Genomic DNA, 55,927 nt, shown 5'->3' on the forward strand with positions numbered 1-55,927 from the left:
ATGGTGGAAATCGCATGTTTATAGACCAGTTGCGATTGACCATCACGGCGCAGCAGAACGCAGAAATTGTCAAACCAAGTGATGACGCCCTGCAATTTGACGCCGTTGATCAGAAAGATCGTAACCGGAACCTTGGTTTTCCTGACGTGATTCAGGAATGCATCCTGAAGATTTTGTCTGTCCGAAGCCATTTGTTTGGTATCTCGCTTTTGTTCTTGCAACGCGCTGCGGACCAACGCGCCCCTTCCCACCGAGTATGGAGTGAGGTTGCGGGAGTTTCCACCAGAAAAAGCATCAGCGCGCTGCGGCCATGCCCCGATATCTTCAGTTTCGCCAAAGATCAGGGGTGATCAACGCGATGATCGCCAAGGTTTCGAGCCGCCCCAAGACCATCGTGGCACAAAGCACGATCTTGGCCCAGCCCCCCAGTTCGACCAGCCGGATCGGCGTGTCGCCAGCCAGATCAATCAGCGGACCGGTGGTGGACAGCGTGGCAACGCTCAGCACGATGGCCTGATCGAAATTCAGCCCCAGGGCCGACAGGATCACGCTGACCAATGTCAGCGACAGCGCAAACATCATGAAGAAGATCCAGGCGACAAAGGCACCGTCTTTCTGGATGCGCCGGTTGCGCCGCCCCTCGCCGCTGACCGAACTGGGATAGACCAGCCGCTCCATCTCGCGCAGACCATTGAGATACAGCGCATAGACCCGCAGCAATTTGACCCCGCCGGCCGTGGTCGCAACGCCGCCGCCGATCACCGCCAGCCCCAGCAGGATCAGTCCCGGCGTGTTCAGCCCCGACCATTGCCCGGCCTCGTCCCAATAGACGCTTTCGAATCCGGTGGTGGTCAGGAAGGACAACACCGTGAACAACGCGCCCCAAAGCGCCTCGAACGCCAGCAACGGGTCGGCATCGGCGCGCACATCCAGCGCCGCCAGCCAGTGCCGCAGGAACAACAGCAGCGGAATGCCGAGGATCAGCATCAGCCCGGTGCGAAACTCTGGATCGGTCATCAGATTGGCCCGGCCGTGCGTCGCCGTGTCCGATGAAAACGTCAGCCGTGACAGGGCGAAGAACATGAAAAGGAACAGGATCATCTCGCCCGCGATGCCGCTTGCGGCGCCGCTCATTCCGCCCACCGGCGAAATCCCCGAGGTCGCCATCACCGACATCGCGTGACACAGCGCGGTCAGTGACGTCTCGCCTGCGATCAGCAGCATGACCCAAGCGACAACGGTCAGCCCGGCATAGACCGGGGTAAGCGTGATGGTGATCCTCAAAAGCCTGCGGCGCGGATCAGCGCCGGTGGTCTTGTCCGGTTGCGGTGCGGCGCGGCCCGGCTGACCGCGCGCGGTGATCTCGAAACCGCCCAAGGCCAGCGGCGCCAGAATGGCCGAGGCGGCGATCCACATCACCAACCCGCCCATCCACCCCACCTGGGCGCGCCACAAATGCAGCGATGCGTCAAGCCGTGCCGGATCGTCGAACAGATTGGCGCCGGTGGTGGTCAGCGCGCTGACCATGTCGAAATAGGCATTGAGAAATGTCGTGGTCTGCAATGCCTCGAAGAACGGCAGCGCTAGGAACAGTGGCAGCACCGCGAAGGTGCCCAACAGCACCAACAACTGGCCCAGACTGCCATGGCGCGAGCGTCGGTCCCCGCCCATGGCCAGCGCAATCAGCGTCACCCCCACCAGCCCAAGAAGGCCGGCAAAGAAAAATGATTGCGAGACCGCGTGATTTCTGCGGATCTCGGCATGGATCGCGGGCAGCCACATCGACAGCGAGGCGACGCCCCAGATCATCAGGAATAGCGGCAGCCGCATCACAAGGCTGGGTTTGCTCTGCTCTGCCATGATCAGAAAAAGTCGATCGAGACCTGCAACAGCCGCTCGACCTCGGGCACGTCGGCCGCCATGGCAAAGATCGCCAACACGTCCCCCTCTTCGATCCGCAGCTCTCCGGACGGGCGCAACATCTCGTCGCCCTTGCGGATGGCCCCCACCAGCACCCCTTCGGGGAAATCGATGTCGCGCAGCTTTTTCCCGGACATCGGCGAGGTGGACAGGACCTCGGCCTCGATCATCTCGGCCTCGGCATCGCCGATGGAATAGACCTGACGCACCCGCCCGTGGCGGATATGGCGCAGGATCGAGCTCACCGTTGTGGCACGCGGGTTGATATAGGCGTCGATGCCCAGCGGCTCCATCAGGGGCACCAGTGTCGGGTCGTTGATCAGCGCGATGGCCAGCGGGCAGCCTTCGGCCTTGGCCCGCACCGCCGACAGCATGTTGGTCTTGTCATCATCTGTCACCGCCAGCATGGCATCGGCGCGCTCGATCCCGGCCTCTTTCAGCAGGGCCGCATCCAGCCCGTCGCCATGCAGCACGATGGTCCGCTCCAGCTCCTCTGCGGCGCGTTCGGCCTGGGTGCGGTTGCGTTCGATCACCTTGGCGCGGGTGCGCGACTTGCGCCGTTCCAGCGCGCGCGCCACCTCCAGCCCGACATTGCCACCGCCGACAATCACCACCCGGTCCTGAGTCTTTTGCGTTTTGCCAAAGACCTCCATCGTGCGATTCACGTCGTCGGCATGGGCAAAGACATAGCAATTGTCGCCGATAAAAAGCTGATCGTCCGCTTCCGGGGCAAAAAGCCTGCCCTCGCGGCGGACCCCGACCACGATGGCACGCAGAGTCGAAAACAGATCCGTGAGCTGGCGCAACGGCGTATTCACGATCGGACAATTGTCCTCGATCGTGATCCCAAGCAGCTGCGCCCGCCCGTCCATGAAGGTTTCCGTATCAAAGGCCGCCGGGGCCGACAGCCGTTGCATCGCCGCCGCCGCGACCTCGCGTTCGGGGCTGATGACCACGTCGATCGGCAGGTGGTCCCGGCGATACAGGTCGGAATAGATCGCCGTCAGATAGGATTGCGCCCGCAGCCGCGCGATCTTGCGCTGGATCGAAAAGACCGAATGCGCCACCTGACAGGTGACCATGTTGACCTCGTCGGAATAGGTCGCCGCGATCAGCATGTCGGCATCCTTGGCCCCGGCGCGCTCCAGCACATCGGGATAGCTGGCGAACCCCGCGATCCCCTGCACATCAAGCGTATCGGTGGCCCGGCGCACCAGATCGGGGTTGTTGTCCACGACCGTGACGTCGTTATGTTCGCTCGACAAATGGCGGGCGATCTGCCAGCCGACCTGCCCCGCGCCGCAAATGATGACCTTCATCGTCTTTGCATCCCTGCCCCCAGAGGTGTTTCACCTCGAGTATTTGTCAGAAGTTTTTGCATGACAGATGCTCCGGGACCGGTCAATTCAATTGTACCGCCCCCGGCTCTGCGCCATCATGTGGCCCATGAAACCGATTGCCCCCCTGATCTGTGTGGCGCTGCTGCTGGCCACCTGCGCGCCGATGTCGCTGTACTACCGTCCCGGTGTTTCCGTGGCGCGGATGCAGACCGACACCACCCGCTGCGAGGTGCGGGCGCTGAAACAGGCCCCCGTCGCCACCCAGATTCGGCAATACCCGCCCACCTTTGTCCCCGGTGTGCGGCACTGCAACGCCAAGGGCGAATGCTGGACCCGACCGGGGCATTGGGTCGACGGGGCGATCTATTCGGTCGATGTCAATTCCGGGCTGCGCGCACGGGTGATGCAGCTGTGCATGAGTGAAAAAGGCTATGATCCGGTCAGCCTGCCGATTTGCCCGGTCGAGGTCCGCAAAGCCACACCGCCGGGTGTGACCACCGTGCTGCCCCGGTTGAGCAAAAACGCCTGCGTGATCCGCAACCAGGACGGCAGCTGGCAGATCGTGGCGCGCTAGGCGAGACCACGCGTCCCCCGTAGAGCACCCACCGTCGAGAACCCCCGCGCGGGCAGGTGCGCCGAAGGGGCGGGGTGGCCGCTAATCGGTCGGTTCGTCCACCCGCGCCACCCGGGCGCCCGCCTTGCTTGAAGTGACCACGCCCAGAGATTTCAGTTTGCGATGCAACGCGCTGCGTTCCATGCCCACGAAACTGGCGGTGCGGCTTATATTGCCGCCAAAGCGGTTGATCTGGGTCAGCAGATATTCCCGCTCGAACGCCTCGCGCGCCTCGCGCAGCGGCAGTGTTGCCAGTGCCCCGGACAGCACGACGCGCCCGTCATCCGTGGTCTTTTCCTCGTCGTTGGGCAGTTCGCGCGGTTCGATCGGCCCGGTTCCCTCGCCCAGAATCAACACCCGTTCGATCAAGTTCTTGAGCTGGCGCACATTGCCCGGCCAGACCAAGGTCTGCATCAACGCCACCGCCTCGTCGGAAAGCTCGCGGCGTGGCAAGCCCTGCGTCGCATGGCAGGTTTCAATGAAATACTCGGCCAGAACCGGAATATCCTCGCGCCGCTCTTCCAGAGACGGCACCTCGATCGGCACCACGTTCAGCCGGTGATACAGTTCTTGGCGAAAGCGGCCCTCGTTGATTTCATGCTCCAGATTCCGGTTGGTGCTGGAGATCACCCGCAGATCGACCCGAACCTTGTCGGCCCCACCGACCCGCTGGAACTGTTGATCGACCAGAACCCGCAGGATCTTCGATTGCGTGCCCTGCGGCATGTCCGCCACCTCGTCAAAGAAGATCACGCCACCATGCGCCTCTTCCAGCAGGCCCGGTTCGACCCCCCGCTCCGCAGTCTCGCGCCCGAACAAGACCTCTTCCATCCGCTCGGGTGCGATCGACGCGCAATTGACGCTGACAAACGGCGCCCCGGCCCGATTTGAATTGGCGTGAATATAGCGCGCCGCGACCTCCTTGCCCGAACCGGCGGGGCCGCTCAGCATCACCCGCCCGTTTGACTTGGTCACTTTCTCAAGCTGGCCTTGCAACGCACGGAAGGCGGCGCTTTGCCCGATCATCTCGGCGTTGCTTACCTCGCGGCGTTTGAGCGTGCTGTTCTCGCTACGCAGGCGCGAGGCCTCCATCGCGCGGCGGATCACCACCATCAACTGGTCAATATTAAAGGGCTTTTCGATGAAATCATACGCGCCCTGCTTGATCGCCGCCACCGCGATCTCGATATTGCCGTGGCCGGAAATGATCACCACGGGCACGTCCGGGTTGTCGCGCTTGACGGTCTTGAGAATGTCGATCCCGTCCATCCGGCTGTCCTTGAGCCAGATATCAAGGATCAACAGCGCCGGGGCCTCGGCATTGATCGCAGCCATGCATTCGTCAGAATTCCCGGCCCGCCGGGTGACGAACCCCTCGTCCTCAAGAATGTCGGAAATCAGTTCCCGAATATCACGTTCATCATCAACAATCAGAATATCACTCATGTCAAACCTGCTATAAAGTTACTCTTTTTCCTCTTTGGCGGGCGATTTTTCGGGGACGCGGCCCCGGCGGCAGAGGCGGAAACGGGCAGACGGATCACCGCCATGGCGCCGAAATGCTCCTGCCCCTCAAACAGCGGTGCGTCCTGCAAGCTCAGGCTACCGCCATGTTCCTCGATGATCTTCTTGACGATGGGCAGGCCCAGCCCGGTGCCCTCGTCACGGGTGGTCACGTAGGGTTCGAACAAACGCGCCCGATCCTCTGGCAAACCGATGCCATTATCGGCGATGGTGATCGTGCAGCCCTCGGGTGTCTGGCTCAGATTCACGCGGATTTCCGGCGCGAACCCTTCCGGCGCGCCGCGCCGTTTCAGGCTTTCGATCGCCTCGCCGGCATTCTTGATCAGGTTGGTCAACGCCTGCGACAGCATGGTGGCATCCACCTCGGCCATGGCCGGGACATCGGGCAGATCGGCGTTGATCGCCACATCCGGTTGCCCGGTCTGCTGCAACAACACGGCGTCGCGCACGATCTTGACCACGTCTTCGGTGGTGCGGTCCGGTTCGGGCATCCGGGCGAACTTGGAAAATTCGTCGACGATACGGCGCAGGTCGTTGGTCTGGCGCACGATCACATCGGTCATCGCTTCCAACTGGTCGCTCTCTTCCTCGCCCAGACGCGGCGCGAATTTGCGTTTGATCCGCTCGGCGCTAAGCTGGATCGGGGTGAGCGGGTTCTTGATCTCATGGGCGATGCGGCGCGCCACGTCGCCCCAGGCCGCGGTACGCTGCGCGCTGACCAGATCGGTCACGTCGTCAAACGCCACCACATAGCCCTCCAACCCACCATCCGCGTTGGTCCGCGTCGCCATCCGCACCAGCAGATGTTCCAGCCGGCCCTGCCGCGTGACCTTGACCTCGCCCTGAGCGATTCCGCTCGGTGCCACCGTGACGCTCTCGAACAGCGCCCCGAACTCTGGCACCGCAACCTCCAGCGCCAGGGTGGCTTCGCCCCCTGACCAGCCCAGCAACCGCTCGGCCGAGCGGTTGATGAAGGTGACACGCCCCTCGGGATCAAGCCCGACCACACCGGAGGTCACCGAGCTGAGCACCGAATCGAACAGCCGCCGCCGGGCTTCGATCTGGCGGGTGTTGTCCAGCAACGACTCGCGCTGGCCTTTGAGCTGGCGGATCATCTGGTTGAAATAGCGGCCCAGCATGGCAATCTCGTCGTCGCCCTCTTCCTCGACCACATGCACGTCCAGATCGCCGGTGCCCACCCGTTGCGCCGCTGTGGTCAGCCGACCAACCGGACGCGACAACCGTTCCGCGAACCACAGCCCCAGCCAGACCGCCGCCAGGATAAGGATCACGGAAAAGCCCACGTAGAGCAGGCCGAATTCAAACAACACCCTGCCCCTCTCGCGCTCCAATTGCTGATACAGCACGACGGTTTCCTTGGTGTCATCGAGAAGATTCAGGATCTTGCCATCGACCTGACGGCTGACGAAAAGGAATCTGTCGACAAAGCTGTCCAGCCGCACCAAGGCGCGGAATTCGTTGTTGTCCCAATCTTGAATGATCGCCATGCCGGTCTTGGTGGCCTCGGCGATCTGATCTGCGCTTGGGCGTTCAAAATCGAACAGATAAGACCGCTCGCCACGCGCCCGGATCTCTCCGGTGCCGTCGATCACATAGGCCTCGCGCAGCCCGCGCTGAATCTGGCTTTGCCCCTGTGCCAGCATCTGGCGCAGTTCGGCATCGTTGATGAAAAAGACGACCCTGCGCCCATTGTCCAGAAACCGAGCCAGCGCGCGGGCGTCCTCGGCCAGCCCCTCGCGGTGTTCCGCCTCATAGGCTTCGGCCGCCGAAAGCGAGCTGCCGACCACCTGACGCACCCGGTCCGAGAACCAGCCTTCAAGTCCGATGTTCACCGTCAGAACAGCGAAAACCGCCACGATGACCGTGGGCATCAGCGCCAGAAAGGTAAACACGCCGATCAGCCGCAAATGCAGGCGGGATCCCGCCGATTTGGCCCGGCGCGCAACGATCAGGCGGCCAAGTTGGCCCAGCACCAGCGCCGCAACCAACAGCACATAGACCAGATCGGCCAACAGGATAAAACGCAGCCCCGGAGCGCTGGACCCCAGATTGAACGGGCCCAGTACCATGAAGGTGGCAAACGCCAGCGCGGGGCCCAGCAGCACCAGCCCCAAAGCGCCAACGTTGCGCGCACGCCGGGTCCGCCGCCACCTGTTCAGCGTCGCAAACAACCCGTTTTGTGACCGGCTTGACACCTGCCGCCCTCATCAATGTGTGCCGCATACGCAGCTGACCGCCAAATCCTGTGGTCTATCCCAGCCTCAGATCAGAACTGACGCCGGACTGCCACGGTTCTGTGACGTATTTACATCAACTTGCGGCGCCGTGTCACCTGAATATCGAGGTCCGTGATCTTCTTGCGCAAAGTATTCCGGTTGATCCCGAGCAAATCGGCGCATTTCGCCTGATTTCCACCGGTGGCATCCAGCGCGATTTCGATCAGCGGCTGTTCGACCTCGCGCAGGATCCGGGCATAAAGGCCGGGCGGTGGCAGCATATCGCCATGCAGGTCGAAATAGCGCCGCAGATGGCGCGCCACCGAGGCGTTCAGCTTTTCCGAACCTCCATTGTCCAGCACCGGCTCCATCTCGGGCTGACGCCCCAGCACTGCTTCCACCTCGGAGCGGGTGATCTCCTCGGCGCGCCCGGTCAGCACCAGACGCCGCACCGCGTTTTCCAGCTGACGCACGTTGCCGGGCCAGGAATAGGCCCGCACCAAGGCTTCGGCCTCCTCGCTCAACCGTCGGACCGGGGCACCGTCCCGCTCGGCCCGGTTAAGGAAATGTTCGACCATCAAGGGGATGTCATCGACCCGTTCGCGCAGCGCCGGCACATGGATATTGGTGCCGCTCAAGCGATAATACAGATCCTGACGCAGCCGCCCCTCTTCCATGGCCGTGGTCAGATTGCCCTGACTGGTGGCCATGAAGCGCGGCACATGATCGCCGGGCGCATCCATCATCCGCACGATTCGGGCCTGAATTTCGTCCTCCAGATCGCCGATCTCGTCGATCAGCAGCGTACCGCCCTTGACCCGCGCCAGCACCCGCGCCGGCCCTTCCAGTTCCTGAAGGTCAGCGCCCGAAACGGTGATGAACGGCAATGTGCGCCGGTCCGAGAAATCATGGATCGCGCGCGCGATCAGTGATTTTCCGGTGCCGCTTTCGCCGGTGATCAGCACCGGCAGATCGGTGTTCATCACCCGCGCCACCAACCGATACAGCGCCTGCATCGCCGGTGTGCGTCCGACCAGCGGCAGTTCGTCCGGGCGATCAACACCCGCTTCCCCGTCCGTGTCCTGGGTGGGGGCGCGGCGCTTTTGTTCCAGCGCGCGGGCGGTCCGTTTCATCAGGTCCGGCAGATCAAAGGGTTTCGGCAGATAATCATAGGCCTCGGCCTCGGCCGCCTGAATCGCGGTCATGATCGTGTTTTGCGCCGAAATCACGATCACCGGCAGCCCGGGGCGATCCTGTGCGATCTTGGGCAGCATCTCCAACCCGTTGCCGTCGGGCATGACCACATCAGAAATCACCACGTCGCCCTTGCCCTCGGCCACCCAGCGCATCAGCGTGGTCAGCGAACTGGTCGCGTGAACTTTGCACCCGGCGCGGGTCAGCGCCTGGGTCAGAACTGTTCGGATCGTGCGGTCGTCATCTGCAACCAGAACTGTACCGTCCATCAGTTGTTCTCCTTACTTTCATGGTCCTTCGGCACCCGTGGCAGCGACAGGCGGAATACCGTGCGGCCCGGAGCCGAGGTGACCGAAATCCACCCCCCGTGGTCCGAGATGATCTTGCTGACCAGCGCCAGCCCCAGCCCCGTACCGTTTTCATGTCCGGACACGAACGGGTCGAAAATGTCACCTTTGATATTCTCGGGCAGGCCCGGACCATCATCGATGATCTCGACCTGCAGCGGCAGCGACTGGCCCGAGCCATCACTGCGCCGCAACCGGAACGAATGCTCGAAATAGGTGTGCAGCCTTATGGTTCCGCCTTTTGAATCAGCGGCTTCCGAAGCGTTCTTGAGAAGATTCAGCACCACCTGCAGCAACTGATCCGGATCTCCCCAAGCAAGTGGCAGCGAGGGGTCATAATCCTCGATGATCTTCATGTGGGCGCCAAACCCCAGCAACGCAGAGCGCCGCGCCCGGTCCAGCACATCATGGATGTTCACCGGCTTCTTGTCTGGCTCGCAGAGATTGCCAAACTGCTCGACCTGTCCAAGCAGCTTCACGATGCGGCGGCTTTCTTCCACGATCAGGTCTGTCAGCTCCAGATCTTGCTGGCTAAGACTCATGCTCAAAAGCTGTGCCGCCCCGGTGATCCCGGCCAGCGGGTTCTTGATCTCATGCGCCAGCATCTCGGCCATGCCGATGGCCGATTGCGCCGCCGATTTCACCGAATGGTTCTGGGTCATGCGGCCCGCCAGTTCGCGCGGCGAGATCATCATGATCATCTGTCCAGGATGCCCCGACAGCGGTGCGATATGCAACGCGCATTGCAACGGTGCGCGGCTGCCGGTGCCCACGTCGATATCGTTGACAAACAGCGGCGTGCCCTTTGTGCGCGCCCGTTCAAAGGCGTCCTCGATCTGCGCGCCGATGGTAATCTGCTCCCAGACCGGCATGCCGGCGACCGATTTGCTCGACGCGTTGAGAAACCCCTCGCCCGCAGCGTTCACATCCAAAATGAGGTTGTTCTCGTCGATCAGGATGGCGGGAACGGGCAGCGAGGCCCAGATGGTCTGGTCCGTGGTCATGCTGCCACCTGTCCGTTGTTACGTGTGTCTGTGTCCTGATCGGGGGAGGCCCCGGTCAGCGCTTCGGGCAACAGCCCCAGCACCGCATCGGGATCGCGCGTGGTCAGCACGGCGCGGCGCAGGCTTTGAACAGTCCCGGCCTCGTCCATGTACCAGCCCAAATGCTTGCGCGCGACGCGCAGGCCAAGGTCACGACCGTAAAAGCCCAGCATCGCCTCGTAATGGCCCGCGACCATATCGGCCAAAGCCGCGCCTTGCGGCACCCTTGGTGCGGGCGCGCCCCAGATCTCATGGGCGATCTGCGCCAACAGCCAGGGCTTGCCCTGCACACCCCGGCCCAGCATCACGCCATCGGCCCCCGACTGCGCCAGCGCCTGCCGCGCGTCCTCGGGGCCGCAAATATCGCCATTGGCCAGAACCGGAATGGCGACGGCCTGCTTGACCGAGGCGATCGCCGACCAATCAGAGCTGCCACGATAGAACTGACAGCGGGTGCGGCCGTGGATGGTGATCACGGCGATTCCCGCTGCCTCGGCGCGCCGGGCCAGTTCCGGCGCATTGCGCAGATCGTCGTCCCAGCCCAACCGGGTCTTGAGCGTGACCGGCAGATCGACCGCGCCGACCACGGCCTCGATCAACGTCAGCGCATGGTCGAGATCTTTCATCAAGGCCGAGCCACTGGCCCCTGCCCCGCTGGCGCTTGTCACCTTCTTGGCCGGACAGCCCATGTTGATGTCAATCAGCGCGGCGCCCCGGTCGGCCACCTGACGCGCCGCTTCGGCCATCCAATGCGCCTCGCGCCCGGCAAGTTGTACGGCGGTGTTTTCCACATCCATGCCCAGTTCGGCGCGTTCGCGCACGCCGGGCTTGGATTGCACCATCTCCTGGCTCGCGACCATCTCGCTCACCACCAGCCCGGCACCAAAGCGGCGCACCAGATCGCGAAACGGTCGATCCGTGATTCCGGCCATCGGGGCCAAGGCCACCGGGGGCGTAAGGGTTTGTGTTTTCAGGCGAACGGTCACATGCCCAATCCTTGTGCAGTTACCGCCTATCTAGGGAAGTCGCGACAAGTTAACAATCAGTTCGGCGACTTCAAAGCCCAACAAATTGTCACATGCCTAATATTTAATCACCTACCTGCGGGGTGATTGCCTCGCCCCGCGTCACCGCCTAAATAGGGCGGCGCAGCCCGGCGGGCGGCGAAATTCGGAGCCATCGGATGAACACAGCGGCCTTACTTGTGGCGGCCGGGCGCGGTCAACGGGCCGGGGGTGGCCTGCCCAAACAATGGCGCCTGCTGACGGGGAAACCCGTGGCCCAGTGGACGCTCGACGCCTTTCACCATGCGCCTGGGATCGGGCCCATCGTGCTGGTGCTTTCGCCCGAGGACGCCGAAGCATGGGCGAGCTTCTCTTGCGATCCCCGGCTGATCCTTGCCACTGGCGGACCAGATCGCGCCGCATCGGTGCGCAACGGGCTTGCCGCGCTGGACGGGATCGGCGTCGACCGCGTGTTGATCCATGACATCGCCCGCCCCTGCGTCTCGCAAGCACTGATCGCCGCCGTGATCCATGCGCTGGACGACGCACCCGCGGCCGCACCGGGGTTGGCGGTGACCGACGCGCTTTGGACCGGGGCCGATGATGAGGTCACCGGCACACAGGATCGGGACGGCCTGTTCGCGGCGCAAACCCCGCAAGGCTTTCATCTGGACGCGATCCGCGCCGCCCACGCTGCCCACCACGCCACACATCCCGGCGGCGCAGCGGACGATGTCGAGGTTGCCCGCGCCGCCGGGCTGCGGGTTGCCATCGTCCCGGGCGAGGCGGACAATCTGAAAATCACCCGACCCGAGGATTTTGCCCGGGCCGAACGCATATTGAGGCAAGACATGGATGTAAGACTGGGCAACGGATATGATGTGCACCGGTTCGGTCCGGGCGATCACGTGATGCTGTGCGGCGTGGCGGTACCGTATGAGCGCGGGCTTCAGGGCCATTCCGACGCGGATGTCGGCATGCACGCGATCACCGACGCGATCTATGGCGCGCTGGCGCAGGGCGATATCGGGCGGCACTTCCCGCCGTCGGACCCGCAGTGGAAAGGGGCCGACAGCGCCATTTTCCTGCGCCATGCAGGAAATCTGGCGCGCGACATGGGCTTTCAGATTTCCAATATCGACTGCACGCTGGTCTGCGAATGGCCCAAGATCGGCCCCCATGCCGAGGCCATGGCACACGCGCTGTCGCAGATCCTCAACCTGTCCGCCGATCGCATTTCGGTCAAGGCCACCACGTCTGAACGGCTTGGCTTTACCGGGCGGGGCGAAGGCATCGCCGCGCTCGCAACCACTGCCCTGATCAAAGGATAACCCATGCTGCGTGCGATCAATACCGTCGGCTTCATCGGCCTGATGCGCCCCGCGCCGGGGACTTGGGGCTCGCTCGCTGCGGTTCTGCTGGGCTGGGCGATTGAACATTGGCTGGGCTTCGTGCCGCTGGTCCTCGCCTTTGTCGCGGTCACGGCGCTGGGGTTCTATACCATCGGCGCCGAGCTGCGCGACCGGCCGGGCGACGACCCCTCCGAGATCGTGATCGACGAGGTCGCCGGTCAATGGCTGGCGCTGCTGTTTCCCGCCATGGGGTTCTGGATGCGTGATGTTCCGATGGTCTGGCCCGGCGCGGTGGCGGCGTTCCTGCTGTTCCGGCTATTCGACATCTGGAAACCTTGGCTGGTGGGGCGTGCCGACCGACGCCATGATCCGGCTGGCGTGATGCTGGACGATCTCTGGGCCGGGCTGTTTGCCGGGATCTGCACCGTGATCCTCGCCGCTCTGTATCACGGGGTGATGCTGCGATGAACGTTGCCGCGCTGCTTGAGGCCGCCCGCGCCAAGGGCATCAGGATCGCCACCGCCGAAAGCTGCACCGGCGGCATGGTCGCTGCCGCGCTGACCGATGTTGCCGGTTCCTCCGATGTGGTGGACCGGGGCTTTGTCACCTATTCCAATGGCGCCAAGCAGGACATGTTGGGCGTGCGGGCAGAGACGCTCGCGGCCCATGGCGCGGTGTCGGAACAGGTCGCGCGCGAGATGGCGGACGGGGCGTTGTACCAGTCCGACGCGACCTTGACGGTGTCGATCACCGGCATCGCCGGTCCCGGCGGGTCCGAGCACAAGCCCGAGGGGCGGGTCTGTTTCGGGCTGGCCATGACCGGGCACAAGACCCATGTCGAAACGGTCGAGTTCGGCGCGTTGGGTCGGGCCAATGTGCGCGCGGCCGCCCGCGATCATGCGCTGGCGCTGCTTCTTGGGGCGCTGTCCTGACCCGTTTACAACCGCGACGCTCAAATGCGCCGGGCGGACCGTTCAGCCGTACAGGGCCTTGGCGCGATCCTCAAAGGCGCGCACGATTCGCTGCATCGCCTCGTTGAACACCACGCCGATCAGCTTTTGCAGCACCACGCTTTTGAATTCGAAATCGACGAAAAAGACCACGTCACAACCGTCGTCGCGATCGACGAACCGCCATTGCGATTTCATATAGCGGAACGGGCCATCCAGATATTCGGTGTCGATCAACCCCACATCGGGCCAAAGCGTGACGCGGCTGCCGAACCGCTCGCGAAACACCTTGAAGGAGATCACCAGATCGGCCTCCATCAGTTCGCCCGCCCCCTCGCCCGCATCCGCGATGGGCGTGCGCGAGCGGATGCGCGCCGCCGCGGTCCAGGGCAGGAATTCGGGGTATCTGGCCACATCGGCAACCAGATCGTACATTTCGCGGGCCGTATACGGCATGCGGCGGGTCTCGGAGTGGGTCGGCATCCTGACGCGGTGTTCCTGGGTCGGTGTTTCGGTCGGTGTTTTGGTCGGTGTTTCCGGGGTGACAGTGGCGTCCCATGTCCTATGCTTGGCCGCGAAGTTCAAGGGGGACCCATGACACAGCGTCCATATGTCATCGACGAAATGATTTCGGCCAAGGCCATTGCCGCCCGGATCGAAACGCTGAGCCGTGAAATCACGGCTGAATTCAAGGACACCGACAAGCTGGTGGTGGTGGGGCTGCTGCGCGGGTCTTTCGTGTTCATCGCCGATCTGGTGCGCGAGCTTGATCTGCCGATCGAGGTCGATTTCATCGAGGCCTCCTCCTATGGCGACGCCCAGGAAAGCAGCCGCGAGGTGCGCATCCTGAAGGATCTGCGCTCGGCCATCGAGGGGCGGGACGTGCTGGTCGTCGAGGATATCGTCGATACCGGCTTTACCCTGAACCACGTCATCACACTGCTGCAAAGCCGCAAGCCCGCGCGATTGAAGACCATCGCGCTGCTCGACAAGCCGTCGCGTCGAGAGGTGGATATCGCCGCCGACTGGATCGGGTTCGAGATCCCCGATGAATTTGTCGTCGGCTATGGCGTGGATTTCGCCCAGAGGAATCGCAATCTGCCCTATATTGGTAAGGTGCGGTTCACGCCGTGAACTTTTTCTGGCTGCTGCGCATGCGGCGGTGGGTTCAGAACCCACCGTCGAAACAGCGGGTGATTCTGATCCTGGTCGTGATCGGGATATGTCTGGCGCTGGTTGCCGTCGAACGCTGGATCGGCTGGACTGAGGCGCTGAGCCTGCCGCCCGGCGGACCACGGATGCGGCCAGTCTTTTGATCGCGCCCGGGATCACGTGGGCGTGATCTGTTTTTAGTCTGGTTGTTTCATGGCCAGTGCAAGCTAGACTATGACATTGTCGCCAAAACAAAGTCACCACACCAAATCTGACGAACCAAAAAGGGAAATATGACGATGAAAATGGTTTTCACCCTTGCCGCAGCCGCGGCCATGATCGGCTCTATCGCCGTCGCACAGGATTTTTCGGCCAATCTGAAGGCCCGGCAGGGTCAGTTTCGGATCATGGCGCTGAATGTCGGCATTCTGGGCGGCATGGCGCAGGGCAAGATCGCCTATGACGCCGAGGCCGCGCAACGCGCCGCTGATACGCTGGTCGCCGTGTCGCATATCGACCCAACGCCGCTGTGGGTCGAAGGGTCGGACAACATGAGCATTGACGGCACCCGTGCGATGCCCTCGATCTGGGATGATCATGACGATTTCCTGGCCAAATGGGGCGGCTTCGGCGAAGCGGCCGCCGGGATGCAACTGGTCGCGGCCACCGGGCAAGAGGCACTGGGGCCGGCGATGGGCAAGTTGGGTGGCGCCTGCAAGGCCTGCCACGACGTCCACCGCGCGCCGAACTGATCCGGTCTGGTCAGGCGCATGCGCTATTTTCGCGGATTGATCCTCGTCGCGGTGCTTGCTGCTGCGGCGGGGTGGTGGATGACGCGGGCGCACCCCTTGCCCGAGGAAGCCCTGTCGGGGCTTGCCGGGGACGCAACGCGGGGCGAGACGGTTTTTCTGGCCGGTGGCTGCGCCTCGTGCCACGCCGCGCCCGAATCCAAGGAAAAACGGATATTGGCCGGTGGGCAGCGGTTTGCCTCGGATTTCGGCAGCTTCATTGCGCCCAATATCTCGCCCGACCCGACCCACGGGATCGGTGGCTGGACACGGGCACAATTCGCCAGCGCCCTGAAACGCGGCGTCTCCCCCGAGGGGCAGCATTATTACCCGGCCTTTCCCTACACCGCCTATACCAAGATGCGCGATCAGGACATCGCGGATCTTTGGGCCTTTTGGCAGGGCCTGCCGAAAAGCGATGCCCCCAGTCAGCCGCATGAGGTCGGCTTTCCGTTCTCGATCCGCCGCGGCGTCGGGGTTTGGAAGCTGCTTTATCTCAAGGACGATTGGGTGATGGATGGCGATCTTGATCCAGTACTTGAACGTGGGCGCTATCTGGTCGAGGCATTGGCGCATTGCGGCGAATGCCATACGCCGCGCAGCCCTTTGGGCGGGCTCGACACCACTCGTTGGCTCGCGGGCGCACCGAACCCATCAGGCAAGGGCACGATCCCGGCCCTGACCCCGGACAAGATGATCTGGGGCGCGGATGAGATCGCCTATTATCTGGAAAGCGGCTTTACCCCCGACTATGACAGCGCTGGTGGGCATATGGTGGCCGTGGTCGAGAATTTCAGCCAGTTGAGCGCCGAAGATCGTGCCGCTGTCGCCGCCTACGTGAAGGCGTTGGAGCCGGCACAAAGCAAGTGATCGCTTGAATGATGGTGCGCGCTGCCCCTTGGGGAGTGCGCACCAAGCCGAGGCGATACGACCAGATCAGACGCGTGCCAGCTTTTCCGCGCGCGCGGCGCGCAGCCGGGCGAAATCGTCGCCAGCGTGATAGGACGAGCGGGTCAGCGGCGTGGCCGAGACCATCAGGAAGCCTTTGCCAAAGGCGGCCTTTTCATAGGCGGCAAATTCCTCGGGCGTGACAAACCGGTCGACAACATGGTGCTTTGGCGTCGGTTGCAGATATTGACCGATGGTCAGGAAATCCACATCTGCCGCGCGCATGTCGTCCATCACCTGCCGCACCGCCGCGCCATCCTCGCCCAAGCCAACCATGATGCCGGATTTGGTAAAGATCGACGGATCGAGCTCTTTCACCCGTTGCAACAGCCGCAAGCTGTGGAAATAGCGCGCTCCGGGGCGCACCGAGGGGTAAAGACCGGGCACGGTTTCCAGATTGTGGTTGAACACATCCGGCTTGGCCTCGACCACCTGTTCCAACACGGCAGGCGCGCATTTCAGGAAATCCGGTGTCAGGATTTCGATCGTGGTTGCGGGGCTGCGATGGCGCACGGCGCGAATGGTCTGGGCAAAATGATCTGCCCCCCCATCGTCGATATCGTCGCGGTCGACGCTGGTGATGACCACATGCTTCAGCCCCAGCTTTTCCACCGCATGGGCAACGCGGCCGGGTTCAAACGCATCCAGCGCCTGCGGCTTGCCGGTGGCGATGTTGCAGAAGGTACAGCCGCGGGTACAGATCTCGCCCATGATCATCATGGTGGCGTGGCCCTGATTCCAGCATTCGCCGACATTGGGGCAACCGGCCTCTTCGCAGACCGTCACGAGCCCGTTGTCGCGCATGATCTTGTGGGTCTCGGCATAGCCTTTGCCGCCGGGGGCCCGGACGCGAATCCAGCTTGGCTTCTTGGGCTGGGCGTTGTCGGGGCGGTGCGCCTTTTCCGGGTGGCGCTGTTCGGGGATCTTCAGATCACGCATATGGGCCGGCCTTGATCATGTCTGTTTGAATCGGATCTAACATAACTGGGCAGCCGGGAAACCTCCAGCGATGCATATCCGCCATGAATTTACGTGGCTGCAAGCACAGCATTCTCGCGGATACGTGCTGGATAAAACACATCACGATGTTGAAATATAACGGCAAACTGATGCTGCACGTGCAGCATTTCCGCAGTTGAAGACAGCTTAGAATCATTTTAATCACACAGGCAGACCGAATTTGACAGGAGAGCGACATGAAAGTCGGATTGAAACTGCCCAGCGTGACCTTCCACACCCGCGTACGTGATGAAGCTGTGGGCGGGTCGAACCCGTTCCGCTGGGAAGACAAGACCACCGAGGATTATTTCGCAGGCAAACGCGTGATCCTGTTCTCGCTGCCGGGCGCCTTTACGCCGACCTGCTCGACCTTCCAGCTTCCCGGGTTTGAAAACGGCTATGACGCCTTCAAGGATCTGGGCATTGACGAGATCTATTGCATGGCTGTCAACGACAGCTTTGTGATGAACAAATGGGCCGAGGCGCAAGAGCTGAAAAACGTCAAGGTGATCCCCGATGGGTCGGGCGAGTTCACCCGCCGCATGGGGATGCTGGTGCGCAAGGACAATCTGGGCTTTGGCCTGCGCTCCTGGCGCTATGCCGCCATCGTCAAGGATGGCGTGATCGAAGCCTGGTTCGAAGAGCCGGGTCTGTCGGACAACCACCCCGAAGATCCCTATGGCGTGTCCTCGCCCGAGACCGTCAAAGAGTATCTGGTCGAAGCCGCGAAAGCCGCTGCAGCTTAATCGCCGACCTTTGTCGACTGATTTCCGGGCCCGCGTTCTGCGGGCCCGTTTTCTATGGGCTTGTTTTCTGCGGGTCCGTTTTCGATGCGATAGGCGGTCACGATCCCCTCGCCCACCCCGCGGATCAGATCGGCCAGCCGATCGAACCAATCCTCGCCCGCTGTACTGTCACGGCGCACCAGACCGATCTGACGGGCCGGTTCAGGGCTGGGAAAGCGGCGCAGGGCAAGCTCCGGATCGGCGGCCTGTTCCGCCGCAGCAGCCAGTTCCGGCATCAAGGTCAGGCCGAACCCGGCCGCCACCAGCCGCGACAGCGTTGCCAGTGACGAGGCGCCCATATTGATATTGCCGCTGCTGCGGTCCATGCCGCAGACCTCCAGCGCCTGATCGGTCAGGCAATGACCATCCTCGAGCAACAACAGTTGCGAGGGTTGCAGGTCAGTGGGGCGCAGCACCTGCCCGGTCGCCTCCATCCGGGCCAGACGCGCGCGCGATCCGGCCAGCAGGAAACGATCCTCGAACAAGGGCTGCTCGACCACACCGCGCATACCGGTTGGCAGCGCCAGAACCACCACGTCCAACTCGCCCGTTTGCAGGGCAGCCAGCAGACGCTCGGTCCGGGCCTCGCGCACCTGCACGATCAGCGACAGATCAGCGGCCCGCAACGCGGCCAGAACGCCGGGTAGCAAATAGGGCGCCAGTGTCGGGATGACCCCCAACGACAGCGACCGCCCGCCGCGATGATCGCGCGCAAGCCGGTCCAAGCGCCCCGCCGCCGACAGCACCTCTTCGGCGTGGGCCAGAACCTGTCGACCCAGCCCGGTCAGCACGACATCGCGGGCGCGCCGTTCGACCAAGGGTGCGCCCATCGTGTCCTCCAACGCCCGGATCTGAACCGAGAGCGCGGGCTGAGACACGTTGCACATATCGGCGGCGCGTCCGAAATTCCGGTGCACCGTCAGGGCCTTGAAATAGGTGAGTTGGCGCAGGGTAAAGTTCATAGGATTGGATTATCACAAACGCCCGCAGAGACAACCCGCCCCTATGTGTGGGCGCACCCATCACAGGACCGTCTGACGGACGTCATCCAACCAGCGTGTCGGCGCTGTCCTGTTCGTAATAGGCGCTGAGACGTTGCAGGGCGATGCGCAGCACGATCTTGCCGGACCGCGCCGACCAGCCCAGCCGTTTTTCGGCCTGCTCCAACCCCTCCATGTAGCAACAACAGCGCAGTGCCACGTCGCTTAACCCCGGCCCAAGGTCGGCCAGTGCGCGGGCGACACGATCGCGGGCCGCTCCGGGGCCGTAAGGCGCGGTGCCAGCTGTGCCATCGCGATGACCCCCGGTCAGGAACCTGTCCCAGTTCTGCGTGGTCCGGGGGCCGATCTGGGCCAATTCGAAATCCTCGCGCAGCCGTTCCCCGGCGCGCACAAGCCCCTCCTCCAGAAACGGGAGCCCGTCCCGGTCCTTGCGCCGCGCCAAAAGGGTGATCGGGCTTTCGGCGCGGCAATACCGCGCCCGCCGCGCGCCGCCTTCTCCGGCGGTATCGGGGCGGGCGCCGCTGGCCCCAAACGGCGTCTGCGCCTCGGAAAACCCGTCATCGCTTCTGGCGCGCGCGCGGTTCTCGGCCTCGGCCAAGCGACGCCGCAACTCTGCCCGGCCCGCCGCGGTGATGCGATAGCGGCTGACGCGACCGGGCGTTTCGCAGGCAATCCAGTCGTTCAGCGCCATGGCCTTGGCGATCTCGACATCCACGACGGCGGTGCGCGTGCTCTCCCCTGCTGCATCGCCGCGAACGACCACGGCTTTTTCCATCTGCTCTGCCACGGCAAGCACGGCGGCAGGATCGCTGAGCCGACGCAGGACAATCAGGGCCTGGCGTTCGAAAGAGGCGGTCTCGGGCGATTGAGGCTGTTGGGGCATCGCGGCATGGTCCTGTGCAGGGGCCCGTCCGATGAGATCCGGCGCGGGCGGGGAATAGGCCCGTGCCAATGCGGCCAGCGCCGCATCAACCAGCGGGTCATCACGGCGCGTTTCAACCCGGTGGATCTGGCGCAACACAGTCGACGCATGACAGCCCGCTGACCGGGCCAAGGCCCGGATTGGTCGTCCTGCAACAGTGTGGAGAAGATACCTGTGCGCGGTAATCGGGACCCGGAACGGGACAGCCGCAAAAGGCATATGCATTGTCTTGTCGCCGACATCTCGTCTCAAGGGCTGATCCGGTTTTCCAGAGGTTGTCCCCAAGGTTATCCCCAAGGCTGGGAAACCAAGGTTACTCATTGGTTAAAATACGCCTGAACCGAAAGCATTGTTTCCAAAAGATAAACAAAAATGAAAGCTGCGCACGCTGAGTGCCACACCCGCAACACCCCCTAGGGCTGTGTAAAGCTCCCGGTCTGACGATGCTTTTCCGAAAGGACACGCGATGAAAGACCTGCACAGTCTCCTTGCCACCTGCCGCCGTCCTCGGCTGCTGGTGCGCGCGGCGCGGATCGGGGCGCAGGAGTACCGCCGCGATCGCCATCTTCTTCGGCTGCTGGGATATGGCGGGCTGCCGTCACCGGCGCCAGCGCTGATCCGTCTGATGGAAATGGAGGGTGAATTGAACGACAGCCGACGCGAAAACGACGCCGGCTATTCCCTGATCCGGCATCTGGATATTCTGATCGCCATTGTCGGCGAGGCGCATCTGCTTGACCTGCAGTGGCCCCGCCCGATTGCCGTGCTGCCCACATAAAGGCGGGCCAACACGAAGTTTGGCCTACATGAAGGCGTCGGGCATCGAGGCCTTCTTTTCCGCGACATAGGCTTCCAGCGCCTGCTGGATTGCGGGATCAAGCGCGGGTTGCTGATAGGCGTTCAGCAGATAGGCCACCCGCGCCGAGGCCAAGGCTTGGGTGTCGCGGGCCCCCTCTTCTTCCCATGTCTCGAACGGCTTGTAGTCCAGCAGATTGCTGCGCCAGAACGCGTCCTTGTAATTGTCCTGGGTATGCTCGCAGCCCAGATAATGGCCGCCCGGCCCGACCTCGGCGATGGCCCCCATCGCCTGGGCGTTTTCGTCGACCGCCACACCGGCGGCCAGCTTGTGCAGAACGCCAAGCTGATCGGCATCCATCACGAATTTCTCGAAAGACGAAACCAGCCCGCCTTCGAGCCACCCACAGGCGTGCAGCATGAAGTTCACACCCCCCAGCAGCGCGGCATTCAGGGTGTTGGATGTCTCATAAGCCGCCTGCGCATCGGGCAGCTTTGAGGCACAGAGCCCACCGCCAGAACGAAACGGCAGCCCCATCCGCCGCGCCAACTGGCCCGCGCCATACAGGATCTGGCTGGCTTCGGGCGTGCCAAAGGTCGGCGCGCCGCTGTTCATGTCGATCGAGGTGACAAAGGCACCAAACACCACCGGCGCGCCGGGGCGGACCAACTGGCTATAGGCGATGCCGGCCAGAACCTCGGCCAGAACCTGGGTCAGCGTCCCGGCGACCGAGACCGGCGCCATCGCCCCGCCGACGATAAACGGCGAGATCACACAGGCCTGATTGTTTTTGGCATAGATTTCCAGCGCGCCCATCATCACATCGTCGAAGGTCAGTGGCGAGTTGATGTTGATCAGCGAGGTCATCACCGTGTTTTCCTGCACGAAGTCCTTGCCGAACAAGATTTCGCACATCTCGACGCTGTCCTGAGCCCGGCTGGGTTCCGTGACCGATCCCATGAAGGGTTTGTCGCTCAGCGTCATATGGGCCAGAAGCATGTCCAGATGGCGCTTGTTCACCGGGACGTCGGTGGGTTCGCACACGGTGCCGCCGGAATGGTGCAACCATTTCGACATATAGCCCAGTTTCACGAAGTTCTGGAAATCTTCCATCGTGGCATAGCGGCGACCACCCTCGGCATCACGCACGAACGGCGGCCCGTAAACTGGCGCGAAAACCAATGTGTTGCCGCCGATCTCCACGTTCCGCTCCGGGTTGCGGGCATGCTGGGTGAACCGCGCCGGTGCGGTTTGACACAGCTTGCGCGCCAACCCGCGCGGGATGCGCACCCGCTCGCCCTCGATCTCGGCTCCTGCCGCGCGCCAACGCTCCAGCGCGGCGGGATTGTTGACGAAATTCACCCCGATCTCGGCCAGAACGGTTTCGGCATTGGTCTCGATGATCTCCAACGCCTCTTCGGTGAGGATCTCGTAATTGGGGATATTGCGCTCGATATACTTCGCGGTGTCGATCTGCACAGCGGTCCGTTCGGCCCGTCGGGCTGCTCCGCCACCGCCGCGCACCCGCCGCCGTACTGTTCCTGCTTCAGTCATTGTTCTGTCCTCACCAAAGCTTTGCCTTTGCCCCCCGTGTCTATCCTGCCTACCCGGCCCGACAGGGAAGGTTTGCGGCCCTTGGCGGTGAAAAGCGACATGTCGGCGCAGTTTTGTGTCGCCACGCGCGGGCGCGATACGGGGCGCGGCGCGCCCGTCGATCCGGGTCTTTGGGGCGTCCTGTTCTGAACATGCCCGAAATGCCCATGAAACGCACCGCGAAGGGCGTATTTGCGCAACTGGATGCATCTGCCCCCTTGCCAGCGGGGCGGGCAAATTCTATGGGCCTGACATGACCCAGACATCGCATGACCGCCTCCTCATCATCGACTTCGGCAGCCAAGTGACGCAGCTTATTGCGCGCCGCTTGCGTGAATTGAACGTCTATTGTGAAATCCACCCCTATCAAAAGGTGACCGAGACGTTTCTGACCGCGTTCTCGCCCAAGGCCGTGATCTTTTCCGGCGGGCCGGATTCGGTTGTTCGCGACGGTTCGCCCCGGCCGCCGAAAGCGGTCTATGATCTGGGGGTGCCGATCCTTGGCATCTGTTATGGCCAACAGGTGATGATGCAGGATCTGGGCGGCACGGTTGAGGCTGGTGAAAGCCACACCGCCGAGTTTGGCCGCGCCTATGTCACCCCCACCGAACAGCGGATCGACCTGCTGAACGGCTGGTTCCTTGACGGGCGCGAACAGGTCTGGATGAGCCATGGCGACCACGTCAGCAAGCTCGCCCCCGGGTTCGAGGTTTATGGCACCTCGCCCGGTGCGCCCTTTGCCATCACCGCCGATCTGGACCGCCGCTTTTTTGCCGTGCAGTTCCACCCGGAGGTTCACCACACGCCCAACGGCGCCACACTGTACGAAAACTTCGTCAAACTGGCGGGTTTCAGCGGCGACTGGACGATGGGCGCCTATCGCGAAGAGATGATCCAGAAAATCCGCGATCAGGTCGGCGACAAGAACGTCATCTGCGCCCTGTCTGGCGGGGTCGACAGTTCGGTCACGGGGATCTTGTTGCACGAGGCCATCGGCGAGCAGTTGACCTGCGTTTTCGTTGATCACGGTCTGCTGCGGCTGAACGAGGCCGAACAGGTCGTGAAGATGTTCCGCGAGAACTATAACCTGAAGCTGATCCATGCCGACGAAAGCGAGCTGTTCCTTGGGGAACTCGAGGGCGTTTCCGATCCGGAAACAAAGCGTAAGATCATCGGCAAATTGTTCATCGACGTATTCCAGAAATACGCCAATGAAATCGAGGGTGCCGAATTTCTGGCCCAAGGCACGCTGTACCCGGATGTGATCGAGTCGGTCTCGTTTTCCGGCGGGCCTTCGGTGACGATCAAATCGCACCACAATGTCGGCGGCTTGCCCGAGAAGATGGGCCTGAAACTTGTCGAGCCGCTGCGCGAGTTGTTCAAGGACGAGGTGCGCGCGCTGGGGCACGAGTTGGGCCTGCCCGCCAGTTTCATCGGTCGCCACCCCTTCCCCGGCCCCGGTCTGGCGATTCGCTGTCCCGGCGAGATCACCCGCGAAAAGCTGGAAATCCTGCGCAAGGCCGATGCCGTCTATATCGACCAGATCCGCAAGCATGGGCTTTATGACGAAATCTGGCAGGCCTTTGCCGCCATCCTGCCGATGCGCACCGTCGGCGTGATGGGGGATGGGCGCACCTATGATTATGCGCTGGCGCTGCGGGCGGTGAACTCGGTCGACGGCATGACGGCCGATTATTATCCCTTTACGCACGAGTTCCTTGGCGAAACCTCGACCCGGATCATCAACGAGGTCAAGGGTGTGAACCGGGTGTTCTATGATTGCACCTCGAAACCGCCCGGGACGATCGAACTGGAATAGTGGTGGGGGCACCGCGCCCCCTAGCAAGCAACCGGGACCGCTTACGTCCTGCACGGGGCGGTCCGGCTGCGGCGTTTGACTGTTCAGGAGCCCGAGCGCGAAGGCGCTCTATTCCTCGGTCATGAGCGCGACGATACGAGAGGCCCGCCCCATAAGAGCCGGCTGTTTCAGGATTTTCCTGAAGTCCGGATAGGCCAGCATCCCATCGGTACTGTCCGCCCATTTCAGCGAAAACTCGTCTCCCGCCTGAAACCGGGTTTCCCGCCCAAACAGCCACGGAAAAGAGACAAACTTCAACATCGGCTTGTCGAAACCCTTCTCCCGGGAAGCAACAGAGAACCGCAAGCTCGCTCCCGCCATCTCGAAATCCAAAGCTCCCCCGTCTGGCTTGGCAATAAGAACAACTCCGACCAGCCGTCCCGAGCCAAGCAACTGTCCGCTCAGGCCGTCAGGACCGGGTTTCCACATATTCGTCTCCAAGGCCCTGTTCTTGAAACTTTCCAAGCTCCCGCCAGAAAAATCCTTGTAAAAGCGCAGTTTCTTTTCTGCCACCGTATGTGGAATGGCTTCCGCTGAGGCACGAACCAATTTCGTCACCTCCTCGGCAATAAAGTCCATGATCGGACTGTCCTGATCATAGTGCATCCGGTTCCGGAACAACTTCGGCGGGATACGTCTCAACCCGTGAGCGGCGGGATAGGCTTCGGGAACGTCCAGATACGGAACCCCATATTTGTCGAACAGCTCTCGCAACAAGGATCGGTAGCGGCTCATGCCTCCCAGTCGTTCCAGGTCCCGCGGCTGGAAGATGGCAGCCACGAACCCCGCGCCTTTTTCCGCGCAGCCCTCGATCACCCATTCGACGGCCCGGACGAACTCGCGTTCATTCATGCCTTTTTTATAAATGTGGTTCGCATCATTGATGCCATATTCCCAAACCACTGTATCTCCTGCGCTCAGCTCTACTGTGCTAAGACAGCGATAGACGGCCATATGAGACGGTGCGGCCCCAACTGAAATGTTCTGAATATCCGCATTTGGGCCCATCACCTCTCGGAATTTCGACACCCAGCCGTCTTTCGCGAGGGAATTTGAGCCCCCGGAAATATAGATTGTCATAGAACCCGCCCCCCTCCAAGTTGCGATAGCGCAGGTTTAAGTTTTCTCGTGAAAGTTGTACAGCTTTTAACTGGAGACAGATACCAGAAGAGACCGCGATCGACCCCACGCAATGTCGCCCACTTTCGCCTCAGTATCTGGCGGCGCTTTTGCAACCCGAAGAATAATCCACCGCAATCCGGCTTGACCTTCCACCACTGAAACGTTTCGGTGCACGCCAAGGGGGAAGCTTCACCATGCAGGAACCGTCTCAACCCCGCGTCGGGCTTGCCGCGCTGTGGATGACCGGCGCCATCACGTCGTTCTCGGCCATGGCCGTAGCGGGGCGCGAGGTGAGCTTTGCGCTCGATACCTTTGAAATCATGATGTATCGCAGCGCACTTGGGTTTGCCATCGTGGTGGTCCTTTTGGGGCTGACCGGGAAAACCGGTCAGGTCAACACCCGCGATCTGGGCCAGCAGACCCTGCGCAATCTGGTCCATTTTGCTGGCCAGAACCTATGGTTTTTTGCCGTCACCGCAATTCCGCTGGCGCAGGTCTTTGCGCTGGAGTTTACTGCCCCGCTCTGGGTGGTGGTGTTGTCACCGCTGGTGCTGGGCGAACGGCTTACCCCGGCGCGCGCGGTGTCGGCCCTTGTGGGGTTTGTCGGCATCCTGATCATCGCCCGGCCCAGCCCCGACACGCTGAATGTCGGGGTCTTTGCCGCAGCGGGCGCGGCGGTGTTCTTTGCCTTTACCAACATGCTGACCAAGAAACTGACCCGACGCCACAGCGTCGCCAATATCATGTTCTGGCTGACGCTGCTGCAACTGATCTTTGGCGCGATCACCGCCGGGATCGACGGCGATGTGGCGCTGCCGGATGCGACCACCGCACCGTGGCTGGTGGTGATCGCCTTGGGCGGGCTGCTGGCGCATTTCTGTCTGGCCAATGCGCTGTCCATCGCGCCGGCCACGGTGGTGATGCCGTTTGATTTCGCCCGGCTACCGACCATCGCAATCGTCGGCATGATCCTGTACGCCGAACCGCTGGAGATCTGGGTCTTTGCCGGCGCTGCGGTAATCTTTGCCGGAAATTACCTCAACATCCTGTCCGAGACGCGGCGGTTTCGCACGGCCTGAGCCCGAGACGGTTCAGCCTGATTGACCGCAGCCGCGCCCATGGCTAGATCAGAACCGAAACGGGGATCGGGGACAGATGCTTTATTCCACGGCAGAAGACTGGCGCGCAGCACCGCGCAAACGGGTGCTGTTCTTTGGCATGTCCGGGCTAGGGAAAACCCATGTCAGCAATATGTTGCGGGCGGCGGGCGACTGGTTCCACTACAGCATCGATTATCGTATCGGCACCCGATACATGGGCGAATACATCACCGACAACGCCAAGGCCGAGGCGATGAAAGTGCCGTTTCTGCGTGATCTTCTGCTGTCGGATTCGATCTATATCGGCTCGAATATCAGCTTTGACAATCTCACCCCGGTCTCGACCTATCTGGGCAAACCGGGCGATCCGACCAAGGGCGGGTTGCCGATTGCCGAATACCGCCGCCGACAGGAACAGTTCCGGCTGGCCGAGATTCACGCGCTGTTGGATACCGAATATTTCGTTGACCGGGCCGAGCGACTGTACGGATATCCGCATTTCATCTGCGACACCGGCGGCTCGATCTGCGAATGGGTGGATCCGGAGAACCCCAAGGATCCGGTTCTGAGCGAGCTGAACAAACATGCGCTGATGGTCTGGATTAAGGGCGACGAGGCCCACACACAGGATCTGATCCGCCGCTTTGACCGCGCGCCCAAGCCGATGTCGTATCAGCCAGCGTTTCTGGACCGGGTCTGGGACCAGTATCTCGCCGAAAAAAACTGCGCCGAGGATCAGGTGGACCCGGATGATTTCATCCGCTGGACCTATGCGCAGGCGCTGGCGCATCGCCAGCCGCGCTATGCCGCAATGGCGCAGCACTGGGGCATCACCGTGACCGCCGACCAGATCGCGGCGCTGCGCGATGCCACCGATTTCGACGATCTGATCGCCGGGGCCATCGCGGCGCAGACCTGACGTCACCGGGAAACGGGGGCACCGCCCCTTCCTTTCGTGCGTCTCACCCCTCGCCCCGCCCAAGCGCAACACCGGTGTCCTCGCTTGGCTCTGGCGCGCAGAGGGACTATCTAGCGGTGACGCAACACTGGAGCCGCATTCATCATGCCGATCAAGATCCCCGCCGACCTGCCCGCCTTTGATGTTCTCACGCGTGAGGGCGTCATGGTCATGTCCGAGGATCAGGCCGCGCGGCAAGACATTCGCCCGCTGCGGATCGGGTTGCTGAATCTGATGCCCAAGAAGATCCAGACCGAGAACCAGTTCGCCCGGCTGATCGGCGCGACGCCGCTGCAGATCGAACTGTCGCTGATCCGGATGAGCGAACATCATTCGAAAACCACCGCAGCCGAGCATATGGAAGAATTTTATCGCCCCTTTCAGGAGGTGAAGGACGAAAAATTCGACGGGCTGATCATCACCGGTGCCCCGATCGAACAACTGGAGTTCGAAGAGGTCACCTATTGGGACGAATTGCGCGAGGTTTTTGACTGGACCCAAAGCAACGTGCATTCCACCTTTGGCGTCTGCTGGGGCGGGATGGCGATGATCCACTATTTTCAGGGGGTGAACAAACACCTGCTGGATCACAAGGCCTTCGGTTGTTTCCGCCACAAGAACCTTGCCCCTGCCACACCGTTGCTGCGCGGGTTCTCGGATGATTTCATCGTTCCCGTCAGCCGTTGGACCGAAATGAAACAACCCGAGATCGACGCGGTGCCAGAGTTGATCACGTTGCTGGGCAGCGACGAGGTTGGCCCCTGTCTGGTCGCGGACCCGACGCATCGCGCAGTCTATATTTTCAACCATTTCGAATATGACAGCGACACGCTGAAACAGGAATACGACCGAGATGTCGCCAGCGGTCAAGCGGTCAAGGTTCCGGTCAACTATTACCCCGATGACGATCCCAGCAGAAAGCCGCTGAACCGCTGGAAAAGTCAGGCGCATCTGCTTTATGGCAACTGGATCAGTGAGATCTATGCAACAACCCCATATGACCGTTCCAAAATCGGCATGGAAATCTCGGATTTGCGCAGTTAGTGCGCTGCAGGTGATCTGCGCGGGCGCGGTCTGCTGGCCCTGATCGGGCTGGCGTTGACGGCCCCCGCGCCGCAAACGTGGCAACCTGCGGGTTTGCGTTAATCGGATTAACATCCCATATAGAGAGCAACCAACAACGCAGAGGCGGGCACATGGATCTCCCTTTTGATAGCGCAATTACCCGATTTTTCGAGCATGAGGCGCCCAACGCCATCCGCAAAGCGATCCGGCGGGCCGACAAGGATGATATCCTGAACCCAAGTTACCCCTATTCCGAGCGGATGGGGCGCAAGGCCTATGAGCGCGAGATCATGGCGCTGCATATCGAACTGGGAAAGATGCAGGCTTGGGTCAAGAAAAGCGGCGCCCGGGTGGTGGCCGTTTTCGAGGGCCGCGATGCCGCCGGCAAGGGCGGCACCATCAAGCGGTTTCGCGAATATCTGAACCCGCGCGGCGCACGGCTGGTTGCCCTGCCCAAACCCTCCGACGGAGAGCGCGGCCAATGGTATTTCCAGCGCTACATCGACCACCTGCCCAGCAGCGGCGAGATCGTGTTTTATGATCGCAGCTGGTACAACCGCGGCGTGGTGGAAAAGGTCTTTGGCTTTTGCTCCGAGCCCGAGCGCGAACGCTTTTTCCGTCAGGTCCGCCCGTTCGAACAGGCGCTGGTGGATGACGGTATCCACCTGTTCAAATTCTGGCTGAACGTGGGCCAGGCCGAACAGCTGCGCCGGTTTCTGGATCGCGAAAGCGACCCGCTGAAACACTGGAAACTCAGCGAGATCGACGTCAAGGGGCTGGCGCGTTGGGACAGCTATTCCGAGGCGATCGGCGAAACCCTTAGCCGCAGCCACGCCAAGCGCGCGCCTTGGACGGTGATCCGCTCTGAGGATAAGCGGCGCGCGCGGATTGCGGCGATCCGGCATATGCTGCTGGCGCTGGATTACGATCACAAGGACGAAAAGGCGCTTGGCCAAAGCGATCCCAAAATCTGTGGCGGGCCGGACATCTGGGATGGCTAAACGCGGCTATCATCACGGCAACCTGCGCCAGGCGCTGATCGAGGCCGCGTTGCAGCTGATCGAGGCCAAAGGCCCGACGGGGTTCACCCTGTCGGAGGCGGCCAAGACCGCTGGCGTTACCCCGGCGGCGGTCTATCGCCATTTCGCGGGCCGCGAGGATCTGATCGCCGAGGCCGCGCGCCAAGGCTTCGAGATGTTCGCGGACCTGATGCAATACGCCTATGACAGTGGCCAACCCTCGGCACTGGCCGCCTTTGAGGCGACCGGGCGCGCCTATCTGGCCTTTGCGCGCAAGCATCCGGGGCATTATATCTCGATGTTTGAAAGCGGCATCTCGCTCAATCGCACGCCGGAACTGTCGGCTGCGGCGGCGCGCGCCCGTGGTGTGCTGGAATTGGCCGCCGCCGATCTGTCGGAACATATCCCGGCCGAAAAACGCCCGCCCGCCGCGATGTTCAGCGCCCATATCTGGGCGTTGAGTCATGGCGTGGTCGAACTTTATGCCCGCAACGCCGGCGCCGCGTCCCCGTTTTCGCCCGAGGATCTGCTGGAAACCGGGATCGGCATTTATCTGCGTGGGCTTGGGCTGATTCCAGCGGACGACTGAAGCGCCCAAAATTCAACCTTGCAGAGAATTTTTCAGGCCGTTAGGAAATTGGAACCATACTCAATCATCCTGAATTTCAGGAAACTCCAGCATATTGGCGTCCGCATTGTCCCATTTTCTTTCAAACACCACAATCACCAGAAAAGACCGCTATAGACAGCTCAAAGCGCGCGAGAGCGGGTTTTTCGACCTTCAGTTCCTCAAGGCGATGCCTCCCGAGATCCGCAACCGTTGTTTCGAGCAACTCGATGCCTCGCGATCGCAACTCCGCCAGGATCTGTTCGCACTCAGCCAGACCGGCTTCAAACATGGCGGCTTCTTCGTCGAATTCGGGGCGACAGATGGGATCGATCTGAACAACAGCTATCTGTTGGAAACCCAGTACGGCTGGTCCGGCATCCTGGCCGAGCCCGCCCAAGGCTGGCATGCGGATCTGCGCGCCAATCGCAGCGCAATCATCGACAGCCGTTGTGTCTGGCGGGCCAGCGGTGAAAAGCTGCAATTCACCGAGGCGCCGCGCGGCGAAAACTCGGCGATTTCCAGCTTTGTCAAAACCTCGCGCAAGCTGCGTGGGCATCAGTATGAGGTCGAGACCGTTTCGCTAAACGATTTGCTGGACCAGCATTCAGCCCCGGCCAAGATCGACTATCTGTCTGTCGATACCGAAGGCAGCGAATTCGACATTCTCAACGCCGTGGATTTTGACCGCTGGTCGTTTCGGGTGATGACGGTGGAGCATAACCACGCCCCGCAACGAGAGGACATCCACGCTCTTCTGACCGGCAAGGGGTATCGCCGCGTACTTGAAGAGGTGTCCCGCTTTGACGATTGGTATGTGAAACCCGACTGACCGAAACGGCTGGCAGATCTGCCAGCCATCCACCCCCGCCAACGAAAAAGGCCGCGCATTTGCGCGGCCTTTTGCAGTTTGATGTCGCCAGCGATTAACGCTTGGAGAACTGGAAGCTCCGGCGTGCTTTGCGCTTGCCGTATTTCTTCCGTTCCACCACGCGGCTGTCGCGGGTGAGGAAGCCAGCAGCTTTCAGGGCACCGCGCAGGCTCGGTTCATAAAGCTGCAGCGCTTTCGAGATGCCGTGCTTGACCGCACCGGCCTGACCCGACAAGCCACCGCCTTTGACGGTCGCCATCACGTCGAACTGGTCCTCGACGCCGGCCACGGTGAACGGTTGACGCAGGATCATCTGCAGCACCGGACGGGCAAAATAGGTTTTCATTTCCTTGCCGTTCACGGTGACCTTGCCGGAACCCGGCTTGATCCAGACGCGGGCGACCGCGTCTTTCCGCTTGCCAGTCGCATAGGACCGGCCAAGCTCGTCGCGGATGGGTTCATACGCGATGAGCACTTCGCTCACTGCTTCCACGCCAGCAACGGCGCTCAGCTCTTCGAGAGTGTTGATCTGATCAGCCATCGGTATCAGCTCCGGGTGTTTTTCTTGTTCATGGATTTGACATCCAGAACGTCGGGGCTCTGGGCCTCATGCGGATGTTCGGCACCGGCGTAGATGCGCAGATTGGTCATCTGCTGGCGCGACAGGCGGTTGCCCGGCAGCATGCGCTTGACAGCCTGAAGCACAACGCGCTCAGGGTGTGCGCCGTCCAGGATCTGTTGCTTGGTGCGCGATTTGATGCCACCCGGATGCCCGGTGTGCCAGTAGAAGTTTTCCTCGCGCTTCTTGCCAGTGATCTGCACTTTCTCGGCATTGATGACGATAACGTTGTCACCCATGTCCATGTGCGGCGTGAAGGTTGCTTTGTGTTTGCCACGCAGACGCGTGGCAATGATCGAAGCAAGACGGCCCAGAACGACGCCTTCAGCGTCGACCAGGATCCACTTCTTTTCGATCTCTGCAGGTTTCGCAGAAAAGGTTTTCATCGGATCGGTCCCGTTTGTCGTGAACGGCGGGCTCAACTGGCACCGCCGGAATTCGATGAAGCGGGTATATGGAAGGCTATGTGGTACGTCAACAGCAAGAATTCTGGATTATACGTTACAAATCAATGCGTTATAAATTAGGTATAATAATACCCCACATTTAGACCGCAATCTGTTCCGGCGGATTGTCCAGCAGCCTGCGCACCCGCTGCATCGCCTGTTCGAACGTCGCGAGCGCAACTCCAGCATTGATCGCCAGCCGCACCGCATGCGGGGCCCGCGCCGTGCGCTGCACGAAATCCTCGGCCGGGCGCAAGCGCACCCCCTGCGCCTCGGCCGCCTGCACAAAGGCCCCGGCGCGCCAGCCTGCCGGCAACGTCAGCCAGAGAAACGGCACATCCGGGCGCCAGACCACTTGATACTCGCCCAACTCATGGACGGCGCAGTGCACATAGTCGCCGATCACCGATAGCATTCGTTCGCTCAGCGCCGCGAGCCGTGGATCGACCAACAGCTTCGCCATCAGATCGGTCAGCGGCGTGGCGAGGCCGAAAAACCCGTGTTCGGCGGTGCGGCGAAGATGCGCGGTGCGCTCTGGCGGGGCCAGCGCAAAGCCAACCCGAAGCGCCGGCGTGATGTTTTTCGAGATCGAAGAGACGTACCAGCTCCGCTCTGGCGCCAGCAGCCGAAAGCTTGGCCCGGCCCCGGCCGCGACATGATAACAATTGTCCTCCAGGATCTGCAACTCACTCTGGCGGGCAACCTCGACCAACTCGCGGCGGCGCGTTTCCGGCGTAAAGGTCAGGGTCGGGTTATGCGCCTCGGGCGAGGTACACAGGATCTGTGCGTCATGGGTGCGCACGGCGGCCTCAAGCGCCTCGGGGATCAGGCCCTGCGCATCCATCGCCACCGGCACCACCTCGGCCCGCAGCAGCTCTGCCGCGCGGCGGAACCCGGGATAGGACAGTTCCTCGACCAGCACGACGGGGCGGCGACCACGCAGCACAGCCTGCATCACCAGCGCCAGCGCATTCTGACCGCCATTGGAAAAGACCACGTCGCTTTCGCGCACCGGCCCCACGGCCCCCTGCGTCAGCCACCGCGCCGCCGCCTCGCGCGCCGGGCGGGCCGCCTCGCGGGAGGGGTAGTGCATAAAACCCGAGGGGGGATCCTGCGCAACCTCGGTTAACAGTTCCCGAATCAACTCGGCCTGGCCGACGTTGGGCAAATGCGGTGAAAACAGATTGACGTGATAGCCGTCGCCCGCGTCCTTGTGTTGCGGTGCGAGGTCATTCTCGAACCCCCGTTCGGGGTCGCCCGTGGTGCCCGTCTCATCCGCCGTTCCCGGCGGCGGCGCCACGAAGGTGCCGCGGCCAACCTCGGCCAGCAGAACCCCCTCATCGGTCAGGACCGTATAGGCGCGCGCGACGGTTCCCGGTGTGATTTCAAGCTGATAGGCCAGTTCGCGAACCGGCGGCAGCTTGTCGCCCACAGTCAGGTCACCGTTTTGTATCGCGCTGCGAATTCGCTCGGCCACCGCTTTGTATTTCGGTCCACTGGCTGAGGAGAGCGTGCCAGTCCAAATTGTACTCATTACAATCTTTCCTTTGACCCGTCACTCGCCGCTATTGTATCAACACCATGCACAACATACATCCGTTGTGTCAATACAATTACATTGGGTGCTCTTATGTCTCGCATGATGCAAACCGGGTCTTCTCCTGTCCTTGGTGCCAACCGGCAACACCAGCCGGTCCTTCCGGTTCTGCGCCGCATTGTCGTCGCGATGGGCTATTGGACCCTGCGTCGCCGGACCCGGACGCAGTTGAACAGGTTGAGTCCGTACATGCTGGAAGACATCGGTATCACACCGGCCCAAGCCAGAAAAGAGGCGGAGCGCCCGTTCTGGAAAGGCTGACACTTTCCCCGTCCGGTAACGGACCCTGACTTGGCCGGGGCTTTGCCCCGGTCTTTTTTTGTTCAATCCCACAACCCGCCCCTGAAGACCGTCGCCAGCCCTATTCGGGCTGGCAGATCTCGTCGTGGAAAATCGCAATCAGCGTGCGGTACACCAGCCCCACGATGATCGCGACAAGCGCCACCAGCGCCACATAGCCCACCACCAGATGCGACCCCGACTGCGCCAAGCGCGCATAGAGGAACGAGGCGATGGTCATCGCGGCGACAGGAAAGGACAGCGCCCACCACGACAGCGCAAACGGCAACCGCAACAGTTTAGGCACCTGCACCAATACCAACAGCGCAAAGACATAGGCTGTGTTCAGCAGGATATGCGCAAAGGTGTCTATCACCCCAACAAGCTGATAATACGCAACAAAGGCCACCGCTGGCGGCGCGATCAGGATCACCAGCGTCGGAAACAGACGCGCCGGGATCGGGTTGTGAAAGACCAGCCGGTTCATCACCAGCGTCAACAGCACGATCCAGAACATCACCCCGCCGGAAAAGAACAGCCATGAAATCTCGGGATGGCCCAACCGCACCCCGACCACGGGGACGATCACATTGCCCACCGCCGGGATGAACCAGGCCGGGGTCAGATGCGCGACCTCAAAGGACCGGTGGCTGATCCAGCCAGAGACGACGGCGATGGTCAGCACCCCCTGCCCGGCCGTTCCCAACAGCCAGAGCACCCGGGCCAGCTGCGGATAATCCGTATAACAGGCCGTCGCGGTCAGCAGCATAGAGATCGACACGGCAGGAAAAAACGCCAGTCGGACCGGATGGTTCCACTCTCCCTGCACCGCCGTCGGATGACGCAGGATCTTGGCGATATAGAACCCGATCAGCGTGACAAAAACCGCCGCCGCCAGATACAGCACCACCTGCGCCACCGGCGCGGCCCAAGGCAAGGTGTCATGGGCGCCGTGCAAGGCCAGCACCAATCCCATCAGCCCCATCACGATCGCGAAGAAGGTGATCGGGAAATGCGCCAAGCGGTGAAACTCTGCCTCTTCCGGCTGCTGGCCGGGGGGGGATGCGTCGCTCATGGTGTTTCCTTTTGCCATTTGTCGGGGACGATGCCGCCCAAGGGGGAGCATGGCCTTGATACAAATCAAACCTATACCCTAAAGATACCTTTTCAGGCACCCCTCGTCAGCCTTGGGGGGTACATTGTACCAATACCAAAAACAGATACAAACCTTGGGGAGTTTTCGGGCCGAAGTGTACACTCCGCAAGCCAGCTCGAATATGCCGTTATCCGCGCGGCGGGATCGAATAGGTCAGCGTGGCATGCGCCACCGGCTTGTCGCTGCCTTCCGAGAACAACAGCACATCCCCCACCGCCAGCGCGCGGCCCAGTTTCAGCAACCGGCACTGCGCGATCAGATCGCGGTTGGCCTCGGGTTTGCGCATGAAGTCGATCGAACAGTTGGTTGTCACCGCCAGCGCTTTTCGCCCCACCCGCGCCAGCACCATCGCATAGACCGCCACATCGGCCAGCGCGAACATCGACGGGCCAGACACCGTGCCACCCGGGCGCAGATGCCGATCATCCGTCAACAGGCGCACGTTCACCGTGTCCCTAGTCAAGGCGTCAATGGCGAAATCCTCCCAGACTTCGGGAAACACCTCCGACAGATAATCCGACAATTCTTCGACGTTCAGGGCCAGATCTTCGACGTTCAGGGCCAGAGTCATGCTTTTCCTCCCGGTTTATTGGCCCTAGTGTTGCCGCAACATCTCTTGGGAGGGCAAGATGGCAATTCTGGAACGTAACGACACGGGCGCGGTGGCGCATCTGCACATGAATGCGCCGGAGCGGCTGAATGCGCTGTCCGACGATATGATCGCGGCGCTGCAAGATCAGTTCGATGCGCTGAAACAAGATCAAAGCATCCGTGCCGTGATCCTGTCGGGCGCGGGCAAGGCGTTTTGCGCCGGTCACGACCTTAAGGAGATGACCGCCGGGCGTCAGGCCGAGGATGGCGGCAAGACCTATTTCAAGGATCTGTTCGACCGCTGCGCACATATGATGCTGACGATCCAGTCGCTGCCGCAGCCGGTAATTGCGCGGGTCCACGGCATCGCCACCGCCGCCGGGTGTCAGTTGGTGGCCAGCTGTGACATGGCGGTTGCCGCCCAGGGCACGCGCTTTGGCGTCAACGGGGTGAACATCGGTCTGTTCTGCTCGACACCGATGGTCGCGCTGACCCGCAACATCGCACGCAAGCACGCCTTCGAGATGCTGAGCACCGGTGACTTCATCGAGGCCGACCGCGCCCGTGACCTTGGGTTGATCAACCGGGCCGTCGCGCCCGAGGATCTGGAGCGCGAAACCGCCGATCTGGCCGCCAAACTGGCGGGCAAGCTGGGCGCTGCGGTGCGCATCGGCAAGCGCGCCTTTTATGACCAGATCCAGATGCCCATCAGTGACGCCTATGCCTATGCTGGCGAGGTGATGGTGGAAAACATGCTGTATCGCGACACCGAAGAGGGCATCAGCGCCTTTCTCGGCAAGCGCCCGCCGGACTGGGCGCAATAGGCCGCAAGACCGACCGGATCGGAGCAGGCTGGGACGGGTTGGGTTGGGGGGCGTTGGATCGGGATATGGTGAATCTGGATCGTTTCGAAATTGCGAAGAATTGTTTCCAACACGCCGCTTCTAAACATGGCAACGATGTGGCATTTGTCTGTTAGTCCAAAAGCCCGTCTCGGGCCGCCGCCGATGGATGGTCCCTCCGGGCCGCTTTCTCTCTCCGGTTCTTATCCGTCTGGCGGCGGTCCTGAGACGGCGAAGACCCCCGCTCATCTCCTTTTGAACCGGCGCTATTTCCGGTCTGGCGTCTCCAGTCGGCTGTTTCCAGTCTACCGTTGCACCACGCGCGCCGCTGCCCTATCTGGCAGAGCATGAGCGACACACTTCATATCGTGGGCGGCGGCATGGCCGGGTCCGAGGCCGCCTGGCAGGCGGCGCAAGCAGGCGTCAACGTGGTGATCCACGAAATGCGCCCCAAGGTGGCCACATTTGCCCATAAGACCGGCAATCTGGCCGAAATGGTCTGTTCCAATTCCTTTCGCTCCGATGACGACGAACAGAACGCCGTCGGCCTGTTGCATTGGGAAATGCGCGCGGCCAACGGGCTGATCATGGCGGCGGCCGAGGCAAACCGGATCCCCGCCGGCGGCGCGCTGGCGGTTGATCGCGACCCCTTCGCCGAAAGCGTGACCGAGCGGCTGATGGCGCATCCGCGCATCTCGGTCTCTTATGAAGAGATCGATTGCCTGCCGGACGAGGGCCAGTGGATCATCGCCACCGGGCCACTTACCTCCTCGACCCTTGGGCAGGCGATTCGTGCCGAGACCGGGGCCGAGGCGCTGGCCTTTTTCGACGCCATCGCGCCGATCATCTATGCCGAGAGCATCGACATGTCGAAGGCATGGATGCAGTCGCGCTATGACAAGGGCGAAACCGAGGAAGAGCGCACCGCCTATCTGAACTGTCCAATGGACAAGGACCAGTACGAGGCCTTCATCGACGCGCTGCTGGCCGCTGACAAGACCGAATTTCACGAAGGGGAGACGGCCGGGTACTTCGACGGCTGCCTGCCGATCGAGGTGATGGCGGAACGCGGACGCGAGACCCCGCGTCATGGGCCGATGAAGCCAGTCGGCTTGACCAACCCGCACCAGCCAGAGATCAAGGCCCACGCCATCGTGCAGCTGCGCCGCGACAACAAGCTGGGAACGCTGTTCAACATCGTGGGCTTTCAGACCAAGATGAAATACGGCGCACAAGCCGAGGTTCTGCGGATGATCCCGGGGTTGGAGCAGGCGCGGTTTGCCCGGTTGGGCGGCATCCATCGCAACACCTTTATCAACTCTCCCACCTTGCTGGACGATCGGATGCGGCTGAAATCCAAACCCAACATCCGTTTTGCCGGACAGATCACCGGTGTCGAGGGCTATGTCGAAAGCGCCGCGATGGGGCTGTTGGCGGGCCGCATGGCCGCGGCCGAGATCCGCGGCGGAGATCTTGCCCCACCGTCGGGAAACACTGCGACCGGGGCGCTGATCACCCACATCACCGGCGGCGCAGAGGCCAAGACCTTTCAGCCGATGAACGTGAATTTCGGTCTGTTTCCGCCGGTCGAAGGGCTGAAGGGCGGCCGCCGCGGGCGCAAGGATCGCTACAAAGCCTATACCGACCGGGCCAAGACCGAATGGCAGCTCTGGCTGGATGCCGCGGAGGGGTGAGCTTTACCACCCGCTTCGCGCCCTCGCCAACCGGGCCGCTGCATCTGGGCCATGCCTATTCCGCGCTGCTGGCGCATGACATGGCGCAAGATGCCGCTGGGCGATTTTTGCTGCGGATCGAGGATATCGACCAGAGCCGGGCGCGACCGGAATGGGAGATGCAGATCTATCAGGACTTGCATTGGCTGGGGCTGTCCTGGCCCGAGCCGGTGATGCGCCAGTCGGAGCGGTTGCCGCGCTATGGCGTGGCGCTGGACCAGCTTACGGCACTGGGGCTGACCTATCCCTGTCGCTGCCGTCGGGGGGATATCGAAGCAGCAGTCGGCGCCCCGCAAGAGGGCGTGCCGCAGTTCGGCCCCGATGGGCGGATCTATCCCGGCACCTGCCGCGCACGCCCGATGTCCGAGGCCGGACCCGAAGACGTGATCCGGCTGAACATGGAGAAGGCAACCCGCGCCCTGCCCCCGCTGAGCTTTACCGAGACCGGGCCGGCGCATGCGGGCACGCACCGGATCGACCGCGACACCCTGTGCCACACGGTGGGGGATATCGTGCTGGCGCGGCGTCAGATGGGCAGTTCGTATCACCTGTCGGTGGTGGTAGACGATGCCGATCAAGGCATCACCCATGTGGTGCGCGGGCAGGATCTGTTCGACGCGACGCAGATCCATGTGCTGTTGCAGCATCTGCTGGGGTTTTCCACGCCCCGCTATCATCACCACCGGCTGATCCGGGATGACAATGGCAAGCGGCTGGCCAAGCGTGACGACGCCCGCGCCATCGCCCGATACCGCGCCGAGGGTGTGACGCCGGATGAGATCCGAAGCATGGTGGGCTTGGGCTGAGCACAGGATGGGGTCGAGCGTGAGATTGGGGGGCGCTGCCCCCGCGCTGCGCGCTCCCCCGGAGTATTTTTGGCCAGAAAAAGGCAGCGGCGTGCGGTGGCCTAGTCGTCCATCGGTTTCATCAGCTCGATCTCCTTGCCGTCGCGCACGGCGGTGTAGAAGCAGCTGCGTCGGTTGGTATGACAGGCCGGACCGGTCTGATCGACCAGAACCAGCAGGCAGTCACGATCACAATCGACCCGGAAATCGACCAGTTTCTGCACATGGCCCGAGCTTTCGCCCTTGACCCAGAACGACTGCCGCGAGCGTGACCAATAGGTGACACGCCCGGTTTCCAGCGTACGCTTGACCGCCTCCTGGTTCATCCAAGCCATCATCAGAACCTCGCCGCTTTCGCGATCTTGGGCAATGGCAGGGATCAACCCGTCGGAAGTATAGGTGAGCTGGGCAGGATCGAAGGACATAGGCGGAAAACCTTTTGCATCGCGGGAACGAGCTCCTATGTATGGGGAAGAACCTATGAGGGAAACCCATGTCCGGCGACACCGACCTGATCAAGCTGTATTCGGCCCGCATTCTGGCGCTGGCCGCGGATATTCCGCATCTTGGTCGGCTTGAAAACCCATGTGCGACGGCCAAGAAACGCTCGCCGCTGTGCGGCTCGACCGTGACCGTGGACGTGAAGGTCAAGGATCGCAAGATCACCGATTTCGCCCAAGACGTGAAGGCCTGCGCGCTGGGGCAAGCCTCGGCCGCAGTGGTCGGCGCGGCGATCCTTGGGGCGACGCGGGCGCAAGTCGAACAGGCCCGCGATCAGTTGAGTGCGATGCTGAAGCAGGACGGACCGCCCCCCGATGCCCCCTTTGACGGGCTGGAGGTGCTGCTGCCTGCGCGCGACTACAAGAACCGGCATGCCTCGATCCTGTTGACGCTGGAGGCCACGGCCGAGGCGATGGAACAGGCGGAACAGGCCGATTGCGCCTGACGGTGCGACGAATACGAAAACTTCATTTTTAGGAGCGCGGGACAGGCAGTGATAATCCACGGCATTCTGGAACAGATCGTGACATTATGGGTCGTGATAGACCCAATCGGAACCATCCCTGTCTTCATCGCGATTACTGCCGGGGCCAGCGCGGCCCTGCGCCGCCGCATTGCGCTGCAAGCGGCGATGGTCAGCGCCATCGTGCTTTTGTTCTTTTTGATCTTTGGCCAAATCCTGATTGATGCGCTTGGCATCGGGCTGAACTCTTTTCAGGTGGCCGGGGGGATCGTTCTGTTTCTTTTCGCGCTGACCATGATCTTTGGCGAAAGCAAGACCGAATCCGAGCAGCGCGCGCTCTCGGACATGGTCGGAGATAAGCAGCGCATGCCGAATCCGGCGATTTTTCCGCTTGCGGTGCCCTCGCTGGCCTCTCCCGGGGCGATGTTGGCCATCGTCATCCTGACCGATAACAAGCGGTTCAGCGTGTCTGATCAGGCCATAACGGGTGTGGTTATGCTGGGCGTTATCGCCGCCGCCTATCTGTTGATGCGGTTGGCCGAGCCGATCATACGTCTGATCGGTGAGGCCGGATCAGCCATCGTCAGCCGGGTGATGGGGATGATCCTGGCCTCGGTCGCGGCCAATGCGGTGCTGACGGCCCTATTGCACATCATCACCACCGGCGAACTTTGAGGCGACGCCATTCGCGCGCCCTTCGCAGCCAGAAAAGCCCTGCCCCGAAAAGAAAAAACCGCCGCGCCTCCTGTATGGAGGGCGGCGGCAGTTATGCGTCTCTCATGCAGGATCCGGGGGTACGCAGACCCGATGACGCGGGCCGCAGAGGGATCGTTTGAGGCAGGTCACCCTTGCATCGAACTATGGGACAGAGATGCAGCGCATCCCCCGGCATGAGGCCGCAGGCAGAAAACGGGGTCAGACCAACCCGGGCAAGTGCAGCGCACCCAACAAGATCACGACCAGCGCCGCCACGCCGATGGCATCTTGCAGCAATGTCTCGCGGTTGGTCATCAGAGCGGTCTTGATCTGGGTCAGCATGGGATCACCTCTGGGTCGGTTAACAGGTGTGTCGGTTAGCAGGTTGTTGTTCCGTGTTGACCTTTTGTTCTCATATTTCCTACCCTTCTGTAAAGAACTTTATGAGAACATTTGTGAACAAATTGAAATCGAATGCCTATGCATCTGAACTTGCACGACTTTCAGAAGGATCGGATGTTCTTCTTTTGTGCAGAAGAAACATCCCCGGGGCTCCGCCCGTTCGCGGGCGAAACGCTCCCCGTTCGAAAGGAAAAAGGGACCAGTGGCACCTTTTCTGACCTTTCTCACCCTTTCCGAGAAGCCTGCTGTCCCCGGGGCTCCGCCCGTTCGCGCCTGAAACCGTCCACTGGACGGTTTCCGAGACGGCGCTCACCCCACGGAAATCCAGCGGATCGCGCGATCCTGACGCATCAGCCAAAGCAGCACCCGTGCGGCGCGGCCCCGGTCACTTGCCAACCCCGGGTCGGCCTCAAGCAGGGCGCGCGCATCGCTTTGCGCCACCGCCATCAGCGCGGTCTGGCGTTCCAGATCGGCGATCTGGAACCGTGGCAGCCCCGATTGCGCGGTGCCGATCAGATCGCCCGCGCCGCGCATTTCCAGATCCACCTCGGAGATACGGAACCCATCCTCGGTCTCGCGCAGAACCTCAAGCCGGCGCCGCCCGCCCTCGCTCAACGGCGGGCGATACATCAGAAGACAGGTGCTCGCGGCCTCGCCACGCCCGACGCGCCCACGCAACTGGTGCAACTGGGCGAGGCCAAAAATCTCGGCCCGTTCGATCACCATGATGGTGGCATTGGGCACGTCCACCCCCACCTCGATCACCGTGGTGGCGACCAGAACCTTGCTCTGGCCGGCCTGAAAATCGGCCATGGCGGCGTCTTTCTGATCGGGGGGCATCTGGCCATGGACCAGCCCCACGACCCCCTCGCCCAGCACCGCGCGCAATTGTTTGAACCGCTCCTCTGCCGCCGTAAGATCGGAGAGTTCGGATTCATCCACCAGCGGACAGACCCAGTAACATTGCCGCCCCTCGGCGATGGCACGACGCAGATGCTCGATCACATCGCCCAAACGTTCGGTGCTGAGAAGCGCGGTCTTGATCGGTTTGCGACCGGGCGGTTTCTCGTCAAGGATCGAGACATCCATGTCGCCATATTGCGCCAGTGACAGGCTGCGCGGGATCGGTGTGGCGGTCATCACCAACATGTCGGCGGCGCCGCCTTTTTCGGCCAGTTCCATTCGCTGGCGCACGCCAAAGCGGTGCTGCTCATCGACGATGGCAAGGCGCAGCGCGGCAAAGGCGACATCGGGTTGGAACACCGCATGGGTGCCCACAAGGATCTGGATGTCGCCGCGCTGCAACGCCGCCAGTTTGGCGCGCCGTTCCGCCCCCTTGTCGCGCCCGGTCAACAGTTCCAGCACCACACCGGCCTCTTCGGCCAGCGGGCGCAGCGCCTCCAGATGCTGGCGGGCGAGAATTTCGGTCGGGGCCATCATCACCCCCTGCCCGCCCGACTCGACCGCGATCAGCAGCGCGAGAAAGGCGACCAGCGTCTTGCCCGCACCGACATCGCCCTGCAACAGGCGGTTCATGCGCTGCGGCAAGGCCATGTCGGCAGCGATCTCGGACAGTGCCCGTTGTTGTGCGCCGGTCGGCGTATAGGGCAGCGCCGCAAGTACCTTTTTCTGCAACGCCCCGCTGCCACGGCTGGAGATACCGCGCGCCTTGCGCTCTTGCCTGCGGGCCAGCGCAAGGGTCAGTTGATGGGCGAAGAATTCATCATAGGCCAGTCGCATCCGCGAAGGAGCTGAGGGGCTGATATCGTCCATCCCCTTGGGCGCATGGGCGGTACGGATCGCCGCATCCCAGCCGGGCCAACCCTGTTGTGTCAGATAGGCCGGATCGATCCAGTCGGCCGGATCGGGTGCGCGGGCCAGCGCCCCCTGCACGGCCTTGTACATCACCTTTTGGCTAATCCCTTGGGTCAGGTGATAGACCGGCTCGAAATCCGGGATAGTACCCGCCTCCGCCACCGGCAGCATGTGATCGGGATGCACCATCTGCGCCATGCCGTCGAACAGCTCCAGCTTGCCCGAAACCACGCGTCGCTCACCCTCGGGCAACACCTGATTGAGGTATTCGCTGCGGGCGTGGAAAAAGACCAGCTGAAACTCCTCCTGCGCATCGACCACGTGGATGCGATAGGCCCCACCCCGGGTGCGCGGCGGATGGTGCGCGCCCACCGTGACCTCGACCGTCAGGGTGCCGGGGATATCGGCGCCGCGGATGGTGTCACGCCGCCGCCGGTCCACCACCGCATAGGGCAGCGAAAACAGCAGGTCGCGCGGCGCCTCGATCCCAAGCTGCGCCATGAGTTTCGCGGTCTTGGGGCCGACGCCATCCAGCGTTTCCAGATCGGAAAACAGCGGGAACAGGATTTCAGGCCGCCCGGTCATGCCGCCCCGATCAGGGCGAGCCAGCCGTCCTCGTCAAGGGTTTCGATGCCCAGTTCGGCAGCCTTTTTCGCCTTGGAGCCCGCGCCGGGGCCCGCCACCAGCAAATCGGTCTTCTTGCTGACCGAACCGGCAACCTTGGCCCCCAGCGCCTCGGCCCGCGCCTTGGCTTCGGGGCGGGTCATCTTTTCCAGCGTGCCGGTAAAGACGATGGTCTTGCCCGCGACCGGGCTGCCGGCGGTATCTGCCACCTGCATCGGCTGGATGTCGAGTTCGGCCACCAGCCGGTCGATCGAGGCCCGCTCGGCCCGTTGGGCAAAGGACGTGACAAGGGCCACCGCCACGGTGGTGCCGATGCCATCAATGCTGACCAGATCCTCCCAGGCGGCGCGGGCGCCATCGGGCAACGCGGGATCTGCGGACCAGATCGCGGTGCGGGTGTCGGCAATCTTTGCCCGGCGCCCCTCCTGCGTTGCGGTGGCGCGTTCGCTCAGGACGGCAGCCTCGGCCAACAGGTGGCGCTCCAACGCTGGATGCGCGGCGTCGAGCGCGGCGATCATCGCCTCCCATGTGGCATAATGGCGGGCCAGATCAGCCGCCCCCACCTCGCCCACATGGCGAATACCGAGGGCAAAGATCACCCGGTTGAGCGGAACGGTGCGCCATTCCTCGATGGCGGCAAACAGGTTCTGCGCCGATTTCTCGCCCCAGCCTTTGACCTGTGCCAGCGGTTTACCCGCCAGATGCCGGATGCCCGCGATGACATGTTCGGCATCGCTCTCATCCACCGGCACACCCGAAGAGCGCAGCATCTCGGCGAGTTTTTCCAACAGCTCTGCGCCCCGCTCCGGATCGCTGAGTTGACGCTCGATCCGGTCGCGCGGATCTGCGGTCAGGCGGCCCGCGTCGCCGTCCCGCTCTTGCAGGCGAAAGATGTCGGCGGGTTCGGAAATGCGGCAGGTGTCATAGAAATATTCGACCTGTTTGCGCCCCAGCCCCTCGATATAGAAGGCGGCGCGGGACACAAAGTACCTTAGCCTTTCCACCGCCTGCGCCGGGCAGATCATGCCGCCGGTACAGCGGCGCACCGAATCCCCCTCTTCCCGGATCGCGTCCGATCCGCATTCCGGGCAGATGTCGGGAAAGACATAGGGCTGCGCTGTCTGCGGTCGCTTCGACAGATCGACATCGGCGACTTTCGGGATCACATCACCGGCGCGATAGACCTGCACCCAGTCCCCGACGCGGATATCCTTGCCGTCGCGGATCGGTTTGCCGGTGGAATCGCGCCCGGCGATATAATCCTCGTTGTGCAGCGTGGCGTTGGAGACCACGACGCCGCCCACCGTGACCGGGGTCAGCCGCGCCACCGGGCTGAGCGCGCCGGTGCGCCCGACCTGAATGTCGATCGCCTCGAGCCGGGTCCAGGCCAGCTCGGCGGGGAATTTATGCGCGATCGCCCAACGCGGCGTGGTGGAGCGGAAGCCAAGCCGCGCCTGCAGGCCCAGATCGTTGACCTTGTAGACCACCCCGTCGATGTCATAGCCCAGCGTGGCGCGCTGTTCCTCGATGCTGCGGTAATGGGCGACCAACGCCTCCGGCCCTGCGCAGAGTTTGGTCAAAGCGTTGGTGACAAAACCCAACTGCTTTAGCCGGTCCATCGCGCCGATCTGGGTTTCGGCCAAGGGCTGCGACAGCTCTCCCCAGCTATAGGCAAAGAATTTCAGCGGTCGGGCGCGGGTTATTTCAGGATCAAGCTGGCGCAGGGAACCGGCGGCGGCGTTGCGCGGGTTGGCAAAGGTCTTTTCCCCTTTTGCCGCCTGCCGTTCGTTCAAGGCGGCGAAATCAGCGTGGCCCATATAGACCTCGCCGCGCACTTCGAGCACCTCTGGCGCGCCGGTAAGCCGTTGCGGAATATCGCGGATGGTGCGGGCGTTTGCGGTCACATTCTCGCCGACCGCCCCATCGCCGCGCGTAGCCGCCTGCACCAATTCGCCGTGCTCATAGCGCAGCGACAGCGACAGCCCGTCGATCTTGGGCTCGGCGGTATAGGCCAGCGTCCCGGCCTCGAGTCCGAGATACTTGCAGATGCTGGCATCGAACGCCGTCACATCCTGCGGGTCAAAGGCATTGCCCAGCGACATCATCCGCTGGGCATGGGTGACCTTGGAAAACCCCTCAGCCGGTTTCGCGCCCACCCGGTCCGAGGGGCTGTCGCTGCGCTTGATGTCGGGAAAGCGCGCCTCGATGGCGGCGTTGCGGCGTTTGAGCCGGTCATAGGCCGCGTCCGACATCACCGGGGCGTCCTCGGTGTGATAGGCCGCGTCAGCCCCAAGCAACAGATCCGCAAGGCGGTCCAGTTCTGCCCGCGCCTGATCCCGTGTCAGGGAGGCAATCTCGGTGTATTCAGTGTCGTTTTCGTTCGTCACGGCCCTGCGCGCCCCACCTGTATCCGGCTCTTTCACCGGGTCCGTGATAGGGTGCGCCACGCCGCAGGTCCAGACGCTGTGACTTCACGTCCGACGGTTCGTCGGATCAGGGTCGACAAATCCGCTCACCAGATCAGGCGGAAGCGACCATCTGCGCCCCGGCCTCTTCTTCGCGCGGGTCGCGCAGCACATAGCCACGGCCCCAGACCGTTTCGATGTAATTGTCGCCGCCGGTGGCCTGGCCAAGCTTCTTGCGCAGTTTACAGATGAAAACGTCGATGATCTTCAGCTCTGGCTCGTCCATGCCGCCATAGAGATGATTCAGAAACATCTCCTTGGTCAATGTAGTGCCCTTGCGCAGACTCAGAAGTTCCAACATCTGGTATTCCTTGCCCGTCAGGTGCACCGGATCCCCCCCTGACTCGACAGTCTTGGCGTCCAGGTTCACCGCGATCTTGCCGGTATGGATCACCGATTGAGAATGCCCCTTGGAGCGGCGGATGATCGCGTGGATCCGCGCCACCAACTCGTCGCGGTGAAAGGGTTTGGTCAGATAATCATCGGCCCCGAATCCGAACCCTTTCAGCTTGCTTTCCGTGTCGTCCGATCCCGTCAATATCAGGATCGGGGTATCGACCCGCGCCAGACGGATCTGGCGCAGCACCTCATGCCCGTTCATGTCCGGCAGGTTGAGGTCAAGCAGGATCAAATCGTAATCATAAAGCTTGGCAAGATCGATTCCCTCTTCGCCCAACTCGGTCGAATAGACGTTCAGATTGGCATGAGTCAGGATCAACTCGATGCTTTTCGACGTCGCCGGATCGTCTTCTACCAAAAGAACGCGCATAATTGAACACTCCGTAATGCGTAAGACATCAACAGTTGCGTTAACCTTGGCGAAAAAAAGTTAACCGCATGTTACCGTCCTGCAGTTTGCACCGGAGGATCTCAAAACAATCTACAGTTGTCTATAGCGTTTCAAGGCCGTTGCTTTCAGCGCCTTCTCACCATGGGTGTCGACCGCGGCGATCCAGGAATGCAACTCCTCTTCGCTGAGCGCATAGCGTTTCCTGGCCTCGCTTTCGCTGATCAGCCCGTACAGGACGCCCCTGACCACCGCCGCCTTGCGCGAGGCAACCCACCTTTGCGTTGCGGCGGGCGGCAGATCCGCCCGCGTCATCATCTTACCGTCCGGCAGCTTTACAGCGCGCGGTCCTTCCACTTTCTTAAGATACATCACCAACCCCTCAGCAGTCCCGCGTCAAGTCTTGCCGCTTAGCTCTTAACGGGGTGTAAAACCGCCTCTTGAGAGTGTATCGAATTTTCCTATATTCCGACAGAGTTCCCACAGACGACCGTTATTCAAGGAGCCGCCGCCATGGCGCTGGACACCAATGCACCGCTGAACTCGCTTGGCATTCCCAAGCCGCCGTCGGAAACCCGCGTCGTCGTGGCGATGTCGGGCGGCGTTGACAGCTCGGTCGTAGCCGCGCATCTGGCGGCGCAGGGCTATGACGTGGTGGGGGTGACGTTGCAGCTTTACGATCACGGCGCGGCGCTGGCGAAAAAGGGCGCCTGCTGTGCCGGGCTCGATATCCACGATGCCCGCCGCGTGGCCGAGGAACATGGATTTCCCCACTATGTGCTGGATTATGAAAACATCTTCAAGGATGCGGTGATCGACGAATTTGCCGACAGCTATCTGGCCGGGGCGACGCCGGTGCCCTGTATCCGTTGCAATGAGCGGGTGAAGTTCAAGGATCTGCTGCAAACGGCCAAGGATCTTGAAGCCGATTGCATGGCAACGGGGCACTATATCCAGCGCAAGATCGGGCCGAACGGGCCAGAGCTTCACAGTGCTGCCGATGCGAACCGGGATCAGTCCTATTTCCTGTTCTCGACCACGCCGGAACAGCTCGAATTTCTGCGATTCCCGCTGGGCCACCTGCCGAGCAAGGATGCGACGCGCGCAATGGCGGCGGATTATGGCTTGGCGGTCGCGGACAAGCCCGACAGTCAGGACATCTGCTTTGTGCCCAATGGCGATTATGCCAGCGTGATCGAAAAGCTGCGTCCGGGGGCCGCCGACGCGGGCGAGATCGTGCATGCCGACGGTCGGGTTCTGGGAACCCATGACGGGGTGATTCATTATACCATCGGCCAGCGCCGCGGGCTGGGCATCGGGGGGTTGAGCGATCCGCTCTATGTGGTCCGGCTGGATGTCGACAAGAAACAGGTCGTTGTCGGCCCGAAAGAGCTGTTGGCGACCCGGGTGATTCCAATGCGTGAAATCAACTGGCTAGGGGATGAGCCCTTTGACAGCCGCGCGGAATGGCATCTGTCGGTCAAGGTCCGCTCGACCCGCCCGCCGCGCGAGGCGATTGTGCGGCCGCTGTCGCCGACCACAGCCGAGGTAGAGCTTTTGACCCCCGAGGAAGGCGTCTCGCCCGGGCAGGCCTGCGTGTTCTACGACCCCAAGGGCACGCGCATCTTTGGCGGCGGCTGGATCTGGCGCGGCGCGTAACCGCCGCGTCGCTGGTTCGTCGCCGGCTACAGGCGTTCCAGCACCGCCCGCGCGGCCCGCAGGCCCGGGGCCTCGCCGCCCAGACCCAGCCGGTCCATGGTCAGCGCCATTGCATCTTTCTGCGCCTCGGGCTGATCCAGCACCCGCAACACCGTCTCGGCGATCAGATCGGGGCGGCAATCGGGGCCCAGACATTCCGGCACCACGCGGGTTTCGCTGACCAGATTGACCAGATTGGCGGTGTCGATCCGCATCATCCGCCGGGCCAGTTGCCAAGTCAGCCAGTTCACCTTGTAGGCCATGACCATCGGCGTCGCGGCGGCCGCCAGTTCCAACGCCACGGTGCCCGACGCGGCCAGCGCCAGATTGGCGGCAGCAAAGGCTGCCCGCTTGTCGGCCTGCGCGGTCAAGGCATCGCTGTCGCGCGGATCAAGGATCAGCGGCGCACCGGGCCACGCCGCCACCATCTCGCGCACCATCGCGGCCACAGGCGCTGCGGCGGGCACCACCGGGCGCAGATCGGGCCGCGCCTCCAGAACCGGGGCCAGAGCCTGACCAAAGACCGGGGCAAGGCGCGTGACCTCGCCCTTGCGCGATCCCGGCAGCACCAGCAACAGCGGCGCATCGCCCAGCCCGTGACGCGCCCGAAAGGCGGTGATCTCTGCCGCGTCGGCCTGCGGCTCAGCCACCACCGGGTGACCGACGAAATCGCAGGCCATCCCGGCGGCCTGCATATAAGGCGGCTCGAACGGGAACAGGGCAAGGACATGATCAATCACGCGCGCCATCTTGTCGGCGCGTTTGGGCCGCCACGCCCAGACCGTGGGGGCCACGTAATGCACGGTGCGGATATCCGTCACGGCCTTGACGCGTTTGGCCACCCGCAGACAGAAATCCGGGCTGTCGATGGTGATCAAAACATCCGGGCGGGTGTCGATCACCGCCTGCGCGGTCTCGTCTATGCGGCGTTTGAGGTCGAAATACCTTGGCAGCACCTCGGCGATGCCCATGATGCTGAGTTCATCCATCGGAAAGCGGCTGACAAGTCCCTGCGCCTGCATCTGTGGCCCGCCGACACCGTCAAAGGTCACACCGGGGGCAAGCTGGTGCAACCCCTCCATCAGCGCGCCCCCCAGCCGATCGCCCGACGGCTCTCCCGCCACCAGAAAGACGCGCATCAGAGCTGCGGCTCGCGCGACCAGAGGAACATGCCCATCCGGTCGCAGGCGGCAATCACCCCGGGCTGATCAAGGACGATAACGCCCCCGGCCTCGATCACGATCCCCTCAAGCCCGGCCCCGGCGGCGGCGCGCACGGTTTCGGGGCCAATGGTCGGCAGATCTGCGCGCACGTCCTGCCCCGGTTTTGGCGCCTTGAACAGCAGCCCGCCCTCGCCATCTGGCCGGGCCGCGAGGCTGGTCAGCATCCAGTCGGTGCCGAACACCCCCTCGACTGCCAGCGCCTGACCGTTGTGCACCGCACAGGCTTGACCGATATCCACCGATGCCATCGCCGCCACGATCCCAGCGCCGCGCCCCGCATCGCCACGATGGGCGTCCGTCGGTTGCGCCCCGGTGGGCACCCCCGGCGCCAGCAGCAAGCCCGGCGCGGCCTGATGGGCGGCCACAACCTGCAATCCCGCCTGTTCGAAAATGCCGATCAATGCGCGCAACGCGCCGTCATCGCCGCCTTGCAAGGCCTCGGACAGGACCGGCACAAGCGGCAGGGTCGCCGCGTCGATCACGGCCGGGTCGATCTGCGGCCGTCCGATCGCGCCCGCCATGCAGATACGCGTCACCCCGCGCGCTTTCAGATCGGCCAACAAGGTGCCAAGGGTTTCAATGCGAAACCACAGATCCACCTCCAGACGCTTGGGCGGATCGCTTTCCAAAGCGCAGATGATTGGCGCCACCTCCTGCGCCGTCGCGACGGCCTCGGGCAGCGCACCGCGCCCGGCGATCAGGGCCAGCACCCCTTAGCTCCCCGGTGTGAGGAAGGACCGGTCGCTATCCCCCATCACGAATTCGACGATCTGGCGCACATATTCGCTGTCGGTCTCTTCGCCCAGCCGGCGGGCGCGGTCCTGAAAGGTGCCCTCGCCCTGGGCCAGCATCTGAAATGCAGCCCGCAGCGCGGTGATATCCGAGCGCGGCACACCGCGCCGCTTGAGCCCGACAAGGTTCAAACCGTCCAGCTCGCCCCGTGGGGCCTGAACCAAACCGTAAGGGATGACATCATTCGTCACCTTGGTCAGCGCACCGATGATGGCACCGCGTCCGACCCGGACCCACTGGTGAATGCCCGACATGCCGCCGACGATCACATCGTCCTCCAGCAGGCAATGCCCGGCCACGGCCGCGTTGTTCACCAGGATCACCCGGTCGCCGATCTGGGCATCATGGGCAACGTGGCACCCGGCCATGAACAGCCCGTCATCGCCTACGCGGGTGATGCCGCCCCCGCCCTTGGTTCCCGGATTCATGGTCACATGTTCACGGATTCGGTTGCGCGCACCGATGATCAGGCGGGTATCCTCGCCCTGATACTTCAGATCCTGCGGCACCTCGCCGATCACGGCGAAGGGAAAAATCACGGTGTCCTCACCGATCTGGGTATCACCGGTCACGATCACATGGCTTTTCAGCTCCACCCGGTCGCCCAGCACCACCTGCGGCCCGATCAGACAAAACGGCCCGACAACGCAGCCCTCGCCAAGTTGCGCCCCGTCTTCAATGATCGCACTTGGATGCACACCGCTCATGGCGCTCATGGCGATCAATCCTTCTGAATGTCGACCATGGCAGAGAATTCCGCCTCGGTCGCGAGTTCGCCGTCAACTGTCGCCCGACCGGAGAATTTGAAGATCTTCCCCCCCGGCTTGCCGCGCAGCGTGGTGATCTGCATCTCCAGCACATCGCCGGGCACGACCTTTCGGCGGAATTTGCACTTGTCGATATTCATGAAATAGATCAGCAGATCGGAGTCGATGATATCCATCCCGACGCCCAGCATCACGCCCGCCGTCTGCGCCATCGCCTCGACGATGGTAACGCCCGGCATGATCGGTGTCCCGGGGAAGTGGCCCTGAAAATGCGGCTCGTTCATCGTCACGTTCTTGATCCCGCGCGCCGAACTATAGCCGTCGATATCGACCACCTTGTCCACCAGCAGGAACGGATACCGGTGAGGGAGGATCCGTTGAATGAGATGGATATCCGCGCTTTTCAACTCTGCGGTCATGGACAATTCCCCGTTAGTGAACGTTGCGGACTGACTAGCAAGCACGCCCCGGTTGGGCAAGTCGCGCTATTGATCGCCGATGGCCCCGTTTTTGCCACCGTCGCCGATGGCGGCATCAATGCGACTGATGGCACGGTCGGTTATATCGGTGGCATTGGCGCTGAGAAAGACATTGCTGCGCTCTAGGATCACACCGGCCCCGCTTTCGCGCATCAGCGTTTCAAGCACCGGGCGGGCGGTATTCAGAAACTCACCCCGCGCCTTGTCGGCCCGCTGGTTCAGCGCCCGCGCCTTGGCGTCCTGTGCCTTGCGGATCGACTGTACTTTTTCGTCAAAGGCGTCTGCCAGCGTGCGAAAGGCGTCTGGCGCAATCTCGGAGCGGCGCGCCGTCAGATCTTTTTCCTCGGCCATCAGATCCGCTTCAATGCGCCTATTCTCGGCGGCGAGCACGGCGCTTTCGGCTTCGATCTCGTTCGCCGTGCGCCGACCAAAGGCCGATTCAGCGAACAACCGGTCGGTTTCGATGGTCAGGATTGCGGACTGCGCCACCCCCAGTTGCTGCGCCGACCCCGGCCGCAGCGGCAGGATCAGCGCAGTCAGGGCCAAAGCAAAGACCAAGATCGGCCGCATATGAACACCCATACGTGCCAAGCGGGGAATCAGAACGTCGCCTGAAGCGTCAAGTCGAAGGCCTGTTCCTTGTCATAGGATTCCTTCTTGAGCGCCTTGGAGAAGTTGAACCGCAGCGGCCCAAGACCCGTATTCCAAAGGAACGAAAGACCGATCACCGAGCGCCAAGCGCCATCCGCCCCCACGATACAACTCGACGTGCCGCCGGTCCCGCAGGTCGAGGACGCCGCCGCAGTATTCACGTTGCTGAGATCCCAAAGGTTGCCGACATCAAGGAACACACCGCCACGAAGTCCGACCTCCTCGGGCAAGCCGAGCGGGAATTCAGCTTCGAACCGTGCCACCGCATAAAGGTTTCCGCCCAAAGCGTCGTCATAGGCAGCGCCACTTGAATCCGGCGACATGTCGCGCGGCCCGATGCCATAGGATTCAAATCCGCGCATGATGTCCGAAGACAAAGACAAGCGGTCCACGGTGCGGCTGTCGTTGTTTCCCATCCAGTTGAGCGCCCCCGCCTCAAAGGTCGCGCGCAACGTGACCTCTTCGTTCAGGATCTTTTTCTGCGCGATCGCCTTGATGTTGGTTCTGAGATATTCGTTGTCGCCCCCCAGCCCGGCATAATCGGACCCCAGCGAGAACAGAAATCCAGCCGTCGGGTCGAGCCCGGTCAGCCGGCTGTCATAGGTATAGGTAAAGCCAAGCCCACTGGACGTCATCGCACCCTGCGCGATTTCCGTCGCGACCACCGGCCCCTCAATCGAGGTATCCCGCGTCTTCATTTCGCTGCCATTCCAGGAATAGCGCACGTTCAGCGTCGAATTCTCGGCCAGTTGAAATGTCAGCGCCGGCGAGAAGTACGCAACCCCGGTGTCAAAACTGGTGTAATTCGAATTCGACTCGGAGTACCCCACACCCAGATCAAATTTCAGATCACGTCCCAACAGGAACGGCTCCGAAAAGTTGAAGACATAGGCTTCCGCATCCTCAGTGGTCGAAAACGTCACGCCAAGCTTCTGCCCACGCCCGAGGAAGTTGTTTTCAGTCAGACCGATGGCGAGGCCGACCCCGTCACTGACAGAGTAGGACCCACCCAAGCTTAGCGACCCGGTGCCTTTTTCCTCGACGTTCACATCGACGATGACCTGTTCGGGCGACGACCCTTCGCGCGCGTTCACCTCGGCCTTTTCAAAAAAGCCCAAGGCGCGGATACGTTCGGCGCTGGCGCGAATCTCACGTTGGTTGAACGGGTCCCCCTCAGAGATCTTGAACTGTTGGCGGACAACACGGTCGAGCGTGGTGGTGTTGCCCTCGATATCGATCCGTTCGACAAAAATGCGCGGCCCCCTGGTCAGGGCGAACTCCACATCCAGCGTCAGGTCACGGTCGTTGCGGGTGATGCGCGGCTCAACACGCAGGAAATCAACACCCTGTTTGACCGCCAAACGTTCCAGCCGGGCGATCTCGTTCTCGACCAGCGAGGGCGAATAGACCACGCCGGACCGGATCTTGACCGCGTCGCCATAAGCGGTGACATCGACACCTGCATATTCGCTGACCGTCGAGACCTTGCCAAAGCGGAACTGCTGCCCCTCTTGCACGTCCATCACCAGATAGAAGGCATCTCGTTCGCGGGTAAATTCCACATTGGCGCTGTTGACGCGAAAATCGACATAGCCGCGCGACAGATAGAAATCACGCAACACGCGCTTGTCGAACTCGATCCGGTCCTCAATCAAGGTGTCGGAGCGGACGAAGGTGCGCAGGATACTGGCTTGTTTCGTCTGAAGCACCCGGCGCAAGCGGCGGTCGGAATAGATGCGATTGCCGACAAAGCTGACCCGCTCCACTTCAATGGTGGTACCCTCAGAGACCTCGAAGACCAGATCGACGCGGTTGTCGACGCGGCGGATAATGCGCGGCGTGACGGTCGCGGCAACGCGGCCCTGTTGCGAATAAGCCGTGGCGATGGCGTTGGCGTCGCGTTCGGCCTGGGCCGGGTTGAACACCTGCCGTGAGGTGGACTTGATGATCTTGGCCAGATCTTCGTCCTTGATGCGACGGTTGCCCTCGAAATTGATCACGTTGAGCGTCGGATACTCGGTAACCGAGATCACCAGCGTTCCGCCCCGTGGAGTCAAATCGACGGTTTCGAACAACCCGCTGGCCAGAACCCGCTGATAGGCGTCGTTCAACTCACCGGCCGAGACCGATTTGCCGCGCGCAATTCCGGCATATGACACGATACTCGCCGCCTCGATCCGCTGGTTCCCCTCAACGCGGACCGAATTGAAACGATAGTCCTGCGCCTCTGCTGCGCGTGGCAGCGACAGCAAAAAGACCGACACGAAAAAAACCAACGCGGGCAGCGCACGGTGCAAGACGGTGCCTCCAAAGCCACGTTCAGCGCAGGAAATTCCTACGGTGCTCCGCAATCCCATTTTTTAAACCCAGTAGTTAGCAGACATTGGGAAAATGAGTATCGGGATTGCCCGTCGATGTCAAAAGGCCAGTTGGCGATTTCCGCCCCATTCGACCCATCGCCGCCCGATCAGACCAAACTAACCATCCAAGCCCCAAGCCCCAACGCAATCGCAATGGTCGCTAGGTACAAGATCAGGTCCCAGTTCAGTTCCATGATCAGGCCCAGCCCGCGGTACGAGTGATGTAAAACCTGCATCCCTTGGTCCTTCCGGCTTTCACTTTCAGCTGTCTGGACCGTAGGGGGCGATTATGGCAACACTTTGGCGATGGGCCTTGCTGGCAAGGTTTATACCCTGCTCAGCAAAACAGATCGTTCCCCAGCGCGAACACCATCAGCGACAGAATCAGCGCCAGTCCGATGGCCATCAGGATCCGCACCGCGCCGTCGCTCGGCGGTTTGCGGAACACGGCCTCATAGGCGTAGAACATCAGATGTCCGCCATCGAGCGCCGGGATCGGGAACAGGTTGAGCAGCCCCACGGCGGTGGACAGCACCGCGATAAAGGAAATGAAGCTCTGCGCGCCCTGGCTGGCCATCGCGCCCGAGGTTTCGGCGATCCCGATCGGCCCCGAGATGTTGCAGGTGCTGATCGCGCCGGTAATCATATGCCACATCCCGGAAAGCGAGCTGCGGATGATGCTCCAGGTCTGGACCAGACCACCGGTAAACGCCTCAAACGGCCCGGTGGTTTGGGTGGCCGGTTCGAACGCCATGTCCCCGGCGATGCCGATCCGCCATTGCGTGGCGAATCCGCCATCTACCGTCGGCTCGTCCGTGCGCCGCGGGGCGAGGGTGAAATCCAGCACGTCGCCGTCCCGCCAGACCTTCAGCAACAGCGCGCTCCCGTCCGAGGATTCGACCGCCTGTTTCAGCTGATCAAAGGCATGAATCGGTTGCCCGTCCACCGCCGTGATGACATCGCCCGACTGCAGGTCGATATCCATCGC

At 62.2% G+C, this 55,927-nt stretch carries 56 protein-coding genes (2 of these 56 only partly in view); 24 read left to right on the forward strand and 32 right to left on the reverse strand.

The window, feature by feature from the left end:
* From hfq to trkA, 3 genes are all read right to left on the reverse strand, one after another.
* Positions 1-191, reverse strand: the 5' portion of a protein-coding gene (gene hfq, locus E1B25_RS09540) for an RNA chaperone Hfq (protein WP_011047807.1). It extends 49 nt beyond the left edge of the window; the window shows 191 of its 240 coding nt (coding positions 1-191); its start codon is at positions 189-191; its stop codon lies off the left edge, out of view.
* 133 nt (positions 192-324) lie between these two features.
* Positions 325-1,860 (reverse strand): TrkH family potassium uptake protein, encoded by a 1,536-nt coding sequence (locus E1B25_RS09545; RefSeq protein ID WP_132828747.1) that lies wholly within the window; start codon positions 1,858-1,860, stop codon positions 325-327.
* Between the two features lie 2 nt (positions 1,861-1,862).
* Positions 1,863-3,239, reverse strand: a complete 1,377-nt coding sequence (gene trkA, locus E1B25_RS09550) for a Trk system potassium transporter TrkA (protein WP_132828748.1) — start codon at positions 3,237-3,239, stop codon at positions 1,863-1,865.
* 127 nt (positions 3,240-3,366) lie between these two features.
* Between trkA and E1B25_RS09555 the strand changes: the two genes are divergently transcribed.
* The gene (locus tag E1B25_RS09555) at positions 3,367-3,834 is read left to right on the forward strand and encodes a hypothetical protein (protein WP_132828750.1); all 468 of its coding nucleotides are present in this window, start codon (positions 3,367-3,369) and stop codon (positions 3,832-3,834) included.
* 81 nt (positions 3,835-3,915) lie between these two features.
* Here the strand turns inward: E1B25_RS09555 and ntrX are convergent, their stop codons facing one another.
* The 5 genes from ntrX to dusB form a co-directional block, all read right to left on the reverse strand.
* Positions 3,916-5,319, reverse strand: a complete 1,404-nt coding sequence (gene ntrX / locus E1B25_RS09560) for a nitrogen assimilation response regulator NtrX (protein WP_132828751.1) — start codon at positions 5,317-5,319, stop codon at positions 3,916-3,918.
* The gene (locus E1B25_RS09565) at positions 5,316-7,613 is read right to left on the reverse strand and encodes a sensor histidine kinase NtrY-like (protein ID WP_132828752.1); all 2,298 of its coding nucleotides are present in this window, start codon (positions 7,611-7,613) and stop codon (positions 5,316-5,318) included. Before E1B25_RS09565 ends, ntrX begins: the two co-directional genes overlap by 4 nt.
* Positions 7,614-7,723: 110 nt before the next feature.
* Positions 7,724-9,097, reverse strand: coding sequence for a response regulator (locus E1B25_RS09570; RefSeq protein WP_132828754.1), 1,374 nt, complete (start codon positions 9,095-9,097; stop codon positions 7,724-7,726).
* Positions 9,097-10,179 carry a two-component system sensor histidine kinase NtrB gene (locus tag E1B25_RS09575; protein WP_132828755.1) on the reverse strand — a complete coding sequence of 361 codons (1,083 nt, stop codon included), beginning with the start codon at positions 10,177-10,179 and terminating at the stop codon, positions 9,097-9,099. Before E1B25_RS09575 ends, E1B25_RS09570 begins: the two co-directional genes overlap by 1 nt.
* Positions 10,176-11,204 carry a tRNA dihydrouridine synthase DusB gene (gene dusB, locus E1B25_RS09580; protein ID WP_132828756.1) on the reverse strand — a complete coding sequence of 343 codons (1,029 nt, stop codon included), beginning with the start codon at positions 11,202-11,204 and terminating at the stop codon, positions 10,176-10,178. The genes E1B25_RS09575 and dusB overlap by 4 nt, the downstream gene beginning before the upstream one ends.
* 197 nt (positions 11,205-11,401) lie before the next feature.
* Here dusB and E1B25_RS09585 point away from each other — a divergent pair, with 197 nt between their 5' ends.
* From E1B25_RS09585 to E1B25_RS09595, 3 genes are read left to right on the forward strand one after another with little or no spacing between them, the layout of a single operon-like run.
* Entirely contained in the window at positions 11,402-12,553 is a 1,152-nt protein-coding gene (locus E1B25_RS09585; RefSeq protein ID WP_132828758.1) for a bifunctional 2-C-methyl-D-erythritol 4-phosphate cytidylyltransferase/2-C-methyl-D-erythritol 2,4-cyclodiphosphate synthase, read from the forward strand.
* A 3-nt stretch (positions 12,554-12,556) separates the two neighbouring features.
* Complete coding sequence (locus E1B25_RS09590; RefSeq protein ID WP_132828759.1) at positions 12,557-13,042, forward strand: phosphatidylglycerophosphatase A family protein; 486 nt, start codon at positions 12,557-12,559, stop codon at positions 13,040-13,042.
* The gene (locus tag E1B25_RS09595) at positions 13,039-13,506 is read left to right on the forward strand and encodes a CinA family protein (RefSeq protein ID WP_132828761.1); all 468 of its coding nucleotides are present in this window, start codon (positions 13,039-13,041) and stop codon (positions 13,504-13,506) included. The genes E1B25_RS09590 and E1B25_RS09595 overlap by 4 nt, the downstream gene beginning before the upstream one ends.
* A 42-nt stretch (positions 13,507-13,548) precedes the next feature.
* Here E1B25_RS09595 and E1B25_RS09600 read toward each other — a convergent pair whose 3' ends face one another.
* Positions 13,549-14,007 carry a type II toxin-antitoxin system RatA family toxin gene (locus E1B25_RS09600; RefSeq protein ID WP_132828762.1) on the reverse strand — a complete coding sequence of 153 codons (459 nt, stop codon included), beginning with the start codon at positions 14,005-14,007 and terminating at the stop codon, positions 13,549-13,551.
* 111 nt (positions 14,008-14,118) lie between these two features.
* Between E1B25_RS09600 and hpt the strand changes: the two genes are divergently transcribed.
* From hpt to E1B25_RS09620, 4 genes are all read left to right on the forward strand, one after another.
* Positions 14,119-14,658, forward strand: coding sequence for a hypoxanthine phosphoribosyltransferase (hpt, locus tag E1B25_RS09605; RefSeq protein ID WP_132828763.1), 540 nt, complete (start codon positions 14,119-14,121; stop codon positions 14,656-14,658).
* Positions 14,655-14,840: a hypothetical protein gene (locus E1B25_RS09610; RefSeq protein ID WP_132828765.1), complete on the forward strand. Its 186-nt coding sequence runs from the start codon at positions 14,655-14,657 to the stop codon at positions 14,838-14,840. Before hpt ends, E1B25_RS09610 begins: the two co-directional genes overlap by 4 nt.
* Before the next feature lie 135 nt (positions 14,841-14,975).
* A complete protein-coding gene (locus E1B25_RS09615) occupies positions 14,976-15,428 on the forward strand; it encodes a c-type cytochrome (RefSeq protein WP_132828766.1) in 453 nt (150 codons plus the stop codon).
* 18 nt (positions 15,429-15,446) lie between these two features.
* Positions 15,447-16,334: a c-type cytochrome gene (locus tag E1B25_RS09620; protein ID WP_132828767.1), complete on the forward strand. Its 888-nt coding sequence runs from the start codon at positions 15,447-15,449 to the stop codon at positions 16,332-16,334.
* 66 nt (positions 16,335-16,400) lie between these two features.
* On the opposite strand, the gene lipA is transcribed toward E1B25_RS09620, so the two are convergent.
* Positions 16,401-17,351: a lipoyl synthase gene (gene lipA / locus E1B25_RS09625; protein WP_132828769.1), complete on the reverse strand. Its 951-nt coding sequence runs from the start codon at positions 17,349-17,351 to the stop codon at positions 16,401-16,403.
* A gap of 257 nt (positions 17,352-17,608) precedes the next feature.
* Between lipA and E1B25_RS09630 the strand changes: the two genes are divergently transcribed.
* The gene (locus tag E1B25_RS09630; protein WP_132828771.1) at positions 17,609-18,157 is read left to right on the forward strand and encodes a peroxiredoxin; all 549 of its coding nucleotides are present in this window, start codon (positions 17,609-17,611) and stop codon (positions 18,155-18,157) included.
* Here the strand turns inward: E1B25_RS09630 and E1B25_RS09635 are convergent.
* Positions 18,154-19,158, reverse strand: coding sequence for a hydrogen peroxide-inducible genes activator (locus E1B25_RS09635; protein WP_132828772.1), 1,005 nt, complete (start codon positions 19,156-19,158; stop codon positions 18,154-18,156). The genes E1B25_RS09630 and E1B25_RS09635 overlap by 4 nt on opposite strands.
* Positions 19,159-19,240: 82 nt before the next feature.
* The gene (locus tag E1B25_RS09640) at positions 19,241-20,344 is read right to left on the reverse strand and encodes a DUF6456 domain-containing protein (protein WP_132828774.1); all 1,104 of its coding nucleotides are present in this window, start codon (positions 20,342-20,344) and stop codon (positions 19,241-19,243) included.
* Positions 20,345-20,585: 241 nt separating this feature from the next.
* Between E1B25_RS09640 and E1B25_RS09645 the strand changes: the two genes are divergently transcribed.
* Positions 20,586-20,897, forward strand: coding sequence for a DUF6477 family protein (locus E1B25_RS09645; protein WP_132828775.1), 312 nt, complete (start codon positions 20,586-20,588; stop codon positions 20,895-20,897).
* A 24-nt stretch (positions 20,898-20,921) separates the two neighbouring features.
* On the opposite strand, the gene E1B25_RS09650 is transcribed toward E1B25_RS09645, so the two are convergent.
* Positions 20,922-22,469: a trimethylamine methyltransferase family protein gene (locus E1B25_RS09650; protein ID WP_132828777.1), complete on the reverse strand. Its 1,548-nt coding sequence runs from the start codon at positions 22,467-22,469 to the stop codon at positions 20,922-20,924.
* A 292-nt stretch (positions 22,470-22,761) separates the two neighbouring features.
* On the opposite strand from E1B25_RS09650, the gene guaA reads away from it, so the two are divergent.
* A complete protein-coding gene (gene guaA, locus E1B25_RS09655) occupies positions 22,762-24,327 on the forward strand; it encodes a glutamine-hydrolyzing GMP synthase (protein ID WP_132828778.1) in 1,566 nt (521 codons plus the stop codon).
* 108 nt (positions 24,328-24,435) lie between these two features.
* Here guaA and E1B25_RS09660 read toward each other — a convergent pair whose 3' ends face one another.
* Complete coding sequence (locus E1B25_RS09660) at positions 24,436-25,446, reverse strand: SGNH/GDSL hydrolase family protein (protein WP_132828780.1); 1,011 nt, start codon at positions 25,444-25,446, stop codon at positions 24,436-24,438.
* A gap of 236 nt (positions 25,447-25,682) precedes the next feature.
* Here E1B25_RS09660 and E1B25_RS09665 point away from each other — a divergent pair, with 236 nt between their 5' ends.
* From E1B25_RS09665 to E1B25_RS09690, 6 genes are all read left to right on the forward strand, one after another.
* On the forward strand, positions 25,683-26,567 hold the full coding sequence (locus E1B25_RS09665) for a DMT family transporter (RefSeq protein ID WP_132828781.1): 885 nt from the start codon (positions 25,683-25,685) through the stop codon (positions 26,565-26,567).
* 76 nt (positions 26,568-26,643) lie between these two features.
* Positions 26,644-27,507: an ATPase gene (locus tag E1B25_RS09670; RefSeq protein WP_132828783.1), complete on the forward strand. Its 864-nt coding sequence runs from the start codon at positions 26,644-26,646 to the stop codon at positions 27,505-27,507.
* 144 nt (positions 27,508-27,651) lie between these two features.
* Positions 27,652-28,590, forward strand: a complete 939-nt coding sequence (metA, locus tag E1B25_RS09675; RefSeq protein ID WP_132828784.1) for a homoserine O-acetyltransferase MetA — start codon at positions 27,652-27,654, stop codon at positions 28,588-28,590.
* A 152-nt stretch (positions 28,591-28,742) separates the two neighbouring features.
* Positions 28,743-29,612: a polyphosphate kinase 2 gene (ppk2, locus tag E1B25_RS09680; RefSeq protein ID WP_132828786.1), complete on the forward strand. Its 870-nt coding sequence runs from the start codon at positions 28,743-28,745 to the stop codon at positions 29,610-29,612.
* Positions 29,605-30,219 carry a TetR/AcrR family transcriptional regulator gene (locus E1B25_RS09685; protein WP_132828787.1) on the forward strand — a complete coding sequence of 205 codons (615 nt, stop codon included), beginning with the start codon at positions 29,605-29,607 and terminating at the stop codon, positions 30,217-30,219. The genes ppk2 and E1B25_RS09685 overlap by 8 nt, the downstream gene beginning before the upstream one ends.
* A gap of 106 nt (positions 30,220-30,325) precedes the next feature.
* A complete protein-coding gene (locus E1B25_RS09690; protein WP_132828789.1) occupies positions 30,326-31,069 on the forward strand; it encodes an FkbM family methyltransferase in 744 nt (247 codons plus the stop codon).
* Between the two features lie 94 nt (positions 31,070-31,163).
* Here the strand turns inward: E1B25_RS09690 and rpsI are convergent, their stop codons facing one another.
* The 3 genes from rpsI to E1B25_RS09705 form a co-directional block, all read right to left on the reverse strand.
* Positions 31,164-31,649: a 30S ribosomal protein S9 gene (gene rpsI, locus E1B25_RS09695; RefSeq protein WP_132828790.1), complete on the reverse strand. Its 486-nt coding sequence runs from the start codon at positions 31,647-31,649 to the stop codon at positions 31,164-31,166.
* Positions 31,650-31,654: 5 nt separating this feature from the next.
* Positions 31,655-32,113: a 50S ribosomal protein L13 gene (gene rplM, locus E1B25_RS09700; protein WP_132828792.1), complete on the reverse strand. Its 459-nt coding sequence runs from the start codon at positions 32,111-32,113 to the stop codon at positions 31,655-31,657.
* 160 nt (positions 32,114-32,273) lie between these two features.
* The gene (locus E1B25_RS09705) at positions 32,274-33,707 is read right to left on the reverse strand and encodes an aminotransferase-like domain-containing protein (protein ID WP_132828793.1); all 1,434 of its coding nucleotides are present in this window, start codon (positions 33,705-33,707) and stop codon (positions 32,274-32,276) included.
* A 192-nt stretch (positions 33,708-33,899) separates the two neighbouring features.
* Here E1B25_RS09705 and E1B25_RS22855 point away from each other — a divergent pair, with 192 nt between their 5' ends.
* Complete coding sequence (locus E1B25_RS22855; protein ID WP_425358930.1) at positions 33,900-34,031, forward strand: DUF1127 domain-containing protein; 132 nt, start codon at positions 33,900-33,902, stop codon at positions 34,029-34,031.
* Between the two features lie 100 nt (positions 34,032-34,131).
* Here the strand turns inward: E1B25_RS22855 and E1B25_RS09715 are convergent, their stop codons facing one another.
* Entirely contained in the window at positions 34,132-35,124 is a 993-nt protein-coding gene (locus E1B25_RS09715) for an SLAC1 anion channel family protein (protein ID WP_132828797.1), read from the reverse strand.
* A 208-nt stretch (positions 35,125-35,332) separates the two neighbouring features.
* A complete protein-coding gene (locus tag E1B25_RS09720; protein ID WP_132828799.1) occupies positions 35,333-35,776 on the reverse strand; it encodes a PaaI family thioesterase in 444 nt (147 codons plus the stop codon).
* Between the two features lie 58 nt (positions 35,777-35,834).
* Between E1B25_RS09720 and E1B25_RS09725 the strand changes: the two genes are divergently transcribed.
* From E1B25_RS09725 to gluQRS, 3 genes are all read left to right on the forward strand, one after another.
* Positions 35,835-36,620: an enoyl-CoA hydratase gene (locus E1B25_RS09725; RefSeq protein WP_132828800.1), complete on the forward strand. Its 786-nt coding sequence runs from the start codon at positions 35,835-35,837 to the stop codon at positions 36,618-36,620.
* Positions 36,621-36,985: 365 nt separating this feature from the next.
* On the forward strand, positions 36,986-38,332 hold the full coding sequence (gene trmFO, locus E1B25_RS09730) for a methylenetetrahydrofolate--tRNA-(uracil(54)-C(5))-methyltransferase (FADH(2)-oxidizing) TrmFO (RefSeq protein WP_132828802.1): 1,347 nt from the start codon (positions 36,986-36,988) through the stop codon (positions 38,330-38,332).
* Positions 38,329-39,177 (forward strand): tRNA glutamyl-Q(34) synthetase GluQRS, encoded by an 849-nt coding sequence (gluQRS, locus tag E1B25_RS09735; protein WP_132828804.1) that lies wholly within the window; start codon positions 38,329-38,331, stop codon positions 39,175-39,177. Before trmFO ends, gluQRS begins: the two co-directional genes overlap by 4 nt.
* Before the next feature lie 101 nt (positions 39,178-39,278).
* On the opposite strand, the gene hisI is transcribed toward gluQRS, so the two are convergent.
* The gene (hisI, locus tag E1B25_RS09740) at positions 39,279-39,641 is read right to left on the reverse strand and encodes a phosphoribosyl-AMP cyclohydrolase (RefSeq protein WP_132828806.1); all 363 of its coding nucleotides are present in this window, start codon (positions 39,639-39,641) and stop codon (positions 39,279-39,281) included.
* A 68-nt stretch (positions 39,642-39,709) separates the two neighbouring features.
* Here hisI and E1B25_RS09745 point away from each other — a divergent pair, with 68 nt between their 5' ends.
* On the forward strand, positions 39,710-40,162 hold the full coding sequence (locus E1B25_RS09745) for an iron-sulfur cluster assembly scaffold protein (RefSeq protein ID WP_132828808.1): 453 nt from the start codon (positions 39,710-39,712) through the stop codon (positions 40,160-40,162).
* A 54-nt stretch (positions 40,163-40,216) separates the two neighbouring features.
* Positions 40,217-40,855 carry a MarC family protein gene (locus E1B25_RS09750; RefSeq protein ID WP_206338531.1) on the forward strand — a complete coding sequence of 213 codons (639 nt, stop codon included), beginning with the start codon at positions 40,217-40,219 and terminating at the stop codon, positions 40,853-40,855.
* Between the two features lie 240 nt (positions 40,856-41,095).
* Here E1B25_RS09750 and E1B25_RS22745 read toward each other — a convergent pair whose 3' ends face one another.
* The 5 genes from E1B25_RS22745 to sciP all read right to left on the reverse strand — a co-directional run bounded on the left by E1B25_RS22745 (position 41,096) and on the right by sciP (position 47,341).
* Positions 41,096-41,218, reverse strand: a complete 123-nt coding sequence (locus E1B25_RS22745) for a hypothetical protein (protein ID WP_280960246.1) — start codon at positions 41,216-41,218, stop codon at positions 41,096-41,098.
* Positions 41,219-41,587: 369 nt separating this feature from the next.
* Positions 41,588-43,678, reverse strand: coding sequence for an ATP-dependent DNA helicase RecG (recG, locus tag E1B25_RS09755; protein ID WP_132828809.1), 2,091 nt, complete (start codon positions 43,676-43,678; stop codon positions 41,588-41,590).
* Positions 43,675-46,104, reverse strand: coding sequence for an NAD-dependent DNA ligase LigA (gene ligA, locus E1B25_RS09760; RefSeq protein ID WP_245510672.1), 2,430 nt, complete (start codon positions 46,102-46,104; stop codon positions 43,675-43,677). Before ligA ends, recG begins: the two co-directional genes overlap by 4 nt.
* A 133-nt stretch (positions 46,105-46,237) precedes the next feature.
* Positions 46,238-46,951 (reverse strand): response regulator transcription factor CtrA, encoded by a 714-nt coding sequence (ctrA, locus tag E1B25_RS09765; protein ID WP_132828812.1) that lies wholly within the window; start codon positions 46,949-46,951, stop codon positions 46,238-46,240.
* Between the two features lie 111 nt (positions 46,952-47,062).
* Positions 47,063-47,341 carry a CtrA inhibitor SciP gene (gene sciP, locus E1B25_RS09770; RefSeq protein ID WP_132828814.1) on the reverse strand — a complete coding sequence of 93 codons (279 nt, stop codon included), beginning with the start codon at positions 47,339-47,341 and terminating at the stop codon, positions 47,063-47,065.
* 141 nt (positions 47,342-47,482) lie between these two features.
* Between sciP and mnmA the strand changes: the two genes are divergently transcribed.
* Positions 47,483-48,628: a tRNA 2-thiouridine(34) synthase MnmA gene (mnmA, locus tag E1B25_RS09775; RefSeq protein WP_132828815.1), complete on the forward strand. Its 1,146-nt coding sequence runs from the start codon at positions 47,483-47,485 to the stop codon at positions 48,626-48,628.
* A gap of 26 nt (positions 48,629-48,654) precedes the next feature.
* On the opposite strand, the gene lpxB is transcribed toward mnmA, so the two are convergent.
* From lpxB to rseP, 7 genes are all read right to left on the reverse strand, one after another.
* The gene (gene lpxB / locus E1B25_RS09780) at positions 48,655-49,806 is read right to left on the reverse strand and encodes a lipid-A-disaccharide synthase (protein WP_132828817.1); all 1,152 of its coding nucleotides are present in this window, start codon (positions 49,804-49,806) and stop codon (positions 48,655-48,657) included.
* The gene (locus E1B25_RS09785) at positions 49,806-50,600 is read right to left on the reverse strand and encodes an LpxI family protein (protein WP_132828819.1); all 795 of its coding nucleotides are present in this window, start codon (positions 50,598-50,600) and stop codon (positions 49,806-49,808) included. The genes lpxB and E1B25_RS09785 overlap by 1 nt, the downstream gene beginning before the upstream one ends.
* 3 nt (positions 50,601-50,603) lie before the next feature.
* The gene (gene lpxA / locus E1B25_RS09790) at positions 50,604-51,389 is read right to left on the reverse strand and encodes an acyl-ACP--UDP-N-acetylglucosamine O-acyltransferase (RefSeq protein WP_132829001.1); all 786 of its coding nucleotides are present in this window, start codon (positions 51,387-51,389) and stop codon (positions 50,604-50,606) included.
* A gap of 14 nt (positions 51,390-51,403) precedes the next feature.
* Positions 51,404-51,868, reverse strand: coding sequence for a 3-hydroxyacyl-ACP dehydratase FabZ (fabZ, locus tag E1B25_RS09795; protein ID WP_132828821.1), 465 nt, complete (start codon positions 51,866-51,868; stop codon positions 51,404-51,406).
* Between the two features lie 66 nt (positions 51,869-51,934).
* Complete coding sequence (locus E1B25_RS09800) at positions 51,935-52,498, reverse strand: OmpH/Skp family outer membrane protein (RefSeq protein WP_132828822.1); 564 nt, start codon at positions 52,496-52,498, stop codon at positions 51,935-51,937.
* 29 nt (positions 52,499-52,527) lie between these two features.
* A complete protein-coding gene (gene bamA / locus E1B25_RS09805; RefSeq protein WP_132828824.1) occupies positions 52,528-54,936 on the reverse strand; it encodes an outer membrane protein assembly factor BamA in 2,409 nt (802 codons plus the stop codon).
* Between the two features lie 340 nt (positions 54,937-55,276).
* Positions 55,277-55,927, reverse strand: the end of a protein-coding gene (rseP, locus tag E1B25_RS09810; RefSeq protein ID WP_132828826.1) for an RIP metalloprotease RseP. Its footprint extends 702 nt past the window's final position; 651 of the gene's 1,353 nt are visible here — the last part of the coding sequence; its start codon lies beyond the right edge, outside the window; the stop codon is at positions 55,277-55,279.

The organism is Antarcticimicrobium sediminis (assembly GCF_004348975.1).
Lineage (GTDB): Bacteria > Pseudomonadota > Alphaproteobacteria > Rhodobacterales > Rhodobacteraceae > Antarcticimicrobium > Antarcticimicrobium sediminis.

What these genes read in the sequence shown, in the direction of transcription:
- E1B25_RS09545 (WP_132828747.1), bottom strand. Translation starts at nt 1,860, where the DNA reads ATGGCAGAGCAGAGCAAACCCAGCCTTGTGATGCGGCTGCCGCTATTC.
- trkA (WP_132828748.1), bottom strand. Translation starts at nt 3,239, where the DNA reads ATGAAGGTCATCATTTGCGGCGCGGGGCAGGTCGGCTGGCAGATCGCC.
- E1B25_RS09555 (WP_132828750.1), top strand. Translation starts at nt 3,367, where the DNA reads ATGAAACCGATTGCCCCCCTGATCTGTGTGGCGCTGCTGCTGGCCACC.
- ntrX (WP_132828751.1), bottom strand. Translation starts at nt 5,319, where the DNA reads ATGAGTGATATTCTGATTGTTGATGATGAACGTGATATTCGGGAACTG.
- E1B25_RS09570 (WP_132828754.1), bottom strand. Translation starts at nt 9,097, where the DNA reads ATGGACGGTACAGTTCTGGTTGCAGATGACGACCGCACGATCCGAACA.
- E1B25_RS09575 (WP_132828755.1), bottom strand. Translation starts at nt 10,179, where the DNA reads ATGACCACGGACCAGACCATCTGGGCCTCGCTGCCCGTTCCCGCCATC.
- E1B25_RS09585 (WP_132828758.1), top strand. Translation starts at nt 11,402, where the DNA reads ATGAACACAGCGGCCTTACTTGTGGCGGCCGGGCGCGGTCAACGGGCC.
- E1B25_RS09590 (WP_132828759.1), top strand. Translation starts at nt 12,557, where the DNA reads ATGCTGCGTGCGATCAATACCGTCGGCTTCATCGGCCTGATGCGCCCC.
- E1B25_RS09595 (WP_132828761.1), top strand. Translation starts at nt 13,039, where the DNA reads ATGAACGTTGCCGCGCTGCTTGAGGCCGCCCGCGCCAAGGGCATCAGG.
- E1B25_RS09600 (WP_132828762.1), bottom strand. Translation starts at nt 14,007, where the DNA reads ATGCCGACCCACTCCGAGACCCGCCGCATGCCGTATACGGCCCGCGAA.
- hpt (WP_132828763.1), top strand. Translation starts at nt 14,119, where the DNA reads ATGACACAGCGTCCATATGTCATCGACGAAATGATTTCGGCCAAGGCC.
- E1B25_RS09615 (WP_132828766.1), top strand. Translation starts at nt 14,976, where the DNA reads ATGAAAATGGTTTTCACCCTTGCCGCAGCCGCGGCCATGATCGGCTCT.
- E1B25_RS09620 (WP_132828767.1), top strand. Translation starts at nt 15,447, where the DNA reads ATGCGCTATTTTCGCGGATTGATCCTCGTCGCGGTGCTTGCTGCTGCG.
- lipA (WP_132828769.1), bottom strand. Translation starts at nt 17,351, where the DNA reads ATGCGTGATCTGAAGATCCCCGAACAGCGCCACCCGGAAAAGGCGCAC.
- E1B25_RS09630 (WP_132828771.1), top strand. Translation starts at nt 17,609, where the DNA reads ATGAAAGTCGGATTGAAACTGCCCAGCGTGACCTTCCACACCCGCGTA.
- E1B25_RS09635 (WP_132828772.1), bottom strand. Translation starts at nt 19,158, where the DNA reads ATGAACTTTACCCTGCGCCAACTCACCTATTTCAAGGCCCTGACGGTG.
- E1B25_RS09640 (WP_132828774.1), bottom strand. Translation starts at nt 20,344, where the DNA reads ATGCATATGCCTTTTGCGGCTGTCCCGTTCCGGGTCCCGATTACCGCG.
- E1B25_RS09645 (WP_132828775.1), top strand. Translation starts at nt 20,586, where the DNA reads ATGAAAGACCTGCACAGTCTCCTTGCCACCTGCCGCCGTCCTCGGCTG.
- E1B25_RS09650 (WP_132828777.1), bottom strand. Translation starts at nt 22,469, where the DNA reads ATGACTGAAGCAGGAACAGTACGGCGGCGGGTGCGCGGCGGTGGCGGA.
- guaA (WP_132828778.1), top strand. Translation starts at nt 22,762, where the DNA reads ATGACCCAGACATCGCATGACCGCCTCCTCATCATCGACTTCGGCAGC.
- E1B25_RS09660 (WP_132828780.1), bottom strand. Translation starts at nt 25,446, where the DNA reads ATGACAATCTATATTTCCGGGGGCTCAAATTCCCTCGCGAAAGACGGC.
- E1B25_RS09665 (WP_132828781.1), top strand. Translation starts at nt 25,683, where the DNA reads ATGCAGGAACCGTCTCAACCCCGCGTCGGGCTTGCCGCGCTGTGGATG.
- E1B25_RS09670 (WP_132828783.1), top strand. Translation starts at nt 26,644, where the DNA reads ATGCTTTATTCCACGGCAGAAGACTGGCGCGCAGCACCGCGCAAACGG.
- metA (WP_132828784.1), top strand. Translation starts at nt 27,652, where the DNA reads ATGCCGATCAAGATCCCCGCCGACCTGCCCGCCTTTGATGTTCTCACG.
- ppk2 (WP_132828786.1), top strand. Translation starts at nt 28,743, where the DNA reads ATGGATCTCCCTTTTGATAGCGCAATTACCCGATTTTTCGAGCATGAG.
- E1B25_RS09685 (WP_132828787.1), top strand. Translation starts at nt 29,605, where the DNA reads ATGGCTAAACGCGGCTATCATCACGGCAACCTGCGCCAGGCGCTGATC.
- rpsI (WP_132828790.1), bottom strand. Translation starts at nt 31,649, where the DNA reads ATGGCTGATCAGATCAACACTCTCGAAGAGCTGAGCGCCGTTGCTGGC.
- rplM (WP_132828792.1), bottom strand. Translation starts at nt 32,113, where the DNA reads ATGAAAACCTTTTCTGCGAAACCTGCAGAGATCGAAAAGAAGTGGATC.
- E1B25_RS09705 (WP_132828793.1), bottom strand. Translation starts at nt 33,707, where the DNA reads ATGAGTACAATTTGGACTGGCACGCTCTCCTCAGCCAGTGGACCGAAA.
- E1B25_RS22855 (WP_425358930.1), top strand. Translation starts at nt 33,900, where the DNA reads ATGGGCTATTGGACCCTGCGTCGCCGGACCCGGACGCAGTTGAACAGG.
- E1B25_RS09715 (WP_132828797.1), bottom strand. Translation starts at nt 35,124, where the DNA reads ATGAGCGACGCATCCCCCCCCGGCCAGCAGCCGGAAGAGGCAGAGTTT.
- E1B25_RS09720 (WP_132828799.1), bottom strand. Translation starts at nt 35,776, where the DNA reads ATGACTCTGGCCCTGAACGTCGAAGATCTGGCCCTGAACGTCGAAGAA.
- E1B25_RS09725 (WP_132828800.1), top strand. Translation starts at nt 35,835, where the DNA reads ATGGCAATTCTGGAACGTAACGACACGGGCGCGGTGGCGCATCTGCAC.
- trmFO (WP_132828802.1), top strand. Translation starts at nt 36,986, where the DNA reads ATGAGCGACACACTTCATATCGTGGGCGGCGGCATGGCCGGGTCCGAG.
- hisI (WP_132828806.1), bottom strand. Translation starts at nt 39,641, where the DNA reads ATGTCCTTCGATCCTGCCCAGCTCACCTATACTTCCGACGGGTTGATC.
- E1B25_RS09745 (WP_132828808.1), top strand. Translation starts at nt 39,710, where the DNA reads ATGTCCGGCGACACCGACCTGATCAAGCTGTATTCGGCCCGCATTCTG.
- E1B25_RS22745 (WP_280960246.1), bottom strand. Translation starts at nt 41,218, where the DNA reads ATGCTGACCCAGATCAAGACCGCTCTGATGACCAACCGCGAGACATTG.
- recG (WP_132828809.1), bottom strand. Translation starts at nt 43,678, where the DNA reads ATGACCGGGCGGCCTGAAATCCTGTTCCCGCTGTTTTCCGATCTGGAA.
- ctrA (WP_132828812.1), bottom strand. Translation starts at nt 46,951, where the DNA reads ATGCGCGTTCTTTTGGTAGAAGACGATCCGGCGACGTCGAAAAGCATC.
- sciP (WP_132828814.1), bottom strand. Translation starts at nt 47,341, where the DNA reads ATGTATCTTAAGAAAGTGGAAGGACCGCGCGCTGTAAAGCTGCCGGAC.
- mnmA (WP_132828815.1), top strand. Translation starts at nt 47,483, where the DNA reads ATGGCGCTGGACACCAATGCACCGCTGAACTCGCTTGGCATTCCCAAG.
- lpxB (WP_132828817.1), bottom strand. Translation starts at nt 49,806, where the DNA reads ATGCGCGTCTTTCTGGTGGCGGGAGAGCCGTCGGGCGATCGGCTGGGG.
- lpxA (WP_132829001.1), bottom strand. Translation starts at nt 51,389, where the DNA reads ATGAGCGGTGTGCATCCAAGTGCGATCATTGAAGACGGGGCGCAACTT.
- fabZ (WP_132828821.1), bottom strand. Translation starts at nt 51,868, where the DNA reads ATGACCGCAGAGTTGAAAAGCGCGGATATCCATCTCATTCAACGGATC.
- E1B25_RS09800 (WP_132828822.1), bottom strand. Translation starts at nt 52,498, where the DNA reads ATGCGGCCGATCTTGGTCTTTGCTTTGGCCCTGACTGCGCTGATCCTG.
- bamA (WP_132828824.1), bottom strand. Translation starts at nt 54,936, where the DNA reads ATGGGATTGCGGAGCACCGTAGGAATTTCCTGCGCTGAACGTGGCTTT.